43 protein-coding genes are annotated in these 43,633 nt (G+C 66.6%); 25 read left to right on the top strand and 18 right to left on the bottom strand.

Annotated elements, in window-relative coordinates; translation table 11 throughout:
* Positions 1-61 precede the first annotated feature (61 nt).
* The 5 genes from VFP86_04970 (at position 62) to VFP86_04950 (ending at position 5,932) form a co-directional block, all read left to right on the top strand.
* A complete protein-coding gene (locus VFP86_04970) occupies positions 62-1,045 on the top strand; it encodes a hypothetical protein (protein ID HET8998978.1) in 984 nt (327 codons plus the stop codon).
* Between the two features lie 124 nt (positions 1,046-1,169).
* Positions 1,170-2,789, top strand: a complete 1,620-nt coding sequence (locus VFP86_04965) for an ABC transporter substrate-binding protein (protein ID HET8998977.1) — start codon at positions 1,170-1,172, stop codon at positions 2,787-2,789.
* Between the two features lie 36 nt (positions 2,790-2,825).
* On the top strand, positions 2,826-3,788 hold the full coding sequence (locus tag VFP86_04960; protein HET8998976.1) for an ABC transporter permease: 963 nt from the start codon (positions 2,826-2,828) through the stop codon (positions 3,786-3,788).
* A 7-nt stretch (positions 3,789-3,795) separates the two neighbouring features.
* Positions 3,796-4,716: an ABC transporter permease gene (locus VFP86_04955; protein HET8998975.1), complete on the top strand. Its 921-nt coding sequence runs from the start codon at positions 3,796-3,798 to the stop codon at positions 4,714-4,716.
* A gap of 13 nt (positions 4,717-4,729) precedes the next feature.
* A complete protein-coding gene (locus VFP86_04950; protein HET8998974.1) occupies positions 4,730-5,932 on the top strand; it encodes a Gfo/Idh/MocA family oxidoreductase in 1,203 nt (400 codons plus the stop codon).
* Between the two features lie 10 nt (positions 5,933-5,942).
* Here VFP86_04950 and sthA read toward each other — a convergent pair whose 3' ends face one another.
* Positions 5,943-7,322, bottom strand: a complete 1,380-nt coding sequence (gene sthA / locus VFP86_04945) for a Si-specific NAD(P)(+) transhydrogenase (GenBank protein ID HET8998973.1) — start codon at positions 7,320-7,322, stop codon at positions 5,943-5,945.
* A 187-nt stretch (positions 7,323-7,509) separates the two neighbouring features.
* Here sthA and VFP86_04940 point away from each other — a divergent pair, with 187 nt between their 5' ends.
* Positions 7,510-9,021, top strand: coding sequence for an alkaline phosphatase family protein (locus VFP86_04940; GenBank protein ID HET8998972.1), 1,512 nt, complete (start codon positions 7,510-7,512; stop codon positions 9,019-9,021).
* Positions 9,022-9,042: 21 nt separating this feature from the next.
* Here the strand turns inward: VFP86_04940 and VFP86_04935 are convergent, their stop codons facing one another.
* The 5 genes from VFP86_04935 to VFP86_04915 all read right to left on the bottom strand — a co-directional run bounded on the left by VFP86_04935 (position 9,043) and on the right by VFP86_04915 (position 12,578).
* The gene (locus VFP86_04935) at positions 9,043-10,242 is read right to left on the bottom strand and encodes an MFS transporter (protein HET8998971.1); all 1,200 of its coding nucleotides are present in this window, start codon (positions 10,240-10,242) and stop codon (positions 9,043-9,045) included.
* Between the two features lie 117 nt (positions 10,243-10,359).
* Positions 10,360-10,716 (bottom strand): YciI family protein, encoded by a 357-nt coding sequence (locus VFP86_04930; protein ID HET8998970.1) that lies wholly within the window; start codon positions 10,714-10,716, stop codon positions 10,360-10,362.
* A 24-nt stretch (positions 10,717-10,740) separates the two neighbouring features.
* Positions 10,741-11,037: a MoaD/ThiS family protein gene (locus tag VFP86_04925; GenBank protein ID HET8998969.1), complete on the bottom strand. Its 297-nt coding sequence runs from the start codon at positions 11,035-11,037 to the stop codon at positions 10,741-10,743.
* Positions 11,034-12,149: an exo-alpha-sialidase gene (locus VFP86_04920; protein ID HET8998968.1), complete on the bottom strand. Its 1,116-nt coding sequence runs from the start codon at positions 12,147-12,149 to the stop codon at positions 11,034-11,036. Before VFP86_04920 ends, VFP86_04925 begins: the two co-directional genes overlap by 4 nt.
* The gene (locus tag VFP86_04915; protein HET8998967.1) at positions 12,150-12,578 is read right to left on the bottom strand and encodes a YciI family protein; all 429 of its coding nucleotides are present in this window, start codon (positions 12,576-12,578) and stop codon (positions 12,150-12,152) included.
* 179 nt (positions 12,579-12,757) lie between these two features.
* Here VFP86_04915 and VFP86_04910 point away from each other — a divergent pair, with 179 nt between their 5' ends.
* The gene (locus tag VFP86_04910; GenBank protein HET8998966.1) at positions 12,758-14,011 is read left to right on the top strand and encodes an RNA polymerase sigma factor; all 1,254 of its coding nucleotides are present in this window, start codon (positions 12,758-12,760) and stop codon (positions 14,009-14,011) included.
* Between the two features lie 22 nt (positions 14,012-14,033).
* On the opposite strand, the gene VFP86_04905 is transcribed toward VFP86_04910, so the two are convergent.
* On the bottom strand, positions 14,034-15,005 hold the full coding sequence (locus VFP86_04905) for a chromate resistance protein ChrB domain-containing protein (protein ID HET8998965.1): 972 nt from the start codon (positions 15,003-15,005) through the stop codon (positions 14,034-14,036).
* A gap of 208 nt (positions 15,006-15,213) precedes the next feature.
* Positions 15,214-15,579, bottom strand: a complete 366-nt coding sequence (locus VFP86_04900) for a hypothetical protein (protein ID HET8998964.1) — start codon at positions 15,577-15,579, stop codon at positions 15,214-15,216.
* Between the two features lie 509 nt (positions 15,580-16,088).
* Here VFP86_04900 and VFP86_04895 point away from each other — a divergent pair.
* A complete protein-coding gene (locus VFP86_04895) occupies positions 16,089-17,192 on the top strand; it encodes an aminopeptidase (protein HET8998963.1) in 1,104 nt (367 codons plus the stop codon).
* A 9-nt stretch (positions 17,193-17,201) separates the two neighbouring features.
* On the opposite strand, the gene VFP86_04890 is transcribed toward VFP86_04895, so the two are convergent.
* On the bottom strand, positions 17,202-17,486 hold the full coding sequence (locus VFP86_04890; protein HET8998962.1) for a hypothetical protein: 285 nt from the start codon (positions 17,484-17,486) through the stop codon (positions 17,202-17,204).
* Between the two features lie 205 nt (positions 17,487-17,691).
* On the opposite strand from VFP86_04890, the gene VFP86_04885 reads away from it, so the two are divergent.
* Positions 17,692-18,120 (top strand): NUDIX domain-containing protein, encoded by a 429-nt coding sequence (locus tag VFP86_04885; protein HET8998961.1) that lies wholly within the window; start codon positions 17,692-17,694, stop codon positions 18,118-18,120.
* 59 nt (positions 18,121-18,179) lie between these two features.
* Here VFP86_04885 and trxB read toward each other — a convergent pair whose 3' ends face one another.
* Together trxB and pyk are read right to left on the bottom strand one after the other, a co-directional pair.
* Positions 18,180-19,100: a thioredoxin-disulfide reductase gene (gene trxB, locus VFP86_04880; GenBank protein HET8998960.1), complete on the bottom strand. Its 921-nt coding sequence runs from the start codon at positions 19,098-19,100 to the stop codon at positions 18,180-18,182.
* Positions 19,101-19,132: 32 nt separating this feature from the next.
* Positions 19,133-20,674, bottom strand: a complete 1,542-nt coding sequence (pyk, locus tag VFP86_04875) for a pyruvate kinase (GenBank protein ID HET8998959.1) — start codon at positions 20,672-20,674, stop codon at positions 19,133-19,135.
* 107 nt (positions 20,675-20,781) lie between these two features.
* Here pyk and VFP86_04870 point away from each other — a divergent pair, with 107 nt between their 5' ends.
* The 12 genes from VFP86_04870 (at position 20,782) to VFP86_04815 (ending at position 30,053) form a co-directional block, all read left to right on the top strand.
* Positions 20,782-21,183 (top strand): translational machinery protein, encoded by a 402-nt coding sequence (locus tag VFP86_04870; GenBank protein HET8998958.1) that lies wholly within the window; start codon positions 20,782-20,784, stop codon positions 21,181-21,183.
* A gap of 129 nt (positions 21,184-21,312) precedes the next feature.
* Complete coding sequence (locus VFP86_04865) at positions 21,313-21,810, top strand: VOC family protein (GenBank protein ID HET8998957.1); 498 nt, start codon at positions 21,313-21,315, stop codon at positions 21,808-21,810.
* A 22-nt stretch (positions 21,811-21,832) separates the two neighbouring features.
* The gene (locus VFP86_04860; protein ID HET8998956.1) at positions 21,833-22,138 is read left to right on the top strand and encodes an MTH1187 family thiamine-binding protein; all 306 of its coding nucleotides are present in this window, start codon (positions 21,833-21,835) and stop codon (positions 22,136-22,138) included.
* The gene (locus VFP86_04855) at positions 22,135-23,643 is read left to right on the top strand and encodes an ABC transporter substrate-binding protein (GenBank protein HET8998955.1); all 1,509 of its coding nucleotides are present in this window, start codon (positions 22,135-22,137) and stop codon (positions 23,641-23,643) included. The genes VFP86_04860 and VFP86_04855 overlap by 4 nt, the downstream gene beginning before the upstream one ends.
* 8 nt (positions 23,644-23,651) lie before the next feature.
* Positions 23,652-24,587 (top strand): ABC transporter permease, encoded by a 936-nt coding sequence (locus VFP86_04850; GenBank protein ID HET8998954.1) that lies wholly within the window; start codon positions 23,652-23,654, stop codon positions 24,585-24,587.
* Positions 24,584-25,426: an ABC transporter permease gene (locus tag VFP86_04845; protein ID HET8998953.1), complete on the top strand. Its 843-nt coding sequence runs from the start codon at positions 24,584-24,586 to the stop codon at positions 25,424-25,426. The genes VFP86_04850 and VFP86_04845 overlap by 4 nt, the downstream gene beginning before the upstream one ends.
* The gene (locus VFP86_04840; protein ID HET8998952.1) at positions 25,423-25,965 is read left to right on the top strand and encodes a hypothetical protein; all 543 of its coding nucleotides are present in this window, start codon (positions 25,423-25,425) and stop codon (positions 25,963-25,965) included. The genes VFP86_04845 and VFP86_04840 overlap by 4 nt, the downstream gene beginning before the upstream one ends.
* A 218-nt stretch (positions 25,966-26,183) precedes the next feature.
* Entirely contained in the window at positions 26,184-26,573 is a 390-nt protein-coding gene (locus tag VFP86_04835) for an SRPBCC family protein (GenBank protein ID HET8998951.1), read from the top strand.
* A gap of 18 nt (positions 26,574-26,591) precedes the next feature.
* Positions 26,592-27,527, top strand: a complete 936-nt coding sequence (locus VFP86_04830; GenBank protein HET8998950.1) for an amidohydrolase family protein — start codon at positions 26,592-26,594, stop codon at positions 27,525-27,527.
* 81 nt (positions 27,528-27,608) lie between these two features.
* On the top strand, positions 27,609-28,850 hold the full coding sequence (locus VFP86_04825; protein HET8998949.1) for an ABC transporter substrate-binding protein: 1,242 nt from the start codon (positions 27,609-27,611) through the stop codon (positions 28,848-28,850).
* A gap of 42 nt (positions 28,851-28,892) precedes the next feature.
* Complete coding sequence (locus VFP86_04820; GenBank protein ID HET8998948.1) at positions 28,893-29,519, top strand: hypothetical protein; 627 nt, start codon at positions 28,893-28,895, stop codon at positions 29,517-29,519.
* A gap of 42 nt (positions 29,520-29,561) precedes the next feature.
* A complete protein-coding gene (locus VFP86_04815) occupies positions 29,562-30,053 on the top strand; it encodes a VOC family protein (protein ID HET8998947.1) in 492 nt (163 codons plus the stop codon).
* A 46-nt stretch (positions 30,054-30,099) separates the two neighbouring features.
* Here the strand turns inward: VFP86_04815 and VFP86_04810 are convergent, their stop codons facing one another.
* The 3 genes from VFP86_04810 to VFP86_04800 are packed head-to-tail and all read right to left on the bottom strand — an operon-like array spanning position 30,100 to position 33,387.
* Positions 30,100-31,260, bottom strand: coding sequence for an MFS transporter (locus tag VFP86_04810; protein HET8998946.1), 1,161 nt, complete (start codon positions 31,258-31,260; stop codon positions 30,100-30,102).
* A complete protein-coding gene (locus VFP86_04805) occupies positions 31,257-32,429 on the bottom strand; it encodes a glycosyltransferase (GenBank protein HET8998945.1) in 1,173 nt (390 codons plus the stop codon). The genes VFP86_04810 and VFP86_04805 overlap by 4 nt, the downstream gene beginning before the upstream one ends.
* Before the next feature lie 4 nt (positions 32,430-32,433).
* The gene (locus VFP86_04800) at positions 32,434-33,387 is read right to left on the bottom strand and encodes a YegS/Rv2252/BmrU family lipid kinase (GenBank protein ID HET8998944.1); all 954 of its coding nucleotides are present in this window, start codon (positions 33,385-33,387) and stop codon (positions 32,434-32,436) included.
* A gap of 286 nt (positions 33,388-33,673) precedes the next feature.
* On the opposite strand from VFP86_04800, the gene VFP86_04795 reads away from it, so the two are divergent.
* Positions 33,674-35,428, top strand: coding sequence for a gamma-glutamyltransferase family protein (locus tag VFP86_04795; GenBank protein HET8998943.1), 1,755 nt, complete (start codon positions 33,674-33,676; stop codon positions 35,426-35,428).
* A 49-nt stretch (positions 35,429-35,477) separates the two neighbouring features.
* Positions 35,478-35,639 (top strand): hypothetical protein, encoded by a 162-nt coding sequence (locus tag VFP86_04790; GenBank protein ID HET8998942.1) that lies wholly within the window; start codon positions 35,478-35,480, stop codon positions 35,637-35,639.
* Between the two features lie 31 nt (positions 35,640-35,670).
* Here the strand turns inward: VFP86_04790 and VFP86_04785 are convergent, their stop codons facing one another.
* The 4 genes from VFP86_04785 to VFP86_04770 all read right to left on the bottom strand — a co-directional run bounded on the left by VFP86_04785 (position 35,671) and on the right by VFP86_04770 (position 42,608).
* Positions 35,671-36,465 (bottom strand): DUF6159 family protein, encoded by a 795-nt coding sequence (locus tag VFP86_04785; protein ID HET8998941.1) that lies wholly within the window; start codon positions 36,463-36,465, stop codon positions 35,671-35,673.
* Between the two features lie 176 nt (positions 36,466-36,641).
* Positions 36,642-39,302 (bottom strand): AsmA-like C-terminal region-containing protein, encoded by a 2,661-nt coding sequence (locus VFP86_04780; GenBank protein ID HET8998940.1) that lies wholly within the window; start codon positions 39,300-39,302, stop codon positions 36,642-36,644.
* A gap of 639 nt (positions 39,303-39,941) precedes the next feature.
* Entirely contained in the window at positions 39,942-41,543 is a 1,602-nt protein-coding gene (locus tag VFP86_04775; GenBank protein HET8998939.1) for an ABC transporter substrate-binding protein, read from the bottom strand.
* Between the two features lie 396 nt (positions 41,544-41,939).
* Positions 41,940-42,608 (bottom strand): RNB domain-containing ribonuclease, encoded by a 669-nt coding sequence (locus tag VFP86_04770; protein HET8998938.1) that lies wholly within the window; start codon positions 42,606-42,608, stop codon positions 41,940-41,942.
* A gap of 361 nt (positions 42,609-42,969) precedes the next feature.
* Between VFP86_04770 and VFP86_04765 the strand changes: the two genes are divergently transcribed.
* Together VFP86_04765 and VFP86_04760 are read left to right on the top strand one after the other, a co-directional pair.
* Complete coding sequence (locus VFP86_04765) at positions 42,970-43,239, top strand: type II toxin-antitoxin system prevent-host-death family antitoxin (protein ID HET8998937.1); 270 nt, start codon at positions 42,970-42,972, stop codon at positions 43,237-43,239.
* A partial coding sequence (locus VFP86_04760; protein HET8998936.1) for a type II toxin-antitoxin system VapC family toxin occupies positions 43,236-43,633 on the top strand: 398 nt, incomplete at its 3' end. The genes VFP86_04765 and VFP86_04760, both read left to right, overlap by 4 nt.

Raw genomic sequence — 43,633 nt, 5'->3', positions numbered from 1 at the left:
GACAATAAATCGGGATTGTGAATCGATGCGAGCAACTCGCGGCCGCCAAAGGCCATCGTAGATGCGAAGAGCGGTTCAACTCGTTCTGATCTTTCTCACCTCTGCGCTCGTCACGCTGGGGATCATGGGCGTCAACCTCGGCAACGGCCCGCAGAGGCCTCGACCGGCGTCCGAGGCTCCCGCGGACAAGATCAATCCGCAAACGAGGTCAGCGAACGCCCGGCTGCTGGCGGAGACCGGGCGCCTGCGCGAGGCCCAGGACGCATACTTGGAAATTCTGCAAAACAACTCCCTCGATCCTGTGGCGATGGAGGGGCTGGTGGCGGTGAGGCGCCAGCTGGCAGCCGACGACCCAGCGGTGCTTCGCCGCCAGGCCGCCGAGTACCGGCAGGCGATCGCACGAAGGGGGGAGACGCCCGAGCATTACTCGCGAAACAGCCTCGAAATCCTTGCGGCGGCAAGCGCGCGGGCGGCGGCCGTGATCGAGTCGAAGCGAATCGTCGCTCATCCGACGGATACGACGCCGATGACACGAGGGCGTTCCGAGCCTCGGCCGCAAGACCGGCACGCATCTCGAGTAACCAAGGGCTTGCAGCCGGCAGCGCCGCTCCCGCCTCCGGCTGCGACGCCGCACCCCCAGCCTCCTCCGACGTCCGCTCCCGCTTCGCCCGCCGCCCCCGCGACGAGCACGGACAAGCCCGCGGCGAGCGCGGACAAGCCCCCCGCCGGCCAACCATCACCTGCACCCGCCGTAGTCCAGGAAACCGTCGCGGTCTTGACGCCCCCCGGCGAGCCGGTAGTCACCCCGAGCCAGGGAAGCCTCGTCGGGATTGACTGCCAGAAGCGTACCTTTGTGCTTCGCGGCGCAAATGGTGATGAAGAGTACTTCACCACCCCCACTGTCACGATCTATGCCCGGGGAGCCTCGTCCCACCGGCTGCCAGATTTTTGCGGGCTCGAGAGTTATCTCGGCCATGCGGTGACCGTCTGGACGGTCTCAGCCGGCGACCGGAGAATCGCAAAGGAGGTAAGCGTCACGCCTTAAACGCCCAGCCATCCGCGCTCCTGTTTCGCCTCGTCCTCAAGGGAGCCCGTTCGCCCTACGCGAATGTCCCAGCGACGCCATCGCGGCGTTGGAGCGTTCTCATCTGGATCGGGGAGGGATCAGGATGGGGAAGCGGCTGAGGAGAGAGGCACGCTCGATCTCGCGGCGCCGTTTGCTGTCCCAGGCCGGGCTGGCGCTGGCGGGGACGGCTTCGGGAATAACCCCGGCCGTCCTGCGCGACCTGGCGCACGCGGTGGCCACGCCGGCGACCGGCCAGCCGAAGCGCGGCGGGACGCTGACGGTCAGCCAGTCGGTCGACATCAACACGCTGCACCCCTGGAACGGCACGCTGAACGTCTGGAAAGTGACCAAAACCAACATCTTCGACCAACTCTCGTACCAGGATCCGACGACCTTTCAAGTCAAACCGAAGCTGGCAAAATCGTTCGTCTGGACGGATAACAACACCAGCCTGGTGGTCGCGCTTCCCAGCGGCGTGACCTTCCACAACGGCGAGAAGCTCACCGCCGAGGATGTGAAGTTCACCCTCGACAGCATCCGCGATCCCAAGGTGGGATCATGGTTGCGAGGGTTCGTTGCGCCGATCAAAGACGTGCAGGTGCTCGACGACACCCATCTCAAGATCAAGACCGAGACGATCGAGAACCAGCTCATCCCCGCCTTCACGTACGTGGATATCGTGCCGCGCAGCATGGGGACGGATCTGGCCAAGAAGAACCCCATTGGCTCGGGGCCCTACAAGTTTGTGGAGTGGATCCCGAACGACCATGTCACCCTCGAGCGAAACCCGAACTACTGGAACGAGGCGCGGGCCGGACACGTCGACAAAATCATACTCCGGCCGGTGACCGAGCTCCAGACCCGCATCTCGCAGCTCCTCGCCGGTGACGTCGACCTCGTCTACGATTTTAGCCTGCAGGAGGTTCCGCGCCTCCGCGCCGACAAGAGCATCGCCGTCGCGGTCGTCCCGCCGGCGGACCAGATGTTCCTCGTATACCTGAACATGCGTAAGCCGCCCTTCAACAAGCTGGAGATGCGGCAGGCGATGGCGTGGGCCCTCGACCGCCAGGGATTCATCAAGAATTTCCTAGCCGGCCTGGGGCGCGTCGACAACAGCCCGTTTACCCCGCAGCATTGGGCGTTCGACCCGAAGACGGAGAACGCGTACTCGTACAACCCGGACACCGTGGGAAAGCTGCTGGAGAAGGCCGGCTACCCCAAGGGGCGGGGGCTCAACTTCAGCTTCCTCGTGCCGTCGGGGTACCCCGAGTTCAAGCAGATCTCTACGCTGCTGCAGGCGACCTTCGCGTCCGCCGGATACCGGCCGGCCATCGAAGAGGTGGACATCGCGCAGTGGGCGGCCCGGCTGAATCAGACCAAAGACTTCTTCGCCTGTGTCGACTACCCACCGCGGGGATCGACGGATCCGGCCCTCACGTACTCGGCCGGGTTGTTCTTTCCGCCTGTCCCGGCCAACTATCTCGGTCTGACGCCGGACATGATTCCCGGCTACGTCGACGAGATCCGCAAGGGCGCCACGACCCTTGAGCGGGGGGCGCGAAAGTCGGCCTACACGAAGGTCCAGGAGCTGTGGCTCGAGTATCTCCCGGGTCCGATCTACTGCCACCGCTCGACCGCCCACGCCCACCGGCCGTATGTGAGCGGATTCGTGCCGCACCCGGCGTTTCAGCAGAGCTTCGCGGACGTCTGGCTCGCCAAATGAGCCCACGATAACCCGACCCGCAGGCAGCCCGCCGCGATGGCTCGATACCTGATCTGGCGCGCCGTGAGCGTCGTCCCCACGCTCCTCGGCATCACGGTCCTGGTGTTTCTCGTCACCTACTTCATCCCCGGCGACCCGGCCCAGGTGCTGGCGGGCGCCGAGGCCCCACCCGAGGTGGTGGCCAGCCTCCGCCATCAGTGGGGGTTGGACCAGCCCATCTACGTTCGGTACGGCGTCTGGATGGGAAACATCGCCCGGGGCAACCTGGGCGAATCCTACTTCAGTCACCAGACCGTCCTGCGACTCGTGGGGCGCGCGTTTCCGGTCACCTTGGAGCTGGCGCTGCTCGCGCTCGTCATCGCCGTCGCGATCGCCGTCCCGACCGGGATCATCTCCGCCGTCCGGCCCAGGTCCTGGTTCGATCTGGGGGCGACGGCGGTCGGGTTCATCGGGCTGTCCATCCCCGGCTTCTGGCTCGGGATCATGTTGATCTACGTGTTCGGCGCGGAGCTGCGGTGGCTGCCGGCCGGCGGCTTCACCCCCCTCTCTCAGGGCCTGCCCGCGAACATTCGCAGCATGATCCTCCCCGCGATTGCGCTTGGGACGTTCGCCTCGACCCAGCTGATGCGCTACCTGCGGGCGGGCATGCTGGACGTGCTCAACGCGGATTACATCCGCACCGCGCGCGCCAAAGGCCTGGCCGCCGCGATGGTGCTGGTGCGCCATGCGATGCGCAACGCGTTGATTCCGTTCATGACCGTCTTAGGAGTGCAGATGGGGTATCTGCTGGGCGGTACGGTCATCACGGAGTCCGTCTTTGCCCTGCCGGGGGTAGGCCGGTTGGTGCTGAACGCAATCCTGAACCGCGATTACCAGGTCGCCGTGGGGATTATCCTGTTGATCGCCGCGGCGTTTGTGCTGGTCAATCTCGTCGTTGATCTCCTCTACCCGGTGCTCGATCCGCGAGTCCGGCTCGGGCAGGCCACGAGCTGGCGGTAGCCTGCGCATGGGAGCAGTCGAGCCCGACCGCGCCGCCCGCATGGAGTACGTCGGGGGGGCCCGCGTCACCAGCCGGCCGATCGCGACCTCGTCGCTCCGGCGGGCCGCTCGGTGGGCGGGCAAGCGGGGGACCTTGTTGGTCGGTCTGGGGGTTGTGCTGGCGCTGTGCGTGGTCGCGCTGGCGGCCGCGGCGATCTCTCCCTACGCACCCGACCGGCAGAATATGGCCGCCACGCTCCAGCCGCCGTCGGGCTCGCATCCGTTCGGCACCGACGAGTTCGGGCGCGACATTCTGAGCCGGGTGTTCTTCGGGGCCCGATTGACGCTGCTGGCAAGCGGCGCCGCCGTGCTGCTCGCGGTCCTCATCGGGAGCACGATCGGCCTCACGGCGGGCTACTTTGGGGGCGTGTACGATACCATCACCGGGCGGATCACCGACATCTTCTTCGCCTTTCCGGTAGTGCTCCTCGGTATCGCGATCGTCAGCGTGCTCGGTCCTGGGGAGCCGAGCGTCGTTGTGGCCATCGCGCTGGCCTCCCTGCCCAACTTCGCGCGGGTCTCCCGCTCCGCCATCCTCCGGGAACGAGAGTTCGAGTATGTGGCCGCGGCCCACGCCGTGGGCGCCTCCACACCCTACATTATCGTTCGCACACTGCTGCCCAACCTGATCGGCCCGCTGACGGTCCTGGTGTCCCTCGGGTTTGCCTACGCCGTCCTCTACGAAGCCTCCCTCAGTTTCCTTGGGCTGGGAGCGCAGCCGCCAACACCGGAGTGGGGCGTGATGTTGTCGAGCGCCCGCGACTACCTCTTTCAGTCGCCCTGGTACGCGTTCTTCCCCGGCGTCTCGATCGTGGTGCTCGTCTTTTCGCTCAATCTGGTCGGCGACGGCCTGCGCGATCTGCTGGACCCGTACCGGCACAATCGATAGGAGGGAACGGCCTGTGCCTGGAGATCGGAACGTCACGATTGGCATCATCGGCGCCGGCTTCGCCGCGAATCTCCACATGGAAAACTACGCGCACGTCCACGGCGTGGATCTGCGGATCGCGGGAGTCGCCTCCCGCAACCCGGAGCGCAGCCGGCAGTTCGCGGAAAAGCACGGACTCGAGCGGGCGTACCGCGGCGTGGACGAGCTGCTCGCCGATCCGCAGATCAATCTCGTCGATCTGTGCATTTCCAACTACCAGCACGTCCCCTTTATCCTCCGCTGCGCCGAGGCCGGGAAGGCCGTCATCTGCGAGAAGCCGTTCACGGGGTTCTTCGGAGACGGTGAGCCTCTGGTCGGGAACCGGTTCGCGCGGGCCGAGATGCTCGCGGGCGCGCTCGAGAGCGCCGACCGCGCGCTGGACGCCCTGCGGCGCGCCGGGGTCCGGCTCCACTACGCCGAGAACTGGGTGTACAGCCCGAACATCCGGAAGGCGGCCCGGCTCGTGGACCGGACCGGGGGGGCGATCCTCCGGATCGTCGGCGAGGAGTCGCACAGCGGCACCCACTCCGATTACGCGCGGCAGTGGCGGTACAGCGGAGGGGGGAGCCTGATCAACAAGGGGTGTCACCCGCTCGGCGCCGCGCTGCAGCTCAAATACGACGAAGGGCGCCGGAAGTACGGCGAGCCTATCCGGCCGGCGAGCGTCACGGCGTGTGTGGCCCGGCTGACGCAGACCCGCGGCTTCCTCGCCGACACGGAGAAATTCATCCGGGAAGGCTGGGTCGATTCGGAGGATTGGGGCGCACTGTTCCTCACGTTTGACGACGGCACCGTCGCCCAGATCACGGCGTCCGACATCGTCCTCGGGGGTATTCAGAATGTGCTCTCGATCTACGGCAGCCAGGCCGTCGTCCACGCCAATAACGTCCCCAACACGAGCGTCGTCGCCTACGCCCCGCGCGACGGCCTCTACGGGGGCGAGTACATTCGCGAAAAGGTGGAGACGGCCTCGGGCTGGCAGTTCACCAGCGGGGACGAACACTGGATGAACGGGTTTCCGCAGGAGCTGCAGGACTTCTGCGAGGCCGTGGCGTCGGACCGCGAACCGGTGAGCGGGGCGATGCTGGCCCGCGACGTCACCGTGGTCTGCTATGGAGCGTATCTGTCCGCCGAGCAGGGCCGCGCCGTCGATCTGCGGCCGCACGTGCGCCGATGAATGCCGGGCGTCACAACCTGTTCAATCCGTTCAGCGCCGCGGCCTTGTAGGCCTCGGCCAGGGTCGGATAGTTGAAGACGGCGTCGCGCAGATATTCGATCGTCCCTCCGTGGTCGATGATAGCCTGGCCGATGTGCACCAGCTCGGTGGCGTTCTGGCCGATGATGTGCACCGCCAGCAGCTTGAGCGCCTCGCGATGGAACAGGAGCTTGAGCATACCGCCCCGGCCGCCGCTGATCTGCACGCGGGAGAGCTCCCGGAAAGGTGCCACGCCGACTTCGTAGGGCACCGCGCTCTTCGTCAACTCCTGCTCGGTGGGGCCGATCATGGCAATCTCCGGGATCGTATACATCCCATAGGGGAGCCGCGACGACATCCGGGGCGCGTCGATGCCGAATGCATGCATCGCGGCGATCCGTCCCTGTTCCATCGACGTCGAGGCGAGGTTGGGGAACCCGATGACGTCGCCGACCGCATAGATGTTTTCGACATCTGTGCGGTACATCTCGTCCACCTTGATGCGGCCGCGGTGGTCCGTGCGGATCCCCACCTCTTCTAAGTTCAGGTTTTCGGTCGCCCCCACCCGCCCCGCGGAGAACATGAGCGAGTCCGTGGTCAGGCTCTTGCCGCTCTCCAACGACACGAGCACCCGCCCGTCGGCGCTCGGCGCGACCCTGGACACACGCTCGCCGAACCGCAGGGTGACCCCCTGGTCGCGCATGTGATAGTAGAGCGCGTCCTCGATCTCGTGGTCCACAAAGTCCAGCGGACGCTCCCGGCCGTCGATGAGCGTCACCCGTACGCCGAGCACCTGGAAGATCGTGGCGTACTCGACCCCGACGACGCCGGCCCCCACGAAGGTCATGGTCCGCGGAACGTCCGTCAGGTTGAGGAGTCCGTCGCTATCGATGACCCGGCGGTCGTCGAACTCGATGCCGGCCGGGCGATCCGGCACCGTGCCGACGGCAATGATGATCTTGTCCGCGGTCAGCGCCACCGTCGAGTCGGGCGTGGTCACCGCGACCCGGTGCGGATCGAGCAGCGAAGCGGTTCCGGACTCGATGTCGACGGAGTTGCGAATCAATTGATCCCTGACGACATTCACCTCGGCCTCGATCACGCGCTGGGTGCGGAAGGTGAGGTCCTGGATGGTGATCTTCTCTTTGACGCGGTAGGCAGCCCCGTAGACCTGGCGCTGGCGCACCCCCGACAGGTACGAGACCACCTCGCGCAGGGCCTTGCTGGGGATCGTGCCCTGGTGGATGCAAATGCCGCCCACGTCGGGATTTCGCTCGACGATCGCCACCTGCTTGCCGAGCTTGGAGGCCGCGATCGCGGCTTTTTGGCCGGCCGGCCCACTCCCGATGACGACGAGATCGTACTCCCGCACCCCGTCCTCCTCCTACGCGTCGTCCGACATTAGCGGTACTTCGCGAGTACTCATTCACCTGCGTTATGGCGGCGTTAAGGCCTGGTGAAGATTTCAGCCGATTTTCACCTCCGCCTAACCTGCACCATCGCCGTTTCTGCTACAGTGGTGGCCTGACCCCCATCCCCCCGATCGGAGGAATCACCCGATGATGCGTTCGGCACGGTTGTGGCTTGCCTTGGTCGCATGTGGCACGGCCGGTTCGTTGGTGGCGCCCGCCGCGTTGTCGGGGCCCGCCGGCACGGCGTTCTCCGTTCAGCGGGTGCTGCTGCTGAGCGTTGACGGGCTGCACGCCGTGGACCTCACCGGCTTCATTAAAGGCGCCCCGGACTCGACGCTCGCCGAGCTCAGCCGCGCGGGGGTCACCTACGCTGCGGCGACGTCTGCCCTTCCGTCGGATTCCTTTCCCGGCCTGGTGGCCATCCTCACGGGCGGGTCCCCTGCCGCCACGGGCGTGTGGTACGACGTGAGTTACGATCGAGGCCTGTCCGCGCCGGGCTCCAACTGCAGCACGACCGGGGTGGAGGTGGCGTTCGACGAGTCCATCGACAAAAATCCTGATGCCATCGACGGTGGCGGGGGCATCGATCCGGCCCGCCTCACCCGCGACCCACGGCGGGGGTGCGCGGCGGTCTTCCCGCATGACTACCTCCGGGTCAACACGATCTTCGAAGTTGTGCGGTCGCCGGAGCGCCGCACCGCCTGGGCCGACAAGCACCTCTCGTACGACATCGTGCGCGGCCCCTCCGGGCAAGGCGTCGACGATCTCTACACCCCCGAGATCGCCGCGGACAAAGGGAGGGCGACGGGCACGGTCCAGGACGCCGAGGCCAACGACGACCTCAAGGTCCGGGCCGTCCTCAACGAGATCCAGGGCAAGGATCACGCGGGCGTCACGGCGGTCCCGGTCCCCGTCCTGTTCGGCATGAATTTCCAAGCGGTGAGCGTGGCCCAAAAACTGCCGGGCGGCGGCTACCGCGATGCCGGCGCCACCCCCGGCGCGATGCTGCTCGAGGCGCTCCGGCATACCGATCGTTCCATCGGCCAGTTCGTCGGCGAGCTGCGCGCGCGGAATCTCCTGGCGTCCACCCTCATCGTGATCACCGCGAAGCACGGTCAGTCCCCGATCGATCCGACGCGGAGACAGGTCGTTGACAAGGGGATGATCCCAAAGATCGTCAACACCGTGCAACATGATCTCCTTGCGCACGCCACCCAGGACAGCGTGTCCCTGCTGTGGCTGCGCGACCGGGCCAAGACCGCATCCGTCGCCGCGGCGCTCCGGGCCACCCAGCGGTTCGCGGGCATCGACGCGGTCATCGCCGGTGACGGGCTGGTCCGGATGTTCGACACCCACGCGGCCGATTCGCGCACACCGGACATTATCGTGCAGCCGACGGTGGGAGTGATCTACGCGAGCTTGACGGCGACCAAGATCGCCGAGCACGGGGGGTTCTCCGACGATGACACGCACGTCGCCCTCCTGGTCTCGATCCCCGGGTTGGAGCCGCGGGTGTCGCCGGCTCCAGTGCGGACGGCTCAGGTCGCGCCGACGATCCTGGACGCGTTGAAGTTGGACCCGCGCGCGCTGCGCGCGGTGCAGATGGAGAAGACTCCTGTCTTGCCCGGCCTCGGCACCGTAGCGGCGTCGTCCCGGTAAGCGGCGGGATCTCACGACCTATCATAGAAGCGGGCCCGTGGCGGGACGTTCCTCCGCGGCGCGAACTCCTCGGAACTTGATCAGCAGCAGCACATCGTATATTCCTTTCAGCGCGCCGCCGATGAGCAGCGGCCAGCCGAAGGTCGAGAGCGTGAGCAGGTATCCTGCGAGGATCGGGCTCGCGGCCGTGGCGAGGCTTCTGGGCACGGCGGTAATGCTTGCCGCGGCGGGGCGTTCCTCGGGTGTTACCACCGCCATGACATAGGATGTGCGCGTGGGCACATCCATTTGCGAAAGCGCGTTGCGGGCCAGCAGCAGGCCAATCGCCGTGGCGAGGTTGGGCGCAAACGGGACCAGGATCAGAAAGATGTTCGACGGCAGGTGTGTGAACACCATCGTATTGATCAGACCGATCCGCTCGGAGATCGGCACAGCCACCAGAAACGAGAGTGCGGAACACACGCTGCTCCAGAACAGGATCGACGAGGCCGTCGCCACGGAGAGATGGAACGCTTGGAAGAGCCAGAGCGCGAGCAGCGACTGGACGAAGAATCCGCCTCCGAACGCATCGATGCTGAACAGCGCGGCGAGGCTGTAGATGACCTGTTTCGATTGTCCCAACGCCGGCCGCGGGGCCTCGGGCCGAGACGGCGCCTCGACGGCCGCCGACAGCGGGCGATACAGGAGGAACGCCACGAGACCGAGCGCGCCGTACACCCAGAACGTGAACTGCACGGCGGCGACCCGGCTGATTCCAACGCGGGCCGCGACAAGGTCGGGGATCGCCGCGGCCAGCGTTCCCATCGCCGCCACGAGTGTCCCGGCCAGGCTGTAGCGCGCAAACAGCGCCGTCCGCCGCCGCGGCTCGACCGTCTCGGCCAGCACGGTGTGTTCGAGCGGCAGGAAGACGCTCACATCGCCGGCCGAAGGGTTCATGGTACCGACAAAAGCAACGATCAGAATGGGCCAGTACTCGCGGGTAAGCGCGAAGCCCATCCCAGTCGCCGCCATCAGCAGGCAGGCGCCGAGTAACATCCACCGCCGGGAATACCGATGGGCGATCAACCCTAATGTGAGAGTGAGTAAGGCGGACCCAAGCAGCGTGCCGGTAATGATCGAACCGATGGCCAACGGGCTGAAGCCGAGCCGGAGCAGGTAAATCGGCAGCAACAAAGAGACGAACCCATCCCCAAACGCCCGCACGCTCCTGCCGGCGAGCACCCGCAGGGCATCGGCGGAGAAACCCCGAGGTAGGGGTCGCCACCACTCGTCCCCCGTCACTGGCCGACGTTGCCGGCTGAGCGCATCTCGGGCCTGGTGCGGCCTTTCGGAACCTCTCTAATGCGAAGACAGGCCGGGCATCTCCATCAGCGGTCGAATTTCAACAGTCCCGAGCCGCGCGCCTGGAATCCGTCCGGCGATGTCGATCGCCTCGTCGAGGTTCCGGGCGTCGACCAAGAAGTAGCCGCCCAACTGTTCGCGCGTCTCCGCGAACGGACCGTCGGTCACCAGCCGTTTGCCCTCGCGCACCCGGACGCTGGTCGCCGTCGACACAGGGTGCAGCGGGGCGGCGGCGAGATACTTCCCGGTTGACCTGATCTGATGCACCAACTGCGCGGACTCCTCGCGGCACTGCTCCTTCTCGGCTTCATCCGAGGCCTGCTCATCACCGTACACCAGCAGCAAATATTTCATGTGGTTGCCTCCATTCGAGCCGGTCTAGCCGCCGGCCATGGCCCCTACGACGAGAAAGGGCTCCGTCCCCCTCGCGACCGCGTCGGGCAGCGGCGTATCCGGCGGCTCGTGGGACAGATCCTGCTCGCAGGCGAAGAACCGCAAGAACGGCCGGCGCTGCTGCGTGACGTGGTCGCGGATCGTCCCGCGCAGCACCGGATAGCGGGCCTCGAGGGCGTCGAGGACCGAACGCTGCGTCACCAGACCGTCGAGTTCGAGTCCTACCTCTCCGTCGACCTGCGCCAGCTTCCGCAGATGGGCCGGCAACGCGACCCGGATCACGGCAGCGTCTGCACTTCGACGGACAGGACAGCCGGGAGGTCGCGGACGATAGGCTCCCACCGGTCGCCGGCGTCGGCCGAAACGTACACCTGCCCACCCGTGGTCCCGAAGTACACCCCGCACGAATCGAGCGAGTCGATCGCCATCGCGTCCCGCAGCACGTTCACGAAGCAGTCGCGTTGCGGCAGACCGTTCGTGAGCGGTTCCCATTCGTTTCCGCCCGTCTGGCTACGGTACACGCGCAGCTTCCCATCGGGCGGGAAATGCTCGGAGTCGCTCTTGATCGGCACGACGTAGATCGTGTCCGGTTCGTGGGCGTGCACGTCGATCGGGAACCCGAAGTCGGTCGGCAGGTTCCCGCTGACTTCGTGCCACGAGTCGCCGCCGTCGCTGCTGCGCATGACGTCCCAGTGCTTCTGCATGAACAGCACGCGCGGACGCGACGGGTGGATCGCGATGCGGTGGACGCAGTGGCCGACCTCCGCGTTCGGGTCGGGAATGCCCTCCGATCGGAGGCCGCGGTTCACCGGCCGCCACGTCTTCCCGGCGTCATCGGTCCGGAACACGCCTGCGGCGGAGATGGCGATGAAGATCCGCTCGGGATTGCTCGGATCCTGAACGATCGTGTGCAGGCACATCCCGCCGGCGCCCGGCTGCCAGGAGGGCCCTGAGGCGTGGCCGCGCAGCCCGGAGAGCTCCTGCCAGGTGCGGCCGGCGTCCACCGAGCGGAAGAGGGCGGCGTCTTCCACCCCGGCGTAGACGGTATCCGGATCGGTCAGCGACGGTTCGAGATGCCAGACCCGCTTGAACTCCCAGGGGTGCTGCGTGCCGTCGTACCACTGGTGGGTCCCGGGGATGCCGTCATATACGAACTGGTTCCCCACCGGCTCCCATGTCTTGCCGCCGTCGTTAGAGCGCTGGATCAGCTGCCCGAACCAGCCGCTTGATTGCGATGCGTACAGCCGGTTGCGGTCGGCGGGAGAGCCCTTGACGTGGTAGATCTCCCAGCCTGCGAAGTGGGGGCCATCGATGTCCCATCGTGCGCGCTTGCCGTCCGATGTCAGGACGAACGCGCCCTTGCGTGTACCCACCAGGATCCGTACGCTGCTCATCTACGCCCCCCTGCGCGGTTCGGACTTCGCCTGCATTTCAGGAAACGTGCCGGCGGCCTCCTGGACATCGGCAGGGAAGTCCGACATCTCGAACACCTGGCGAACCTCGATCACTTCGTTGTCCGAAGCGGGGCAGCGTGATGCCCATTCGACCGCCTCTTCCTTCGACTTCACCTGAATCATCCAGTAGCCGCCGAGCGTCTCCTTCGTCTCGGTGAAGGGCCCGTCGGTCACCGTGGGCTTCCCTCCGGAGAACCTCACGCGCGAGCCCGTCGACGGCGGGTGGAGGCCGTCGAGCGCGAGCAGCACGCCGGCCTTCTGCAGGGATTCGTTGTACTTCATCATCGCCGCCACGGCCTTGGGGTCGGGCGTGGTGCCCGGCTCGGCCTTCTCGTACCCCTTCGGGATCATCAACATCATGAACCGCATCGTCATACCTCCTTCGCTTGTTCACAGTTTACCATCCATGCTGGACACTTGTGTTCATCGTCTCACTGCATAGTCGAACGGGCCGGCTCGAGATCGACATGGGGGGCGAGGAAGTCCCTATGCCTGGTGTACAATGAAGAAAACTGGCTCGATGCAGCAGCAACCAAGGGCGACCGGTGATGAGCGAGGACACGGCTGAACGGGTGCGCGATACGGTGGACACCGTCTACCGCTCCGATTCGCGCCGGGTCCTCGCGACGCTGATCCGCCTGCTCGGCGACTTCAACGTCGCAGAGGAGGCGCTGCACGATGCCTTCGCGGCAGCGGTGGAGCAGTGGCCGCGGGATGGCGTGCCCACCAACCCCCGGGCCTGGCTCGTGTCGGCCGGCCGCTTCAAGGCCATCGATGCTATGCGCCGGCGCGCCCGGTTTGACGCGTCGCTGGCCGCGCTGGCCGAGCAGCTCGATGCCGCCACCAGTGACGGCGCGGAGTGGGACGACGAGGGCGTCGGAGACGATCGGCTGCGGCTGATCTTCACGTGCTGCCATCCGGCCCTGCCGCCGGACGCCCAGGTCGCGCTGACCCTGCGTGAGGTATGCGGCCTCACGACCGAGGAGATCGCGCGCGCCTTCCTCACCGGCGCGCCCACGGTGGCCCAGCGGATCGTGCGTGCCAAGGCCAAGATCCGCGACGCACGCATTCCGTATGAGGTGCCGTCGCGCGCCGATCTGCCGGATCGGCTGGACAGCGTGCTCCGCGTCGTCTACCTGGTGTTCAACGAGGGGTACTCCGCGTCCTCGGGCGTGTCGCTGACGCGGCACGATCTCTCGGGCGAGGCGATTCGCCTGGGGCGGCTGCTCATCGAGTTGCTGCCCGAGCCCGAGGCCGTGGGGCTCCTGGCGCTGATGTTGCTGCAGGAATCGCGGCGGGCGGCGCGCACCTCGCCGGAGGGCGAGCTGGTCCTGCTGGACGACCAGGACCGCTCGCTCTGGAATCGGGATCAGATCGCTGAGGGATCGGCGTTGGTGCAACGCGCGCTGTCGTCGGAGCGGGTCGGCCCGTACACGCTCCAAGCGGCGATCGCGGCGGTCCACGCCGGAGCGCCCAATGCCGCCGCGACGGATTGGGCCCAGATCGTCGGACTGTACGACGTGCTGGCACGCGTGGATCCGTCGCCCGTGGTCGAACTGAACCGCGCCGTGGCGATAGCGTTGCGCGACGGCCCGGCGGCGGGTCTGGTCCTCATCGACGCCCTCCTGGCCCGTGGGGATCTTCGGGACTACCACCTCGCGCACTCGGCGCGGGCGGACCTGTGCCGGCGACTGGGGAGGACAGCAGAAGCCCGGGCGGCCTACAAGCGGGCCCTCAGCCTCACGCGCCAGGAGCCGGAGCGTCGATTTCTCGAGCGACGGCTGGCTGCGCTTCCGCACTGAGACGCGCACCGCCCGCTCGGACTCACCGTTCGCGGCGCTCTCGTCGAGCGGTCCGCTTCGGGGTGTGCGAGAGCGCGGCGTAGAGGCCGTCGAACAGCGCGATTCCGTGCGTTTCGCGGTCGGCATCGGAGCGGGACATCCATCCGCGGAGGACCGCGTCGATCCCGGGAACTTCGGGGCGGGTGTAGCGGCCGTCTCGCAGATCGATCTCGTGGACGATCTCCGCGATCGCCCCCACCGCGGGATCGTCCAGCCCAAAGGCCCTGACCATCGTTTCGAACGTGCACAGGTTCCCGCGGTGGCTGAACGGACCCTGACTCATGTCGAAGGCGACCTCATCCGGTACCGTGGTATTCGAATAGCGGATCACGGCGCGGGGGTTGATGAACCGCCGGATTAACCAGGCGCACGCCAGCCGGTCGACATGGGGGCTGGGCCGCGTGACCCAGCGCTTGTTCCGGTACGCCGAGAGGGCGGCGGCGGTCACCTGCGGGGTATCCGGCGGTGTCGGAGAGAGGGCCTCCTCGATCCTGGCCAGCCGCGAAGCCACCTGCGCCCCTGCCGGGGAGTCGAAGAAGTCGACGCGCGCGATCTCTGCATACTCCCTCTTCAGCCTCCCCAGCAGCTCCCGCGCCTGCGCGTCATCCCTTGAACCGCGCTTCCTCGAGCCGGCGAGGGTTTTCTCCAGCGATGCGGCCCTCACGTCGAGCGCCGCGTAGTCTTCCTTGCGCGCTTCCCGAAACAGCTCCATGAGACGGGCGTCGCTGAGCCCCTCGAAGCGCTCCACGCGGAGGAGCAGCGCCTCTCCGCCTGCCTGCTCCACCTCTTGGGCGAGCCACTGAAACGCTTCCACGCACTCCTCGCGCGCCGGGAGGACATGGACGCCACCCTTCGGCGAGATCGCCCCCACAGTCCGCAGCCGACGCCAGACGGCGACCCGAGGGCTCGACCGCCCCTTGGAAGGCAGGGAGTAGGAGAAGACAGTCCAGGGCATCTCCGGGAGCGTATCATATATTGCCATTGTCTGCAATACATATTGCTTCATGATACTGCGTGATCGCCCGGCGTGCCCGGCGGACGCCCGTTGGTCGCGTGGGGGGTCCCCGGGCGGAGAAGCGCGGCCCCCAGCGATGTCCCGGGGGCCGCGCGGTCGAGGGGCGCGTGCGCAATCAGAAGGGCCGCGCGTGTGTCAGCGGGTCCGGTTACCGTCCGAAGTCGTTGTAGAAGTCCCTGACGTCGCGCCGTCGATCTACCCGGTCACGGTAGAGGTCGCGCCGGTCCCGATTTAGGTCGTACTGGACCCGGTCGAGCTGCCGGATATCCCTCCGGATGTCGCCCCTATTCGCCAGCGGATGCTGCAGATCATACCGCAGATCGGTCTGGATCCGGTCCTTGCGCCGCTCGTCCCTGTAGGCATCCACCCGATCGTGTCGGGTATTCCGGGTGTCGGCCCGTATATCATGCGCGTCCCTGCCGTCGCGGTCCCTGTCGTTCGCCATGGCGACTCCCGGGAGGATCGCGACCCCTAGGGCCAGCATTCCTGCTGCGATCAATCCTGCCTTCTTCACGTTGTCTACCTCCCTCTACACGCGTTTCCCCATCGAGCGCCCGCACGCGGCGGGGAGTTCCCGCGTGCGCCGCTCGATCGAGGGAGGACGGGCGTTCTGACTGCCTCCTTCACACAGTGTTGCAACCAAGGAGGATGGGCCGGGGTGGGTGAATATCCCGGAATTCCGGCCCTGCCGCCGGGCCCCTCGGATTCTCTTAAGTTTTTTGAAATTTCCTCGGTTTCCCGGAAGGAAAATAGTAAACAGTGTCGTATATAGGGGAACCGAGGGGCAAGATACGGCCCCCTGCGATACCAGTCGAAAGGAGGGCCCCAACCGTGGCGAAGAAGAAGAAAGCAGCCAGCAAGAAGAAGAGATAAGCTTCTAGCCCTGGTACCTCCGGGGGCGCCGCGGACCGCGCGGCGCCCCCGGTCGTTCTCGGGATCCCGCGGTTTTTTGGGCGCCGGTGCGATGCCGGCGTGCGGGCCGGCGCCGCAGGAGGTCGCTCTGCCAGGGCGGAAGACACGCGCATGGTCGATCCCAGAGTTGAGAAGCTCGCCCGCGTGCTCGTCCACTACTCGCTCGCCGCAAAGAAAGGCCAACTGGTGCGGATCGCCGGCCCCGCCGTCGCCGCCCCGCACCTCGCGGCTGCCTACCGAGAGGTGCTGCTCGCCGGGGCATACCCGTCCGTGCGTGTCGCCGTGGATGGCCTCGAAGAGATCTACTTCAAGCACGCCAACGACGCGCAGCTCGGCTTCGTCTCCGATCTCGACCGGATGGAGGTCGAACGATTCGACGCCGATCTGCGGTTTCTCGGCTCGACTAACACGCGCGCGCTGTCCCACATTCCGCCGGAGCGGATGGCGAAGCGGCGGGAGGCCACCCGCGAGCTGACCCGCCGGTACATGGAGCGCGCGGCCACTGGAGAGTTCCGGTGGTGCCTGACGCAGGCTCCGACCCACGCCGATGCACAGGAAGCGGAGATGTCACTCGGCGAGTACGAGGACTTCGTCTACACCGCCGGCCACCTGGACCGCGAGGATCCGGTCGCCGCGTGGGAGGCCGTGGCCAAGAACCAGGCCAAGGTCGCTGCGCTCCTCGGGTCGATCAAGACCCTGCGGGTCGTCGGGCCGGACACCGACCTCACCCTTTCCGTGGCCGGCCGGAAGTGGATCAGCGCGGCCGGGACCCACAACTTCCCCGATGGGGAGGTGTTCACCGGCCCGGTTGAGGAGTCGACCCGGGGCACGGTTCGATTTTCGTTCCCGGCGATCTACGGCGGCCGGGAGGTGACTGACGTGCGCCTCACGTTCGAGGGGGGGCGCGTCACCGGCGCGGTCGCGGCGAAAGGCCAGGAGTTTCTCCTGGCGATGCTGGATCTGGATGCCGGGGCCCGGACGCTCGGCGAGTTCGCCTTCGGCCTCAACTACGACATCCAGCAGTGGACGCGGAACATCCTGTTTGACGAGAAGATCGGCGGGACCCTGCACATGGCCCTCGGTGCCGCCTATCCCGACACCGGTGGCCGGAACGTCTCGGGACTCCACTGGGACATGATTCTTGAACTACGAAATGGGGCGGAAGTGCTCGGGGACGGCGAGGTGATCTACCGGAACGGCCGGTTCCTCCTCTGACCCGCTCGCTCATCCGCCGGAGAACGCCTCCTCCACCCGCGCAACCAGCGCCTCGAACTCCCGCTGGGTCTGCTCGCTCACGTCGTCGGCGTTCTCCGCGAACCACGGCCCCTCCTGGGCTTTGACCTGGATGTTGGAGAGCATCTGCCCTTCGATCTCCCCGAGCAGCTCGAGAATGTCCTCCTTGGGATACGGTCCCCACTCCTTCGCCAGCAGCCGGTCGATGAACTCGCCGAGCGGGCGGACCTCTTCCTGACAGACGGTCTGATACAGCTCCCACAACTGCTCGTTCATCGATCGATCCCCTTCCCGGATTCGCGTCCGGCTGCACGATATACTATGGGAAGTGACCCGGTCCCCTGCCGGGATCGGACCCCGTGTGCACGGAGGAACCACTGTGCCGAGATTATTCTGCATCCGTTGCGGCACCCGGCTGCGGCGGATCCAAGAGAGGGGTCGCCGTGTGCCCGGGTGCCCCCGATGCGGGTGGATCGACTGGATGAATCCCGCCCCGACCGTCTCGGTGCTGATCCTACGCGGGGACCGCATCCTCCTCGTCCGGCGGGCGTTTGCCCCCGCCCGCGGCGCGTGGGACGTGCCGGGGGGGTTCGTTGAACGCGGGGAGACGATAGAGCGGGCCGCGCGCCGGGAGGTGCGTGAGGAACTGGGGGTCGACGTGCGGATCGAACGCTTCGTCGGCATCTTCCCGGACACCTACGGTCCGGAGCGGCGCCCGTCACTCAATATCTACTATCTCGGCCGGCTCCGCCGCGGCACCGCCCGTCTGCGCGCCGGCGACGACGCATCGGAGTGCCGGTGGTTCCCGCTCGATCGGCCCCCCCGCCTGCTGGCCTTCAAAAACAACCGGCACGCGGTGCTGGCACTCAGGCGGCTGATCGGGCGACGCGCCGCGTCCCGGCGTCGATAGGCCGGACGCGGTTGGGTGACGGAAGTCGCTCGCGGCCGTCTCCGCCGCGGGACGCACGCCTAGTGGCCCTCGAGGTACTTCTCGACGTCCATCGCCGCCATGCATCCCCAGCCCGCTGCCGTGACAGCCTGACGGTAGCGGGTGTCGTGGACGTCCCCGGCGGCGAACACGCCCTCCACGCTGGTCATGGTGTGCTTTTTGAGCACCACGTAGCCCTTCTCGTCGAGCTCGAGCTGCCCGCGGAACAACTCCGTGTTGGGATTGTGCCCGATCGCGACGAACATGCCGTCGACTCGGAAGTCGCGCTGCGCGCCCGTTTTGACATCACGCAGCCGCAGTCCGGACACCGAGCCGTCGCCGAGGACGTCGTCCACCGTGGTGTTCCAAAGGACCCTGATCTTCCCGTGCCGGAGGACGCGGTCGGCCATGATCTTGCTCGCCCGGAACCGGTCCCTGCGGTGGATGATCGTCACCTTAGTCGCAAACTTCGTCAGGGTGAGGGCTTCCTCCATGGCGGAGTCTCCGCCGCCTACGACCGCGACCTCCTTTTCCCGGAAGAAGAAGGCGTCACAGGGGGCGCAGGACGACACCCCGTGGCCGATCAACCGCTGCTCATTGGGGTGGCCGAGCCAGTTCGTGGCGGCCCCCGTCGCGACGATCACGCTTTCGGCCAGGAACGTCTTGCCGGCCGACGTAATCTCGAACGGCTTCTTTCGAAAATCGACGGCGGTCGCGTCCTCATCGATGAAGTCCACGTCGAACCGCTCCGCCTGTTTGCGCATGATGTCCATGAGCTCGGGCCCCTGGATCCCGCCGGCAAATCCGGGGTAGTTCTCGACGTCGGTGGTGAGGGTCAGCTGACCGCCTCGCTGGATTCCGGAGATCACCAGCGGGTCGAGCTGCGCCCTGGCCGCGTAGATCGCCGCGGTGAGCCCTGCGGAACCGGACCCCAGGATGATCACTTTGCTGGTATCTTCCATCTCCGGCACCTCCACTGCCTTTCCCGAGCGCCTCACTCTGGAACGATGCCGCGGGCCGCAATCTTCCCGCCGGCGATGCGCGCCCGCACCGGGGGGCCGCTGTCGGAGCTCTCCCGCCGTAGGGTCCCAAGGCGGTGCAGCTGGACGAAGTTCGTGCGGCCCCGGGCGGTGATCGGCACGGAGCCGACGATCACCACGCTGTCGCCCGAGCGCGCGAGATCGCGCCGGATGAGCTCTCGGTCCAGCAGCCGGATCATCCCCTCCGTGTGCGGCTGGAACGGCGTCACGAGCGTCCGCACGCCCCAGTACAGGTTGAGGAGGCGCGCGGCGTGCTCATCCGGCGTGCAGGCGAGCACCGGGACCGGCGGCCGCAGCTGGGAGAGCAGGCGTGCCGTGCGACCGGTTGTCGTCAGGGCCACGACCAGGTCCATCTGGAGATCCGCCGCCAGCGTGCGTGTGGCCGCGGCGATCGCATGGGAGAAACTGCGCGCGGGGCGGCGGGGGTCCCACCGCAGCCGGACGCCGGACTCCACCGCCCGGGCGATCCGAGCCATCATCTCCACCGTCTCGACCGGGTACCGTCCGGCGGCGGTCTCCTCGGAAAGCATCACCGCGTCTGTCCCATCGAGGATCGCATTGGCGACGTCAGAGGTCTCCGCCCGGGTCGGCCGCTCCTGGCGGACCATGGACTCGAGCATCTGCGTGGCGGTGATGACGGGGATACCCCGCTCGTTCGCGAGGCGAATGATCCGCTTTTGAATGAGCGGGACCTGCTCCGGCGCAAGCTCGACCCCGAGGTCGCCCCGGGCCACCATGACGGCGTCGGCCTCCGCGATGATATCGTCCAGGTTGGAGACCGCTTCGGCCTTCTCGAGCTTGGCCACGATGGGCACGACCCGCCCCAGCCGGCGCATCACCCGCCGGGCGTGCCGGAGGTCTTCCGCGCGGCGCACGAAGCTCAGCGCCACGTAATCGACCCCGTGCCGCAGACCGAACCGGAGATCGACGGCGTCCTTCGGGGTGAGCGATGGGACCCGGAGCCTCGCGCCCGGGATGTTGACCCCCTGATGCTCTCCGAGCATCCCGCCGCGGACGACGCGGCAGCGGATCTCGCCTCTCTGGCACTGCAAGACCACCAGCTCCATGAGGCCGTCGCGGAGGAGGATCCGCGCCCCACGCTTGACCATGTGCGCGAGCCCGGGGAATGGAACCGGAATCCGGCCGCGGCCACCCGCCGGCCGGGTCGTCAGCACGACCTCCGCGCCCTCCTGGAGCCTGACCGGCTCCGCGAGGCGTCCCACCCGGATCTTGGGCCCCTGCAGGTCCTGGAGGATGGCGATCGGGACGCCGGCCTCCCGGGCGAGCTGCCTGAGTAACCGGATGGTGGTCCAGTGCTCCGCGCGTGTACTGTGGGAGAAGTTGAACCGGGCCACATCGATGCCGGCGGCGAGGAGGCGGCGCAGGATTGGCTCGCCGCGGCTGGCCGGCCCGATAGTGGCGACGATCTTCGTCCGCCGGGCGAGAAGCGCGGCCTGGGGCGCGGCGGCGGTCAGATGTGGCCGGGCACGCAGCATGAGCGTCCTCCTGTGTCACATCATACTTCAGATGCCGCGTGCGGTGTTGGCGTGTGCTAGATTTAAGCCAGCCGGGTTGCGCACGCCGTGTCGCGGAGGGTCCCATCATGGCTACGCACGCAGTCGTCTGGATCGATCACACGGAAGCTCGCGTCTTCCACGTTCGACGGGAGACGGTCGGCCACGTGCAGCCAGAGGCCATCGACGAAACAACGATCCTGTCTCCGCAGCACCTTATCCATCGGCATCCCAAGGGGCTGGGCGAGGCGAGAGAGCATCCCGATGACGCCAAGAGGTTCTTCCACGAGGTCGCGCGATCGCTCGACGGCACCGATGCCGTGCTCATCGTGGGTCCGTCGTCGGCGAAGCTCGAATTTTTCAGATATCTCCAAGACCACGACAAGACGCTCCAAGCCCGAGTCGTTGGTATTGAAACCGCGGATCATCCGACCGACAGAGAGATCGTTGCCCACGCCAGGAGGTACTTCATCGGGAGCGATCGGATGTAACCTCCCGCGTCTCTGCACACGGGGCGAGCCCCCCGACCATTCCGACTGGTCGCCCCGTGTCGATTTCGGGCCGGCCCGCTCGACCATACACGAAAGCGCGTGGAGATCTCGGAGGAGGAGACGTGAACCATGCCCAGCGTGGTGCAAAAAATCACCCCGTTCTTGTGGTTCGATGACAAAGCCGAAGAGGCTGCGAAATTTTACGTGTCGATTTTCAAGAACTCGAAGATTGGACACATTTCCCGCTATGCAGAAGAAGCGGCACAGGCTTCTGGAAGGCCCAAGGGAACGGCCATGGTCGTGACATTCCAGCTGGAGGGCCAAGAATTTCTGGCGCTCAATGGGGGGCCGGTATTTCAATTCACTGAGGCCATATCGTTTCTGGTGAACTGTGGGACGCAGGAAGAAGTGGACGAGTTGTGGGAGAAACTCTCACAGGGCGGAAAAGAAGGACAGTGCGGCTGGCTGAAAGACAAATATGGTCTGTCATGGCAAGTCGTTCCCTCTGTCTTGGGCGAGTTGTTGGCCGACAAAGATGGTGAGAAATCGAGAAGGGTCATGAAGGCCATGCTTCAAATGAAGAAAATCGAGATCAAAACCTTACAGCAGGCATACGATCGAGGATAATGCCTTCGGGCGGAGGGCGGCAGTGGCGATCCTTGCGATCAGCGTCACCCCCATCGGGACGGGATCTCCCAGCGTCGGTGAGTACGTGGCGGAGGCTGTGCGGGTCATCGAGCGGAGCGGCCTGTCGTACCGCCTCAACGCGATGCACACGGAGGTCGAGGGGGAGCTCGAGCCGCTCCTCCGCCTCGTCCCGCAAATCCACCAGGCGTGCTTTGCCCGGGGGGCCCGGCGGATCTCCACCGTGATGAAGATCGACGACCGCCGCGACACCCCGTCTTCTATAGAAGGAAAGGTCCGTTCTGTGAAGGAGAGAATACAGCGGCCATGATAGGACGCCTGGTCGCCCTCGTCCTGGCGGCGGCCTGCGCCGCCGCGCTCTCCCCGCAGCCCGCGGAGAGCCTGGGCGGCCGGCTCACGTTCGCGATCTCCGGGGGTCCGGACACTCTCGATCCCCAGCGAACCTCCGCGACGCTGGCCTTCCAGGTGATGAAGAGCCTGTACGATACCCTGGTCGAACCCGACGACCGCGGGGTCCTGGTGTCCGACCTGGCCGCCTCGTGGACGATGGCGCCGGACGGCAAGGAGTGGACGTTCAAGCTCAAGCCCGGCGTCCGCTTTCACAATGGGAAGCCCCTCGACGCCCAGGACGTCGTCGCGACGTTTACCCGGATCCTTGACCCCGCGCTCGGGTCGCCCAAGCGGAATGACTTTGCCGCGATCGACCGGGTAGAGCCGGTGGATGCGGCTACCGTCCGGTTCGTGCTCAAGCAGCCGTTCGCGCCGTTTCTGGCCGCGCTGGGGCAGGGGTGGGGGGCGATTCTCCCCAAGGATGCGATCGCCTCCGGCACGGATTTCGGCAAGACCCCGATCGGCACCGGTCCGTTCAAGATCGAGGAATGGTCGCGTGACAGCTTCCTCCGGCTCGGGCGGTTCGACGCGTACTTCATGCACGGACGGCCGGCGCTGGAGGGTGTCACCTTCCGATTCGTGTCGGAGGGCCCGGTCAAGACCGCCGGCCTGCTGACCGGCGAGTTCGACGTCGTCGACAGCGTCGATCCGCTCGACGTGCCCCGGCTCGAGCGGGACCCCCGCGTCTCGATCCGGCCGCGGCAGAACGCGACCGTAAACGTGGTCGCGATCAACAACACCCGCAAACCGTTCACCGACGTCCGGGTGCGGCGGGCCCTCTGGTACGCGATCGACCGCAGAGCGGTGCTCAAGACCGCGTACGGCGCCGGCTCGACGCCCGTGGCGGTCTTCATGGATGCGCAGAGTCCGTACTATGTCGATCTCGGCGACCCGTACCCCTATAATCCGGCGAAGGCCAAGGAGCTGCTGGCCGAGGCGGGCCTCGCATCGGGGTTCACCGCCGACCTCGCCCTCCCGCAGCCCTACGCGACCCACATCAAAGCCGGTGAGCTCGTCCAGGCGATGCTGGCGCAGGTCGGCATTCAAGCCAAGATCCGCGTGGTGGAGTTCGGATTCTGGCTGACGCGGATCTTCACAGGCGCGCACGATTACGACCTGACGATCATCGGGCACACCGGGAAGCTCGACCCCGACGGCCGGCTGGCGGGTTTCGGCAATCCCGCGACCAATTACGTGAGCTACACCAACGCCAGGGTCGTCGCGCTGGTCGACGCCGGGCGGTTCACCCTCAGGGCCGATCTGCGCAAGCGAACCTATGCCGAAGTGCTCCGTCTCATGACCGAGGACGCGATGATGGTGTTCCTGGGCGACCCTGAAGATCGGCTGGCGATGCGCAAGGGCGTTCAGAACGTGAAGGAAATGTACGCGATCGACACCTACGATCTGCGGACCGCCGCGAAATAGCGCGCGCGATGCGCGCCGCCCGGGCTCTCGCCATCGTCCCCACGGTCGTGGTGACCGCGACCATTGTCTTCGTGCTGATCCGCATCATCCCGGGAGATCCGGCCGCGCTCATGCTCGGGCTCGAAGCGCCGCCCGCGCAGCTCCAGGCGCTCCGGCATGCCTTGGGGGAGGACCGGCCGATCTGGGTGCAGTATGCGGCCTGGCTGAGCGGACTCGCTCGGGGACAGCTCGGCGAGTCGATCCGCTACCACGCGCCGGTCGCCACGCTGATCGCCGAGCGCCTCCCGGTGACGCTGTCGCTCGCGCTCGCGGCGATGGTGGTGACGGTCGCGGTCGCGCTGCCCCTCGGCCTGCTGGCGGCGGTGCGGGCGTGGTCCCTCCTCGATCTCGGCGTGCTGGCGGCCACCCAGGCCGGCCTGGCCGTCCCCAACTTCTGGGTCGGCATCCTCCTCCTGCTCCTCTTCAGCGTGACCCTGGGATGGCTGCCGTTGCAGGGGTACGCGCCTCTCGCCGCCGGCGTTGGAGCGTGGGCTGCGCATTTACTGCTCCCGGCGGTGACGCTCGGCGTGGCGCGCGCCGCGCAGCTGATGCGCTTTGTGCGGGGCGCGGTCCTCGAGGAGCTGGCCCACGACTACGTGCGGACCGCGCGGGGCAAAGGGCTCGCCGAGCGGGCGGTCCTTCTCGGCCACGTGCTCCGGAACGCGCTCATCCCGGTCCTCACGATCGCGGGGCTGCAGTTCGGCTACCTGCTCGGCGGCGCGATCGTGGTCGAGCAGGTCTTTGGGCTTCCGGGACTCGGGCGGTTGGTGCTCCAGGGGATCTATGCGCGAGACCTTCCGATCGTCCAGGGGGCGGTCGTCGTGCTCGCGCTGCTCGTCTCCGCGCTCAACACCGTCGTGGACCTCCTCTACAGCGTCGTCGATCCCCGCGTCGGCGCCGCATGAGGTCCCGTCGGGCGAACCGGCCGCTTGCCGTCGGGATGGCGCTGCTCGCGGTCGTCATCGCCGGCGTCCTCTACGCGGCGATGTGGGCCCGGGGAGCGGAGACACGGGTGGCGGTGGAGATCCGCCTCCAGCCGCCCACTGCGGACCATCCCTTCGGGACCGACGACCTGGGCCGCGACCTCTTCTTTCGCGTGCTCGGCGGCGGGGTGGTCGCGTTCCAGGTCGGGCTTGTGGCCGTCGGGATCGGACTCTCTGCCGGCGTCTCGCTCGCCCTCGTCGCCGCGCGGTGGCGGGGTTGGTGGGGTCGCCTCCTCGGCCGGCTGATGGACGGGTTGATGGCGTTTCCCGCGATCCTGCTGGCCCTCGCGATCGTGGCCGTGCTTGGGTCCGGCGCGGTTCCGGCGATGATCGCGATCGGCATCGTGCTCGTGCCGGTGTTCTGGCGGCAGACACGGGCGCAGGCATTGTCCATCGAGGGTCGCGAATTCGTGACGGCCGCCCGCGGCCTCGGCGCGACGGAGGGCCGTGTGTTGATGCGCCACATCATGCCGCAGATCGCGCCGCTGCTCGTGATTCAAGCGACCACGACGTTCAGTGGGGCCGTCCTGAGCGAGGCCTCGCTGAGCTACCTTGGGGTGGGCACGCAGCCCCCCGTGCCATCGTGGGGGCGGATGATGCTGGAGGCGACGCGAGCGCTCGCGATCGCGCCATGGATGGCGGTGTTCCCCGGTCTGGCGCTCGCGTTGACGGTGCTGGGGATCAATCTGCTCGGCGACGGGCTGCGAGACGCGCTCGATCCTCAGCTCCGTCGCGTGGCGGGCAAGGAGCCGGTGCTGTGACGGGACTCTTCGATCGCCTCGAGCAGTGGTTCGAGCGGCGCTACGACATCCGCCCAATTGGCGAAGGTGGGTATATCATCCGGCTGGGGCTGATCCGGTACCGTGGACCGGCGCTGACCTTCGCGGACGGCACGGTGGTGAAGCGGGGCGCGCTCGCGGGGGAGATCCATGTCGACAACCGGCGCGCTGCCGTCCTGCACGAAGGAGGCCGGGGCGGGCTCCGCTACCGGCGTGAGGTCTTCCGCGCGCTTCCCGCGTTGGCCCGAGACGTCCGCACGCGGCCGGACTACCAGGCGATCGAAATCGTGGGGGGTCCCAGTTTGTTTTGGGAAGAGGCGCGGCTCGCGGGGTTCGAGCACCGGCCGCTGCCCGCCTTCACCCGGTGGTGGTTGACATGGTGGGAGCGGTTCCTGCTTATGCGCTATCACCCCGCCGGCCGCGCCCGTCTCGCCGAGGGCAACCGCAAAGAGCTGCGCCAGATCTGGATGACGCGGCGGACGCTCTTGGAGCGGTACGGAAAGGAGGGGGACGGCAGGTAACGTGTTCGCGTGACACCGTCAGGCGGTGATCCTCCCCTGGGCCCGGCCCAAGATGCGAGAGGAGGTTCGCGATGGCGGACACGCAGCACGATCGAGATCGAGGCGTCTCCAGAGCAGGTGTTCCGGGCGATCGCCAGAGAAGAGGGCCTCCGCGGTTGGTGGACGGACGACAGCACGACCGACTCGAAGGTCGGTGGATCGGCAGGGGAGGGGAAGCGATGGCGAAGACGATCCGCCAGTCGGTGACGATCAAGGCGAGCCCACGCGCGGTCTATGAGGCCCTGATGGATTCCCGCAAGCACGCCGCCTTCAGCGGTGCGCCTGCGCAGATCAGCCGCAGACCGGGGGGCAGGTTTACCGCCTATGGATCCTACATCAACGGCGTGAACCTCGAGCTGGTCCCCGGCAAGAAAATTGTCCAGTTTTGGCGATCGAAGGGATGGCCGCAGTACCATTACTCGACGGTGACCTACGCCCTGGCCAAGACGAAGACCGGAACGCGCCTGACGTTTACCCAGGAGGGCGTACCGGACGACGACGTCAGAGACAAAACGTCGGGCTGGAGAACACACTACTGGCAGCCGATGAAGGCGATGCTCGAGAAGTAAGCGGTCGCGGAGGGCTCGATGATCGACGCGCACGCCCATCAGGTCCCGCCCGAACTGCGCGACCGGATCGCCGCGGACGGGGAGCGGGTCGGAGTGCACCTGCGTCCCGATAACCGTGTGGAGTTCGCGTCGGGGGAGATCAGCCGGCCGATCCAGCCCGGCCTGTTCGCCCCCCGGCCGCCCGCGGGCTGCGACTTCCAGATCGTCTCACCGTGGATCGACCTGTTTGGGTATGGGCTGGATGGCGAACGCGGCGCGCAGTGGGCGCGTCTCATGAACACCGCGATGGCCGGCCGCCCCGCCCTCGCGACGGTGCCGCTTCAGGACGGCCGCGCGGCCGCGGCGGAACTTCAGTGGGCGCTTGGGCATGGGCTCCTTGGGGTTGAGATCGGGACCAACGCGCGCGGACGCGAGCTGTCCGACCCGACCGTCGAGCCGTTCTGGGCCGCGTGCGAGGAGGCCCGGGCGCCCGTCTTCTTTCACCCGGCGTACACGATCCCCACGCCACGCGTCGAGTCCTTCTACCTGCACAACCTGGTGGCCAACCCGCTCGACACGACGCTCGCGGCGGCCCAGCTGATCTTCGGCGGCGTGCTGGACCGCCATCCCGACCTGGTCCTGATTCTCGCCCACGGCGGCGGGTACTGGCCGTACCAGTTCGGCCGCTTCGACCGCGGGCACGCGGTGCGGCCCGAGTGCCGCGGGACGGCAAAAGCGCCCCGCGCCTACCTGCGCGCCTTTTACTACGACACGGTCGTCCACTCCCCCGAAGCGCTGCGCTACTTGATCGATCTGGTGGGCGCGGATCGCGTGCTGTTGGGGACGGACATCCCCTTCGACATGGGGGATCCGACACCGCTGGCCACGCTGGATGCCGCGGGCGTCGCACCGGCCGACCGGCAGACGATCGGGCACGGCAACGCCGCGGCGTTGTTCCGGATCGGCGAAGCCTAGCGCCCCCGGGCGCCGCGCGAAGGGTGGGACGTTCGTCGCCCAGAAGAAGGCCGGAACCACAGCAGGGGGGTGAGGGCGGCGATGCGACGGCGGAGTTTCCTCGGACTCCTCGCGGCAGGGCTCCCGGCGGCGCTTGCCGGTGGGGCCGGGATGGCCGCCGCCCAGCAGGCGCCGATCAAGATCGGGCTCATCGTGACGCTGACGGGCCGCGTGGCGCAGAACGGGCGGGACTTGGTGAACGGACTAACGCTCGGCCTCGACCAGGTCAACCACCGGATGGCGGGCCGCGAGATCCAAGTCGTCGTCGAGGACGACGGAGGAACGCCGTCCGGGGCACTTACCAAGGCGCGCAAACTGGTGGAGCTCGATAGGGTCGACCTGCTCATGGGCCCGATTTCCGCCAACTCGGGCTATGCTCTGCGCGACTACATCAACGAGCAGAAGATCCTGGCGATCTACCCCGTCGTAGCCTCGGACGACCTCACCCAGCGCAACCGTACCCCCTGGATCGTGAGGACCGGGTGGACGAGCAGCCAGCCCAACCATCCGCTCGGCGAGTACGCGGCCAAGACGCTCCACTTCCGCCGGATGGTGGCCATCGCAAACGACTTCGCCTTCGGGTATGAGTCGGTCGGCGGGTTCCAGCGGACGTTCGAGTTGAACGGGGGCCGCGTGATCACGCACCTATGGCCGCCTCTCAGCGCCCCCGATTACAGTCCGTACCTCGGGCGCATCCCCAGGGACATCGACGCCGTTTACGCGGAGTTCAGCGGCGGGGATGCCCTCCGGTTCCTCGAGCAATATCGGGAGTTTGGCCTCGCGGGCCGCATCCCGCTCCTCGGCGGCGGGACTCTCACAGACGAATCCATCCTCTTCCAGGAGGGCGATCTGGCGAAAGGGGTCGTGACCGCGCTCCACTACAGCGCGGCGCTCAACACGCCGGCGAATCGCGATTTCGTGCGCCTCTACACCCGTACCTATAATCGGGTACCGTCCTACTATTCGGAGGCCACGTATACGACCGTCCAGTTTTTGCAGAAAGGGCTCGAGGCCGTCGGCGGCCGTGTGGAGAACCGGAGCGCGTTCGTCGCCGCGGTGCGGAGGGTCGTGCTCCCCGACGCCCCCCGGAGCCCGCTCCGGCTCGACGGCTGGGGCAATCCGATCGAGAACATCTACATCCGCCGCGTCGACATCGTCAACGGGCAGCCGCAAAACACCGTGATCTTCACGTACCCGAACGTCTCGCAGTTCTGGACGTTCAGCCCCGAGGAGTACCTCAAGCAGCCGGTCTACTCGCGCGACAACCCCCCGGCGCACCCGTAGCGAATCGCCCGATCTGAGCAGGAGGCTGAGGTCCGAGGCGCCGTGGGCAGAGGACGTCCGAGGTCGGTCAGGGAGTTCCGGCGTGCGCAGGTCCTGCGGCGCCGGTTGCTCGAGGAGGCGGAACGGGCCGCGTTCGACGCGCTCAGGGCGCAGTATGGCCTCCGCATTCCGGGGCTGAGCGCCGTCGCGGTCTCGGCGATGCTCCAAGCGCTCAATGTCGCGCGGTATCGCGCGCACGACGACCGCGGCCTGGTGCCCTGCCGGGCCAGGCTGCTGGATGGCCGGCTTGTGGATCCGTGCCTCGTCTGGCTGTCCGACTGGGGGTCTACGGAGTTTATGGACAATCCTAGGAAGCTCGTGGGCGGCCGGGTTGCGCGACTCCTTCGCAGCCGGTTCACGTTGCCGTTCCCGATCATCGAAGCGGCCCGGCATACGCACGAGTACCGGATGGGGTCTTACGTCCCGGTGCTGGTCTCAATCGGAGGCGATCCCCGCTACCTCGTGCCGGATCACTCCATCTTCTTCCGATGCCGCACGTACTCGGGCAAGGACGTCGACCCCGATTTCGTGGCCGAGCCGTCCGCCAAGCAGCACCGGCTGGGCCGGTACGTCTGGGGCGATGACATGCTCGAGCGTATCACGGCCATCGCACTCGAGGTGCCGGACTAACCCGCTTGCCATCGCAGGTGTCACGGAAGGAGGCCTGAGCCCGTGCGGCCCCTTACGCAGGTCAACCAGATCGCCCTGGTCGTCCGCGATTTGGATGCCGCCGTGCGGCGGTATTGGGAGATGCTTGGCGTCGGACCGTGGAAAATGTACACGTACGGCCCCCCGCTCGTCCGTGACATGACCTACCGCGGCAGGGCGCAGGACTATCGCATGCGGCTCGCGCTGGCCCAGATGGGGCCATTGATGGTGGAGATCATTCAGCCGCTGTCGGATCGCAACATCTACGTCGAGCACCTGGATCGCAAGGGGGAAGGACTGCACCACCTTGGAATCATCGTGCCTTCCCTCGATCAGGGGGTGGCGGAGGCGGAGCGCCAGGGATTCTCGGTGCTCCAGAGCGGCCGCGGATATGGCCGGTTCGGCGACGGCGGGTTTGCGTACTTCGATACCGAGGCGTCGCTCGGCGTGATCCTGGAGCTCATCGAGATTCCGCGGGAACGGGTCCCTCCCGAAGCCGAGTATCCGCCTCGATAGGGGAAGGCATCAGACGCGAGCGCGGGGGCGGTCGCCCTTTGCTGTCCTAGCCGGGCCCCACGTCCGCTCCCCACTGCGACGCGGCGAAGGACGCCGACAGCAGCAGGCCACCGCTGAGGTAGAACGGCGTGGAGGGATTCGCCCACTGCCAGAGGAGCCCACCGAGGAGCGGGCCGATCACGCCGCCCATCCCCTCGACCGTCATCAGGATCCCGAGCCCGGCGCCTCTGACATCTTCGGGGAGGAGGTGTAGGAGGATGCTGTTCCACGCCGGGAGCACGAAGGCGTAGCCCACGCCTATCCCGATAAAGTCCAAGATCAGCAGCCACAGCGTGCGACAGAGGGGCACGGCCATGAGCAGCAACGCTACGGCCCCCAAGGCCAGCGCGTACGTTCGCCGCCGTCCCAGCCGGTCGCCCCACCGCCCCGCCGGGGCCAGCAGCAGCAGGCCGGCGCCCATGCCGAGGACCATGAGCACAAGCAGCTCGCGCTCGTCGAGCCCGCGCACGTTCTCGAGATAGGGAACCACCACCGGGATGAGTACGCCCACCGCAATGATCTGCGGGACGATACTGGTGGCGAGCTTCACGAGGGAGCTCATCACGATGCGGAGCAGCCTGCCGATCGGCGGGCCGCTCATCGCCGGCGAGGGATTGTCGGGGTCCTTCGGCACGAGGAGGCCGAGCAACGCCGCTCCAATGAGCGGGAGCAGAAACACGCTCAGCGAAACGGGATGGTTAGTCCGGCTCAGCAGTGTTGCGAGGCCGATCCCGAGCCCCGCGCCGAAGAACCACGTCGAGAAGACATGTCCCAGCGCTCCGCCAACCTGCGGACCGGCGCTGCGCGTCAGGCGGGTCAGCGCTGCGGGCCACAGCGGCGAGGCTCCGGCGCCCATCACCGCGAGCGCGAGGAACGTCTCCCAGGTCGTCTTCGACACGACGAGCGCGGCGAACGCGAGGACGTAGACCAAGAACCCCCACAGCAGCATCCGGCGTGCGCCGATCCGATCGACCAGCCATCCGGAGACAAGCTTCGCCGCCACCTCAGCGAAGAAATAGGTCGCGACCGCGGCCCCGGTCGTGCCCATCGGCCATCCCAAGCGCTCGGCGACCAGGGTCGGCAGCAGGACAAAGAGGAGAGCGCCGTGCACAAACTCGACCAGGCCGACCGTGGTCGCGAGGAGCGTGGTCTCGCTCGGAGATTTCAAATCCGGGGGTTGGAGGTCGCGAGCGTCCTTTGAAACGTACGTTCAGCATCGACCGTAGTGGCCAGGGCGGCCAGCCGGGCGACCACCTGTTCGGTCGCCTCCGGCCGGGCCAGCGATGCGGTGGCCCGCCGCATCGCCTCGAGGCGGGCGGGATCGGCGAGGAGCATCTCGAGCATCTCGCGGAGCATCTCCGGCGTCTTGGGCGCAAGCGCCGCGCCGTGTTCGAGGAGGTACTCTGTGTTGCCTTCTTCCTGGCCGGGGATCGGCCGGTAGATCAGCATCGGAAGCTGCCGTACGAGCGCCTCGGTCACGGTGACCGCCCCGGCCTTGGTGATGAGCAGATCGCTCACCGCCATCAGCTCCTCGACATTGTCCACGTACTCGAAGGTCCTGAATGGGTGCGGCGCATTGGCCGTCCGCGCCCGGACCTGCTCGGTCATCCGCCGGTCGTGGCCGCAGACCACAAGCGCCTGCAACGGTCTCGGGAACCGGGCGAGCACGCGAACGACGTCCCCCACCCCTCCCAGCATCGCGTACGCTCCGGCCATCACCAAGACGACCGGGCGGCCGGGCACGAGGCCAAACCGCTCGAGGAGGACCTCACGGTTGAGCGGCCGGAGGAATTTCCGCTCGATCGGGAGGCCCGTGTCGGTGATCCGCTCCGCGGGGATCCCGCGGGAGATGAGGCCGTCACGGACGGACGCCGCCGGCACGCAGTACCGGTCCACGCAGGGATGGATCCACTGACTGTGCGTGACGTAGTCCGTGATGACTGTCGCGCAGGGGACGGTGGTGCGCCCGGCGATCTTCAGGTCCGACATCGTGCCCGCCGGCGTGCAGTGGACGCAGCATACCACATCCGGGCGCTCCGTCTGGAGATAGTGGTCCAATCGCTCCAGCCCCATTCGGTTGATCGCCCGCTGGACCACTGAGTCCGGTTTGATCTCCCCGGTCGCCCGGTAGAACATGCCGTACATGACGGGCGCCCGCCGGACGCTCTGAATGTATGAGAACTTGGTCACCGCGTCAAACACGGGATGCACGAACCGCGCGAAGTAGTCGGCGATGTCCACCCGGCCCCCGGTGCGGGCTTTCCACTCTTCCGCGATCGCTTCGCCGACCCGGCGGTGGCCGCCGCCGTAGTTGCAGGAGAGGATCGAAAGGAACATGCGCCTAGCGGCGCTCCGATCCGGTCTCCGCGCGGCGCGGCGCGCCGACAAGCGCGGGCGGCGCAGGGTGCATCACCGAGATCCGGCGCGGCAGCAGCGAGAGATCGAACGTTTGGGCGGGTCCGAGCAGGCTGCCGTCCACCTGCGCCTCCCGGCGCTGGTCGAGCTGGATCTTCACCGCCGAACACCGGTGGACGCTCAGCTCGGGCACCGGCAGGTGCCGGAGGAGGCGGGCCGTCTTGCGAAACGATCGGGTGCGAAGCTCCTGGAGCAGGTAGAGGTCGAGCAGGCCGTCCGAGAGACTCGGTGCCGGGAGCGCCAGCAGCCGCTCTCCGTACATCCTGCCGTTGGCAGCGACGATCATGATCGCGCGGCCGCTGAAGGTGCGCTCACCCACCTGGACCCGGACCGGGAACGGATCGAACCCGGACGAGAGCAAGAGGAGGGACGCCAGGTAGTAGACCGAGCGATTGCGGGCGAGGCGGTACCTGGCCCGAAGGGTATTGACCATCTTCACGACCTGGACGTCGTAGCCCAGGCCGAAGATGTGGAGAAAGTACCGGTTGTTCACCCTCCCGACGTCGACAGGGCAGACTTGGCCGCGGAGGATGATGCCGACGGCTTTCTCGGGATCCTTGGGGATCCCCAACGACCGGACGATCTCGTTTCCAGTGCCGCACGGGATGATGCCGAGCGGCAGGTTCGAGCCGCTCGTCAAAATGCCGTTGACCGCACCGTTGAGGGTTCCGTCTCCGCCGATGACCGCCACCTGATCGAACCCCGGCCGTTCGACCGAGAGAAACTCTGCCAGCAAGGGCGCCGTCGCTTCCCCCGTGGGGGTGATGATCAGTTCATAGTCCCGGCCGGCGCGTCTGAGGGTGCTGGTGACCAGGGGGAGGACATCGCGTGCGCGGCCGCCCCCCGCTCGAAGGTTCGCCACGATTAGCGTTGCTGGCATGTCGTGACTCCTCTGGGGTGCGCGCACTCGAAAAATAGGACGAGTATGCTCGGATGATCCAGCATGTTAACCGCTTTATTATCGCCTGAAAGGCGCGCAGTGTCAATTTTCGACACTGGCCCCCGCTTGCCTCGTGGCGCGTTTCGACGCGGGACCGCATGAGGCCGGAGGAATCGAGCGCGACGCGTAGAAGCCCGCAACGTCGAGCAGGCTCCGCGCAACACACCCATCCCGCGCGGCGATGTGTCCATCTGCGTGACGTTTCTACAATTCATGGAGGTGCATGGTGGCGTACGCAGGAGGCGCGTCTGAGTTCGGCGTCCGGCCCGTCGCGCTGGGCCGCCGAGGCATGGTCGCCTCGGCCAACCCGCTGGCCACGCAGGCCGGGGTCCGGATGTTCGCCGCCGGAGGGAACGCCGTCGACGCGGTCGTGGCCACAGCCGTGGCCGTCACGGTTGCCGAGCCCTATTTCTCGGGGCTGGGCGGGATCGGCATCGCCGTGGTGACCCATCCGAGCGGTGAGACGCGGATCCTCAATTTCTTGGGGCGCAGCCCGCACAGCGCTCGCCCGGAGATCTTTACGACCGAGACCCAGGACCTCGGCCCAATGGCCCCGATGGTGCCCGGTAACGTCGCGGGATGGGCCCGGCTGCACGGCGAGTTCGGCCGGCTGCCGCTGGCACAGGTCCTCGAACCGGCGATCGAGCTGGCCGACGGCGGCATCCCCACCACCGTCTTCGACTACGAGCGGAACCTGCAGGCCGTCGACCGGCTCACTCCGCATCCCGAAGCCGCGCGCACATATCTTCACAGCGGCCGTCCTTACCAAGTGGGCGAGGCGCTCCGGCAGCCCGGCCTCGCAGAGACGCTCCGGACGATCGCGCAAGACGGCTGGATGGCCTTGTATGAAGGCCGGATCGCCCGCACGATCGCCGATTGGATGGCCGAGCACGGCGGGCTAATCGCGGAAGAGGACCTCCGCAGCTATCCAGGGACGCTCAAGTGGGAGGCCCCGGTCACCGCGACCTACCGCGGGTATGAGCTGCGGACGTGTCCACCACCCAGCAGCGCGGTGCAGGTCCTCCAGACGCTTCGAATCCTCGAGGCGTTCGACCTCAGCGCCATGGAGCACCTCGGGGTGGATTATCTCGCGCTGCTCGCGGAGACGATCCGTCTCGCCCGGATGGACGCGGCATCCAACGTCGCCGACCCCAACTTTGTCGACGTGCCGCTCGCGTGGATGCTGAGCGACGAGCGCGTCGGCGAGCTCAGAACCGAGGTCACCCGCCGCGTGGACGCCTGGCGGAAGCGAGGCCGGGCGGGGCGGGCCAGCCGCAACGGCGCGCGCCGCCGTCCTGCCGGCCGGATCCGGCGCGCCCGTCCGACCCCGGACCGCTCGACCACGCACCTGGCGGCGGCGGACGAGGACGGGCTCGCGGTCAATATCACCCAGACGCTCGGATCGTCGTACGGGTCCGGGGTGGTCATCGGCCGCACCGGCATCGCGATGAACAACGGACATCACTGGTGCACGCTGATTCCAGGAGACCGCAAGGAGATCGCGCCGGGCAAGCGGCGGGAGTCGCCCACCTCCCCGGTACACGCGTTCGGCGTCCAGGAAGCGCCTGTTGCCCCCACGCACTCCTTCGGGATCGACCCGCTCGGCCCCGCGCACGCCGCACGCGGCGGTCGCCTCGCGTTCATGATCGGGACGCCTGGTTCCTACGGGATTCCGCAGACGACCGCGCAGATGATCATCAACCTCATTGACTTCGGCCGGAACATCCAGGACGCGATCGCGGCGCCCAGGTTCCGGTGGAAGGACGATGTCGGCGACCCGCTCCCCCCCAAGGTGCTGCTCTTGGAGGGCCGCTTCTCGTCCGCCGTCCAAAAGGCGCTCGCCGCGCGAGGGTACCGTCTCGAGATCCTGGAGGACTGGTCCATGAAGGTCGGGGGCGGCCAGGGGATTGCGTTTCGGGAGGATCGGTGGCTAGCGGGCGGCGCCGATCCGCGGCGCAACGGGTATGCGATGGGATGGTAGGGGAGGGATCGCTCGGGTTGCTGCGGCCGAATTCGAGAGGAGGGAGTTGATGCGGGTCACCAACTGGGGATTTTTCCTGCTCGGAGTGTGGCTGATCCTCGCCGGGCTGAGCTCGATGGGCTTCTTTTTCCTCTACGGCCTCAGCCAGATTACCAACCTGATCGCGCTCGTCGCCGGCGTGCTGATTATCATGGAGAACTGGCGTCGATAACGCTTCATGGAGAAGGCGCCCGCTCCCGCCGTCAGGAGAAGGCGTCCTTCAAGAGTGTGGCGTCGAATCCCCCGTCGCTTTTCCCAGTCGCGTAGCGGTAGAGCGCCACGACGAAGATGCCCTGCACGGCGGTCATGATGACGTAGAGGAGCAAGAAATACCCGACGACCACCAGCGCGCAGAGGATCGGCGCCAGCTTGATGCAGGCGCTCCCCACCACGATCGCCGGGAGCGACAATAGGAAGTACAGCACGCCGAAACTGAAGTTGCCCGCGACTTCATTACCCCACTGGCCGCGGAACAGCTCGGCCGACCGCTTGAGCGAGCCGAAGACATCCCAGTCCTCGAGGATGAGCACGGGGATGATGAAGAACGTGCCGAGGGACCACGCGAGCTCGAGGAGAGAGGCGACGAACCGCCGAAGCACGCTGTGCTGTTCGAGGAGCTGCAGGACAAAGCCGACGGTGGCCGCGACGAACGACCAGAGGAGGATCCGCTCGACGTTCACCCAGGCCGCCCGCAGCCCCGCGCCCAGACTCGGATCCTCGCCCGAGATCCTGAGATACGCGCACGCCATGAGAGCGCTGTTGAAGAAGAGCACGATGAAATAGTTGACCCAATAGAACAGGAAGACCAGGAATTGGAGGTCGGCCGGGATTCCCCGCCCCGGCCCTCTCAGTTGTTTGCCGAACGTCAAGAGGCCCCAGCCGTCGATCAGGACGAGCGCGAGGATGCTGAGGATGGGAAAGACGATCAGCTTCGAGTCTCCGACCAAAACCCGAAAGCTCTCCTTTATCAATTCCCACGTGCGGGAGATGCTGCCCAACGGTCGGCTCCTTTCAGGCGGGGTCGTTTCATCATAGAGTGCCCTGGACCGGCGCCGGGCAGACACGGACGGGGAGGCCGGCCGACGCGAAGTTCTTCGGGACCGCCGGCAAGGGCCTGCCCAAGCTCATCGCGCTGCTGCGCGCGTTGTCTAGCGGCTGAAGTCGCTTCTCCGCGCTACGGTCCTTTGGGGAAGGGAAGTGGCGGGAGATTCACAGGGAGCTGCGGGAACCCTGGAATCTGGGGCGGGTTCTGCCCGGGTTGCTGGGGCTGCGGTTTCGTCGGCGAGTTCAGCGGGGTGATCTGCGGCGCCCCTGTCGTCGAGAACTGAGGATTATCGAACGTCCCCTTGATCGCGAACGGCACTCGCGCGTTGAAGTCGCGGACGGATTCCGGCACCTTTCCCCCAAGGGCGTTCCTCAGTAACGCCAAGCCCAACTGGGTTTGAGGTTGACCGAACACGCTGGTTTTCACGTCGCCGATGCCGGTATAGTTGAGCGTCCTGTCGAAACCGGAGCTGCCCTGGCCCGTTGCTTGGAGTCCTTCCGAATCGAGCTTCAACGCGTTGCTGTACACCCGCTGCTGCTGGATGCGGAAGTCCCCCCCGAAGTACCGGAACTTCGTGATGCCCGAAGACACGAACTCGGCGACCTTGGCGACACTCACCAATGTGTTCTTCACGTCGAGTCCGGTGATCGTGCCGTTCCGCACGGCAAAGGTCCCCGTACCGGTAAGTCCGGCGAGTGGATCCGCTGCCAGGATGGTCGCTAGGCTGCCGCTGCCCTCGAGCGTCCCCGTGATCGACCGCTTGCTTCCGGGCGCCAGAGCAGCCATTACCCGGCTGAAGTCCACCCCGCCGACCTGCACGACCGCCTGGAGGGGGAGGTGTGGCGCGGTGTAATCCACGGTCATGGCGCCTCGGGCAGTGCCACCGTACATGGACATGCTAAGGGGGTTAACCACAACGGCGTCCGTGAATACATTCATCCGGCCGGTGACGGCGCTCGCTTCCAGTGGCCGCGCCCTCATCCGACCAACCTTTAACACACCCTTCGCCAGCAGCCGCCGCAGACCGCCGCGTCCTCCCGGCGCTGTGCCGCCCTTTCCGGTCACGCCGGGCCCGCTCGCGAACAACGTCCTCACTCGGTCGACGTCGAGATCCGGAACGGTGACGTCGAAGTCTGCTACCGGATTCTTGAGGTTGGGCACCGCGACCGCGCCCTGCGCCCTCAGTGTGTCAAGCGATGCGGCAAACGTGCCCTGCACCCCGCCCCCGCTGAAGTTGAACGTCCCCTTCTGGACCTCCAGCGGTTTCGGCAAACCGGGGAGGACCCCGTTCCGCAGCGCGAACGTTCCCGCCGCGGTCAGGGCAACCAGCGGATCCTGCCGCAACCGGGTCGCGACCCGAGCATCGACATCCACCGTTCCACCGATCCCCGGCAGCATCGAAGGCGCGAACGTCGTCATCACCCTGCCGAGATTTACGCCACGGGCCAGCGCGGTCACCTGAACGGGCTGTCCAGGCGCCCCGTAATCCACCGCCGCGGTTCCCCGAATGACCCCTTCGGACGCGGCGAGCGTGTACGAGTCCACCGTGACCTTGAGCGCGGTCAGCGGGTCTGGCACGAGCGCCGTCGTGGCGCGCACATCCGCGTCCAATTTCCCGGCGATCCCTTGCTGCGCCCGGCCCGCCGCCTTCATCACCGCGCCCACGTCCAGGCCTTTCGCGTGGGCGCTGATCTCGAGGGGCTGGCGCGCCGCGGCATAATCGATCACCGCGGTCCCCCGCACGGTTCCTCCAAACGCGGCCAGGCTGTACGGGGTGACCTCCGCCCTGTCTGTGTAAATCGTCAGCCGTGCGGTCATCGCGCCCGCTTCGACCGGCCGGGCGATCACCTTGCCGACCTTGATGTTTCCCCTCGCCAGCAGCCGCCGCGGCCCACCGGGTGGCGGCGGTGGCGTGCCGCCCCCTCCCGCTCGGGCCAACGCCTCCAGCTTGTCGACGTCAAGCTCGGGGAAGATGACGTCAAATTCGGCGATTGGATTCTTGATATCGGCGATCTTGACCACGCCATCGACCCGCAGCGTGTCGAGTGCCGCGGCGAACGCTCCCTCCACTGCGCCTTTCTTGACCCTGAAGATACCCTTCTGGATGCGCAACGGCTTGGTCAAGGCCGGGTTGGAAAACAAGATGCCCCCGAGATCGCCCACGACGTCCACCGAGTCCGTCCAGTTCTGCGCGCCCAAGTTGATGCTCCCGACCCGAGCGTTGAGGCCGTCGGCGGCAAAGAGCGGGACAACCCGTCTGGTCGCGGGGTTATAGGTGCCCGATGTGATCTTGACGCCGCGCGCGGTGACGGAATCGATCCGGCTGAGAGAGAACGCCGGGGCGTTCGCTTTCTCCGGCGCGTTTGTGGCCACGGGCTTGCCCAGGCGACCGGAGAAGTCGTAGTTGGTCTTTCCCTTGGGTGTCTGGAGGAGGTTCACTTCCACACCGCTGAACGCCACTCTCGTCACGTCCAAGCGGCGGGCGAGCACGCTGCTGAGCGTTGTGCCGACGTCGAGCGATTTGACCACCAGCGTGTCGCCGCTGGGGAAGCCCTCGGGGTTCTTTATATGAAGGTTCACGACACGCAGATGGATGGTGGGCAGCAGGTGCAACTGGAGCGCATCGATGTCGATCTTGCGTCCGGTGCTGTCTTCCGCGAGTCGGACGATCAGCGGACGGAAGCGATCCACCGGCACCAGGAAGGGCACGAGCAGAAGTACCACAACCAGCATGAGCAGCGCGGCCCCACCGATGATCACCCACCGCGGCACGCGCTTGGGGGCCGTCATGGCGTGGTCGGCATTAGCCGCGATGCGCCGAGCCTAGCGGCGATGGGGGATTCGATTTTGAGGCACTCAGACCGGTCCGCATGAGCGCTTCTCGCCTCACTATTCATATTCCCTTATTTGCACGGTACTACCCGCCCGGTTTTCGCGCAAGGCTCCGTGGGTGAATCTGAAGCTAGAGTCGGGAGCATCTGTGACATGCCGGTATAAGCAGGGGGCCCCCGGTCGACATGGTACTGTTCGGTAGAATTGATAGAGTTATTTGGTAGGCCTGGTTTGAAATATGGTAGAATGCGCGGTGACGCCGGCGTAGCTCAGTGGTAGAGCAGCGCACTCGTAATGCGCAGGTCAACGGTTCGAATCCGTTCGCCGCCACCAGAAGTCACTAAGGCTTCCGGCTGCCAACAATCACTCGCTCGACCGCACGAGGGTCGCGCTCAATCACTGCAAGAAGAATCCGGGCAGGACGGTCTGCTGCTGGAGGGTCAAATGGCGGAATGTACCCGGTGCGGCAACCTAACGATTGACGGGTTCCGAAATACCCCGTTGCGACAACTTGACCGAGATGGTTGAGATGAGCTAAGGGCCGAGCGCGCCGCCCGGTCCAGAGTCGTGTGCGCCGCTCGTCGCGCGTCCGGCGCGCTACCGCAGCGAGACCGTCTCCATGTACTCGTTGCCGTTAGGATGCGGAATGAGGCCCTCTACGGCCTTCAGCATCAAGAGCGGGGTCTTGGAGTGGGCGATCGGCACCAGCGGGATGTCGTTGGCCACGATCTCCTGGATCTGCGCGTACACCTTCGCCCGATCGGCCTGACTGCTGAGGGTCCGGGCTTTGGCCACCAGCTCGCGCACGGTGGGATTGTCGTACGAGTACCGCGTCGCGCTCGGCTTGGTACGGCTGAAGAAGAACCCCAACCAGTCATCGGGGTCTCCCGTATCGCCGATCCACCCGACCATGTATGCGGAGAACTTCAAGGTCTCGCGACCGTCCTTTCCATAGGCCGCCCAGTCCTCGGTCATCAGGTTGGCCTTGATGCCAACCTTGCCCAGGTCGTTGGCAATCGCCGTCCCAATCTCTTTCCCTTGGGGAAAGTAGGGGCGGCTGACGGGAATATACCAAAAGTCTACGGCGAACCCGTTGGCGTACCCCGCTTCGGCGAGGAGCTTCCTGGCCCGCTCGGGATTGTACGGGTACGCTTTGACCTTGGACGACCGGCCCCACATCACGGGGGGCATGAGCTGGTCGGCGACCTCGCCGAATCCGCCGTACAGCCCTTCCACGATCGCCCGTTTGTTGATCGCCAGCGCGACCGCCTCGCGGACGCGCCGGTCTTTGAATTGGGGGTGGTTCATGTTGAAGTGGAGCCACCCGGTGTTAAACGACGATCGAAAGGCGACCTTGAGGTTCGGGTCGGCCTGAGCGGTCTTGACGTCGTCGGGGTTCGGTAGCTCGATCGCGTGCGCCCCACCGGCTTTCAGGGCCAAGTATCGCGCCGCGTTGTCTTTGATGACCCGATAAATCACCCGGGGCATCTTCGGGAATCCCGGCCGAAAGAACGAGGAATTGGCTACTAGAGTGATGTGATCGTCCCGGACCCACTCCACGAACTTGAAGGGGCCGGTCCCCACCGGATGCTGGCCCGCACCCTGCCCCCCGTACTCCTTGAGCGAGGCCGGACTGGCGAAATCGAAGGCGATCACGGTGAGATCGCTGAGCATCGCGCCGAAGGGTGCAGACGTGACGATCTGAAGCGTCTCCGGGTCGACGGCCCTGGCTTCCTTGAACAAATCCGCGAGCAGGTCATTCCAATAGTAGAAGTCGGTCCCGGACTGGTGGTAGGGGTTGTTCTTGTCCGACCACCTGTCGATATTGAGTTTGGCCGCCTCGGCGTTCCAGGGAGTCCCATCGTGGAACGTCACGCCCTTGCGCAGCTTGAAAGTCCAGACGGTGCCGTCAGGCGAGACCGACCAACTGGTGGCGAGGTCCGGCTCGACTTCCACGGTCCCCGGCCGGAGCCGCACGAGGGTATTGAAGATCTGGGTCGTCACCTCCGAGGTCTCGCCGTTCGTGCTCACAGGATTGTCCAGGGTGTCCGCGTCGCCGGCACGGCCCCAGACGAAGGTGATCGGTCCGGCGGCGGACCCCGTCTGAGGGAGCGGCATGGTGAACATGCCGGCGCCAAGGACGCCGGCGATGACCAGCGCGAGCGGGATATGACCCGAGAGCCCCCTCGTCATGCGCATACGTGCTCCCTCCCCCGGCGTGCCTCACCGGCTGTCCGCGCTCGCCCATTGATCCGCGCTCGGAGGCATGCCAACCGGCGGCCCTTTCGTTCCGCCGCGTCGGAAATCCTTCGCCCCGCGCGGCGCCCGCTTGATCGGCGGCTTACCCTGTCACCATGACCTTCCCTTCCTGCCGCCGGCGGAAGTGACTCTCGCTCCTCGGCGAATTAATCGGCGGCAATAGGTCATGTTACGATGATCTGGGAGGACTCCAACGTAGCATTCGCTCCGTTTGGCCAACTCCTGGCGCTGACTCTCGCATCGTACGGGATTTCGATGAACGCGGTTGCTCCAGGGCTTACCGATACCGATCAAACCCGTCTCGGCCTAAGCGAGAAGGAGATCGACCGTCCGAGGTCAGATCCGTTGACAGCCGCTCCGGGAGCATGGGGAAGACCTGTGCGACCGATAGACGGACGTCGCGTTGTGTTGCGCGAGCGCGTCAATCGCCGAGGCTCTTCCCACGAGGGCATCCACGTCGGCAATCGCGACGAGGACTTTCACCCTGCCGTCGGCCAGGGGCTCGGCGACCGAGAGCTGATCGAGGTCGAGCGAGTCGTCGTTGTCAATGGACGCCCAGAGCAATCCACTCAGCTCGCGGACGGACGGAATCTGCGTCGCGGTGGGTCCGGGGAAGGGTCCCCACCTCTGTGAGCACGGCCGCGCCGAAGTCCGGCAGGAAGCCGCGCTCGAGCATCGCGCGCCGAGCAATTGTCTGGAGGTCGTGTCGACTCGAGGTTGGCCTGCGGCCCTCACCTCGGCGGCCACTTGCCCGCACGTCAGAGCGCGGCGTAGGCAAGCGACGGCCTCGGTCGCCGCTTGCTGGAGGCAGGTGGTGGCAGCATCCACCGCGGACCGCCGCGCGTTCTTGTAAGCAGCCTGGAACTCCTCGTCTTGAAGCCAACGCCACAAGGTCGTCTCACTCACCCCGCACCGACGAGCAGCGGATCCCAGGGTCGGCTCGGCCAGAAGTGCCGCGATTGCCTGCTCCTGCTTCCTCGTCAACTTCTCGCCGTGACCTTTCATCTGCGTTCACCTGACGCCAGCATTCGTCTCTCTCTAAAGTCCTGTGATGGAAAATCACAACTTCCTGCTCGAAGTTCGCCGCTCACCGGGCCGCAATCTGCTACCGTTTTGCTACCGGACCCGGCGGCAGAGGGGTGGAAAGGACTGCAGATGGCTTCACTCGCATCCGTCGGGAACCGTTGCAGGAGGCGGGTTAGCGCACAGGACGGCAGAGGACGACAAAGAGGGAAGCCGACTCGTAATGCGCTGGTCATCGGTTCGAATCCGATCGCCGGCTCCAGGTTTTTCTAGGGGCGCTGCCACTGCGGCCATTACTACGTCCTTGACAATGTGGACACATTGAACTATTATGTGACCACAAATGGCAAGCGTTGGCATCCGCGAATTGAAGGCTCGCCTAAGCCGCTTTCTCGCACGCGTCAGGCAGGGGGAGCGCATCACCGTGACGGACCGCGGTCGCCCGGTCGCGATCATCGGCCCGCCCGCAGTGAGCACTGATGATCAGCGCATCGACGCCATGGTCAGGGATGGGACGATACGGTGGGAGGGTGGCAAGCCTCGGGGTGCCCGACGCCCGGCCCATCTCAAGGGTCCTGCAGTGGCGGCTGCCGTCCTCGAGGACCGCCGGTGAACCTGTATCTCGATACCAGCGCGCTCGTAAAGCTCTATGTGGATGAAGAGGGTTCGCCTGCCGTGCACGGGGCGCTACAGCAAGCGACCGTGGCAGCTACTTCCCCTCTTGCCTATGTCGAAGCCAGGTCCGCGCTTGCGCGCCGACGCCGGGAGGGCGGGCTCGCCACGACCGAGTACCGTCGAGCCGTGAGATCCTTGGACGCGGACTGGGTCCATTATCAACGAGTCCGCGTGACCGACCAACTTATCCATAAGGCCGCCGAGACGGCTGAGTCATTCCAGCTTCGTGCATACGATGCCGTCCACTTGGCATCAGCGTTGACTATCGCTGCTCGTCTCGAAACACTGGTAGTGTTCGCGTGCTGGGATGCCGGCCTCGAGGCGGCGGCCCG

The organism is bacterium, assembly GCA_035703895.1.
In the GTDB taxonomy this organism is placed as follows: domain Bacteria; phylum Sysuimicrobiota; class Sysuimicrobiia; order Sysuimicrobiales; family Segetimicrobiaceae; genus Segetimicrobium.
The sequence above is the reverse complement of the archived record's forward strand: the minus strand, read 5'-3'. Positions and strand labels throughout refer to the sequence as shown.

Coding starts and splice junctions, on each gene's coding strand:
- VFP86_04910 (HET8998966.1), top strand. CDS start 12,758: ATGAGCGAGGACACGGCTGAACGGGTGCGCGATACGGTGGACACCGTC.
- VFP86_04865 (HET8998957.1), top strand. CDS start 21,313: ATGCCCAGCGTGGTGCAAAAAATCACCCCGTTCTTGTGGTTCGATGAC.
- VFP86_04955 (HET8998975.1), top strand. CDS start 3,796: ATGGGAGCAGTCGAGCCCGACCGCGCCGCCCGCATGGAGTACGTCGGG.
- VFP86_04790 (HET8998942.1), top strand. CDS start 35,478: ATGCGGGTCACCAACTGGGGATTTTTCCTGCTCGGAGTGTGGCTGATC.
- VFP86_04770 (HET8998938.1), bottom strand. CDS start 42,608: ATGAAAGGTCACGGCGAGAAGTTGACGAGGAAGCAGGAGCAGGCAATC.
- VFP86_04765 (HET8998937.1), top strand. CDS start 42,970: ATGGCAAGCGTTGGCATCCGCGAATTGAAGGCTCGCCTAAGCCGCTTT.
- VFP86_04895 (HET8998963.1), top strand. CDS start 16,089: ATGGTCGATCCCAGAGTTGAGAAGCTCGCCCGCGTGCTCGTCCACTAC.
- VFP86_04830 (HET8998950.1), top strand. CDS start 26,592: ATGATCGACGCGCACGCCCATCAGGTCCCGCCCGAACTGCGCGACCGG.
- VFP86_04780 (HET8998940.1), bottom strand. CDS start 39,302: ATGACGGCCCCCAAGCGCGTGCCGCGGTGGGTGATCATCGGTGGGGCC.
- VFP86_04885 (HET8998961.1), top strand. CDS start 17,692: ATGAATCCCGCCCCGACCGTCTCGGTGCTGATCCTACGCGGGGACCGC.
- VFP86_04905 (HET8998965.1), bottom strand. CDS start 15,005: ATGCCCTGGACTGTCTTCTCCTACTCCCTGCCTTCCAAGGGGCGGTCG.
- VFP86_04970 (HET8998978.1), top strand. CDS start 62: ATGCGAAGAGCGGTTCAACTCGTTCTGATCTTTCTCACCTCTGCGCTC.
- VFP86_04805 (HET8998945.1), bottom strand. CDS start 32,429: ATGTTCCTTTCGATCCTCTCCTGCAACTACGGCGGCGGCCACCGCCGG.
- VFP86_04940 (HET8998972.1), top strand. CDS start 7,510: ATGATGCGTTCGGCACGGTTGTGGCTTGCCTTGGTCGCATGTGGCACG.
- trxB (HET8998960.1), bottom strand. CDS start 19,100: ATGGAAGATACCAGCAAAGTGATCATCCTGGGGTCCGGTTCCGCAGGG.
- VFP86_04960 (HET8998976.1), top strand. CDS start 2,826: ATGGCTCGATACCTGATCTGGCGCGCCGTGAGCGTCGTCCCCACGCTC.
- VFP86_04930 (HET8998970.1), bottom strand. CDS start 10,716: ATGAAATATTTGCTGCTGGTGTACGGTGATGAGCAGGCCTCGGATGAA.
- VFP86_04870 (HET8998958.1), top strand. CDS start 20,782: ATGGCTACGCACGCAGTCGTCTGGATCGATCACACGGAAGCTCGCGTC.
- VFP86_04825 (HET8998949.1), top strand. CDS start 27,609: ATGCGACGGCGGAGTTTCCTCGGACTCCTCGCGGCAGGGCTCCCGGCG.
- VFP86_04855 (HET8998955.1), top strand. CDS start 22,135: ATGATAGGACGCCTGGTCGCCCTCGTCCTGGCGGCGGCCTGCGCCGCC.
- VFP86_04890 (HET8998962.1), bottom strand. CDS start 17,486: ATGAACGAGCAGTTGTGGGAGCTGTATCAGACCGTCTGTCAGGAAGAG.
- VFP86_04850 (HET8998954.1), top strand. CDS start 23,652: ATGCGCGCCGCCCGGGCTCTCGCCATCGTCCCCACGGTCGTGGTGACC.
- VFP86_04845 (HET8998953.1), top strand. CDS start 24,584: ATGAGGTCCCGTCGGGCGAACCGGCCGCTTGCCGTCGGGATGGCGCTG.
- VFP86_04775 (HET8998939.1), bottom strand. CDS start 41,543: ATGCGCATGACGAGGGGGCTCTCGGGTCATATCCCGCTCGCGCTGGTC.
- pyk (HET8998959.1), bottom strand. CDS start 20,674: ATGCTGCGTGCCCGGCCACATCTGACCGCCGCCGCGCCCCAGGCCGCG.
- VFP86_04835 (HET8998951.1), top strand. CDS start 26,184: ATGGCGAAGACGATCCGCCAGTCGGTGACGATCAAGGCGAGCCCACGC.
- VFP86_04920 (HET8998968.1), bottom strand. CDS start 12,149: ATGAGCAGCGTACGGATCCTGGTGGGTACACGCAAGGGCGCGTTCGTC.
- VFP86_04915 (HET8998967.1), bottom strand. CDS start 12,578: ATGCGGTTCATGATGTTGATGATCCCGAAGGGGTACGAGAAGGCCGAG.
- VFP86_04965 (HET8998977.1), top strand. CDS start 1,170: ATGGGGAAGCGGCTGAGGAGAGAGGCACGCTCGATCTCGCGGCGCCGT.
- VFP86_04800 (HET8998944.1), bottom strand. CDS start 33,387: ATGCCAGCAACGCTAATCGTGGCGAACCTTCGAGCGGGGGGCGGCCGC.